The organism is Pelagicoccus mobilis (assembly GCF_016595505.1).
Lineage (GTDB): Bacteria > Verrucomicrobiota > Verrucomicrobiia > Opitutales > Opitutaceae > Pelagicoccus > Pelagicoccus mobilis.
Genome location: NZ_JAENIL010000035.1, coordinates 1 through 57,671, shown reverse-complemented (window position 1 = coordinate 57,671; position 57,671 = coordinate 1). Strand labels below are relative to the sequence as shown.

Annotated in this window: 51 protein-coding genes (1 of these 51 running past the window's edge); 31 read left to right on the top strand and 20 right to left on the bottom strand. The window is 53.8% G+C overall.

Annotation, left to right across the window (positions count from 1 at the left end; all coding sequences use genetic code 11):
• From JIN87_RS18090 to JIN87_RS18070, 5 genes are all read right to left on the bottom strand, one after another.
• Positions 1-73, bottom strand: partial view of an NAD(P) transhydrogenase subunit alpha part 2 gene (locus tag JIN87_RS18090; protein ID WP_200357011.1) — the 5' portion only. 212 nt of this gene lie to the left of the window's left edge; only the first 73 of its 285 coding nucleotides appear in the window; the start codon lies at positions 71-73; the stop codon falls past the left edge of the window.
• Between the two features lie 32 nt (positions 74-105).
• The gene (locus JIN87_RS18085) at positions 106-1,233 is read right to left on the bottom strand and encodes a Re/Si-specific NAD(P)(+) transhydrogenase subunit alpha (RefSeq protein ID WP_200357010.1); all 1,128 of its coding nucleotides are present in this window, start codon (positions 1,231-1,233) and stop codon (positions 106-108) included.
• A 592-nt stretch (positions 1,234-1,825) separates the two neighbouring features.
• Positions 1,826-3,619, bottom strand: a complete 1,794-nt coding sequence (locus JIN87_RS18080) for a sodium:solute symporter family protein (RefSeq protein WP_200357009.1) — start codon at positions 3,617-3,619, stop codon at positions 1,826-1,828.
• A gap of 176 nt (positions 3,620-3,795) precedes the next feature.
• On the bottom strand, positions 3,796-4,236 hold the full coding sequence (locus tag JIN87_RS18075; protein WP_200357008.1) for a hypothetical protein: 441 nt from the start codon (positions 4,234-4,236) through the stop codon (positions 3,796-3,798).
• A gap of 19 nt (positions 4,237-4,255) precedes the next feature.
• On the bottom strand, positions 4,256-4,777 hold the full coding sequence (locus JIN87_RS18070) for a glycine cleavage system transcriptional repressor (RefSeq protein ID WP_200357007.1): 522 nt from the start codon (positions 4,775-4,777) through the stop codon (positions 4,256-4,258).
• A gap of 322 nt (positions 4,778-5,099) precedes the next feature.
• On the opposite strand from JIN87_RS18070, the gene JIN87_RS18065 reads away from it, so the two are divergent.
• The 12 genes from JIN87_RS18065 (at position 5,100) to JIN87_RS18010 (ending at position 22,248) form a co-directional block, all read left to right on the top strand.
• Positions 5,100-6,158, top strand: coding sequence for an ABC transporter ATP-binding protein (locus tag JIN87_RS18065; protein WP_200357006.1), 1,059 nt, complete (start codon positions 5,100-5,102; stop codon positions 6,156-6,158).
• Positions 6,155-6,916, top strand: coding sequence for an ABC transporter permease (locus JIN87_RS18060; RefSeq protein WP_200357005.1), 762 nt, complete (start codon positions 6,155-6,157; stop codon positions 6,914-6,916). Before JIN87_RS18065 ends, JIN87_RS18060 begins: the two co-directional genes overlap by 4 nt.
• A 52-nt stretch (positions 6,917-6,968) precedes the next feature.
• Positions 6,969-8,429, top strand: coding sequence for a GldG family protein (locus JIN87_RS18055; protein ID WP_200357004.1), 1,461 nt, complete (start codon positions 6,969-6,971; stop codon positions 8,427-8,429).
• A gap of 45 nt (positions 8,430-8,474) precedes the next feature.
• Positions 8,475-10,436, top strand: coding sequence for a DUF4340 domain-containing protein (locus tag JIN87_RS18050; protein WP_200357003.1), 1,962 nt, complete (start codon positions 8,475-8,477; stop codon positions 10,434-10,436).
• A 6-nt stretch (positions 10,437-10,442) separates the two neighbouring features.
• Positions 10,443-13,241, top strand: a complete 2,799-nt coding sequence (locus tag JIN87_RS18045; protein WP_200357002.1) for an AsmA family protein — start codon at positions 10,443-10,445, stop codon at positions 13,239-13,241.
• Positions 13,242-13,669: 428 nt separating this feature from the next.
• The gene (locus tag JIN87_RS18040) at positions 13,670-14,755 is read left to right on the top strand and encodes a ribonucleotide-diphosphate reductase subunit beta (RefSeq protein WP_200357001.1); all 1,086 of its coding nucleotides are present in this window, start codon (positions 13,670-13,672) and stop codon (positions 14,753-14,755) included.
• A 176-nt stretch (positions 14,756-14,931) separates the two neighbouring features.
• The gene (locus JIN87_RS18035; protein WP_200357000.1) at positions 14,932-18,120 is read left to right on the top strand and encodes a ribonucleoside-diphosphate reductase subunit alpha; all 3,189 of its coding nucleotides are present in this window, start codon (positions 14,932-14,934) and stop codon (positions 18,118-18,120) included.
• Positions 18,121-18,438: 318 nt separating this feature from the next.
• Entirely contained in the window at positions 18,439-19,557 is a 1,119-nt protein-coding gene (locus tag JIN87_RS18030) for an FRG domain-containing protein (protein WP_200356999.1), read from the top strand.
• An 82-nt stretch (positions 19,558-19,639) separates the two neighbouring features.
• Positions 19,640-20,233 (top strand): RES family NAD+ phosphorylase, encoded by a 594-nt coding sequence (locus JIN87_RS18025; RefSeq protein ID WP_200356998.1) that lies wholly within the window; start codon positions 19,640-19,642, stop codon positions 20,231-20,233.
• Between the two features lie 74 nt (positions 20,234-20,307).
• Positions 20,308-20,661 carry an antitoxin Xre/MbcA/ParS toxin-binding domain-containing protein gene (locus tag JIN87_RS18020; protein WP_200356997.1) on the top strand — a complete coding sequence of 118 codons (354 nt, stop codon included), beginning with the start codon at positions 20,308-20,310 and terminating at the stop codon, positions 20,659-20,661.
• A 236-nt stretch (positions 20,662-20,897) separates the two neighbouring features.
• A complete protein-coding gene (locus tag JIN87_RS18015; RefSeq protein WP_200356996.1) occupies positions 20,898-21,257 on the top strand; it encodes an inositol monophosphatase family protein in 360 nt (119 codons plus the stop codon).
• 466 nt (positions 21,258-21,723) lie between these two features.
• Positions 21,724-22,248, top strand: coding sequence for a hypothetical protein (locus tag JIN87_RS18010; protein ID WP_200356995.1), 525 nt, complete (start codon positions 21,724-21,726; stop codon positions 22,246-22,248).
• Here the strand turns inward: JIN87_RS18010 and JIN87_RS18005 are convergent.
• Positions 22,245-22,523: a type II toxin-antitoxin system TacA family antitoxin gene (locus JIN87_RS18005; protein ID WP_200356994.1), complete on the bottom strand. Its 279-nt coding sequence runs from the start codon at positions 22,521-22,523 to the stop codon at positions 22,245-22,247. The two genes, JIN87_RS18010 and JIN87_RS18005, sit on opposite strands and share 4 nt — an antisense overlap.
• 263 nt (positions 22,524-22,786) lie before the next feature.
• Here JIN87_RS18005 and JIN87_RS18000 point away from each other — a divergent pair, with 263 nt between their 5' ends.
• From JIN87_RS18000 to JIN87_RS17980, 5 genes are all read left to right on the top strand, one after another.
• Positions 22,787-23,029, top strand: coding sequence for a DUF4160 domain-containing protein (locus JIN87_RS18000; RefSeq protein ID WP_200356993.1), 243 nt, complete (start codon positions 22,787-22,789; stop codon positions 23,027-23,029).
• Complete coding sequence (locus JIN87_RS17995; RefSeq protein ID WP_200356992.1) at positions 23,004-23,276, top strand: DUF2442 domain-containing protein; 273 nt, start codon at positions 23,004-23,006, stop codon at positions 23,274-23,276. Before JIN87_RS18000 ends, JIN87_RS17995 begins: the two co-directional genes overlap by 26 nt.
• Before the next feature lie 115 nt (positions 23,277-23,391).
• The gene (locus JIN87_RS28330) at positions 23,392-24,633 is read left to right on the top strand and encodes a formylglycine-generating enzyme family protein (protein ID WP_200356991.1); all 1,242 of its coding nucleotides are present in this window, start codon (positions 23,392-23,394) and stop codon (positions 24,631-24,633) included.
• A 236-nt stretch (positions 24,634-24,869) separates the two neighbouring features.
• On the top strand, positions 24,870-26,585 hold the full coding sequence (locus JIN87_RS17985) for an alpha-amylase family glycosyl hydrolase (RefSeq protein ID WP_200356990.1): 1,716 nt from the start codon (positions 24,870-24,872) through the stop codon (positions 26,583-26,585).
• A 346-nt stretch (positions 26,586-26,931) separates the two neighbouring features.
• Positions 26,932-27,951, top strand: coding sequence for an aldo/keto reductase (locus JIN87_RS17980; RefSeq protein WP_200356989.1), 1,020 nt, complete (start codon positions 26,932-26,934; stop codon positions 27,949-27,951).
• A gap of 12 nt (positions 27,952-27,963) precedes the next feature.
• On the opposite strand, the gene JIN87_RS28620 is transcribed toward JIN87_RS17980, so the two are convergent.
• On the bottom strand, positions 27,964-28,095 hold the full coding sequence (locus tag JIN87_RS28620) for a hypothetical protein (RefSeq protein ID WP_267909412.1): 132 nt from the start codon (positions 28,093-28,095) through the stop codon (positions 27,964-27,966).
• Positions 28,096-28,401: 306 nt separating this feature from the next.
• Between JIN87_RS28620 and JIN87_RS17975 the strand changes: the two genes are divergently transcribed.
• Together JIN87_RS17975 and JIN87_RS17970 are read left to right on the top strand one after the other, a co-directional pair.
• The gene (locus tag JIN87_RS17975) at positions 28,402-29,421 is read left to right on the top strand and encodes a glycoside hydrolase family 17 protein (RefSeq protein WP_200356988.1); all 1,020 of its coding nucleotides are present in this window, start codon (positions 28,402-28,404) and stop codon (positions 29,419-29,421) included.
• A gap of 42 nt (positions 29,422-29,463) precedes the next feature.
• The gene (locus tag JIN87_RS17970; protein WP_200356987.1) at positions 29,464-30,321 is read left to right on the top strand and encodes a glycoside hydrolase family 17 protein; all 858 of its coding nucleotides are present in this window, start codon (positions 29,464-29,466) and stop codon (positions 30,319-30,321) included.
• A 134-nt stretch (positions 30,322-30,455) separates the two neighbouring features.
• On the opposite strand, the gene JIN87_RS17965 is transcribed toward JIN87_RS17970, so the two are convergent.
• The 4 genes from JIN87_RS17965 to JIN87_RS17950 all read right to left on the bottom strand — a co-directional run bounded on the left by JIN87_RS17965 (position 30,456) and on the right by JIN87_RS17950 (position 34,891).
• Positions 30,456-30,881, bottom strand: a complete 426-nt coding sequence (locus JIN87_RS17965; protein ID WP_200356986.1) for a DUF3788 family protein — start codon at positions 30,879-30,881, stop codon at positions 30,456-30,458.
• A 235-nt stretch (positions 30,882-31,116) separates the two neighbouring features.
• Positions 31,117-32,424: a glycoside hydrolase family protein gene (locus JIN87_RS17960; protein ID WP_200356985.1), complete on the bottom strand. Its 1,308-nt coding sequence runs from the start codon at positions 32,422-32,424 to the stop codon at positions 31,117-31,119.
• Positions 32,425-32,554: 130 nt separating this feature from the next.
• Entirely contained in the window at positions 32,555-33,649 is a 1,095-nt protein-coding gene (locus JIN87_RS17955; RefSeq protein WP_200356984.1) for a glycoside hydrolase family 26 protein, read from the bottom strand.
• A 99-nt stretch (positions 33,650-33,748) separates the two neighbouring features.
• A complete protein-coding gene (locus tag JIN87_RS17950; protein ID WP_200356983.1) occupies positions 33,749-34,891 on the bottom strand; it encodes a glycosyl hydrolase in 1,143 nt (380 codons plus the stop codon).
• 570 nt (positions 34,892-35,461) lie between these two features.
• On the opposite strand from JIN87_RS17950, the gene JIN87_RS17945 reads away from it, so the two are divergent.
• The 4 genes from JIN87_RS17945 (at position 35,462) to JIN87_RS17930 (ending at position 41,088) form a co-directional block, all read left to right on the top strand.
• Entirely contained in the window at positions 35,462-36,073 is a 612-nt protein-coding gene (locus JIN87_RS17945) for a class I SAM-dependent methyltransferase (protein WP_200356982.1), read from the top strand.
• 136 nt (positions 36,074-36,209) lie between these two features.
• Positions 36,210-36,896 (top strand): 3-keto-disaccharide hydrolase, encoded by a 687-nt coding sequence (locus JIN87_RS17940; protein ID WP_200356981.1) that lies wholly within the window; start codon positions 36,210-36,212, stop codon positions 36,894-36,896.
• A gap of 156 nt (positions 36,897-37,052) precedes the next feature.
• Positions 37,053-39,755, top strand: coding sequence for a DUF1592 domain-containing protein (locus JIN87_RS17935; protein WP_200356980.1), 2,703 nt, complete (start codon positions 37,053-37,055; stop codon positions 39,753-39,755).
• Between the two features lie 16 nt (positions 39,756-39,771).
• Positions 39,772-41,088: a DUF1552 domain-containing protein gene (locus JIN87_RS17930; RefSeq protein ID WP_200356979.1), complete on the top strand. Its 1,317-nt coding sequence runs from the start codon at positions 39,772-39,774 to the stop codon at positions 41,086-41,088.
• Here JIN87_RS17930 and JIN87_RS17925 read toward each other — a convergent pair.
• Positions 41,085-41,693 carry a TetR/AcrR family transcriptional regulator gene (locus JIN87_RS17925; RefSeq protein WP_200356978.1) on the bottom strand — a complete coding sequence of 203 codons (609 nt, stop codon included), beginning with the start codon at positions 41,691-41,693 and terminating at the stop codon, positions 41,085-41,087. The genes JIN87_RS17930 and JIN87_RS17925 overlap by 4 nt on opposite strands.
• A gap of 102 nt (positions 41,694-41,795) precedes the next feature.
• Between JIN87_RS17925 and JIN87_RS17920 the strand changes: the two genes are divergently transcribed.
• The gene (locus tag JIN87_RS17920; RefSeq protein ID WP_200356977.1) at positions 41,796-42,275 is read left to right on the top strand and encodes a nuclear transport factor 2 family protein; all 480 of its coding nucleotides are present in this window, start codon (positions 41,796-41,798) and stop codon (positions 42,273-42,275) included.
• Between the two features lie 192 nt (positions 42,276-42,467).
• On the top strand, positions 42,468-43,247 hold the full coding sequence (locus tag JIN87_RS17915; RefSeq protein WP_200356976.1) for a flagellin: 780 nt from the start codon (positions 42,468-42,470) through the stop codon (positions 43,245-43,247).
• 213 nt (positions 43,248-43,460) lie between these two features.
• Here JIN87_RS17915 and JIN87_RS17910 read toward each other — a convergent pair whose 3' ends face one another.
• Genes JIN87_RS17910 through JIN87_RS17900 form a run of 3 tightly spaced genes read right to left on the bottom strand, consistent with a single transcriptional unit; the run spans position 43,461 to position 46,767 of the window.
• Positions 43,461-44,408, bottom strand: a complete 948-nt coding sequence (locus tag JIN87_RS17910) for an alpha-L-glutamate ligase-like protein (RefSeq protein WP_200356975.1) — start codon at positions 44,406-44,408, stop codon at positions 43,461-43,463.
• Positions 44,405-45,937, bottom strand: a complete 1,533-nt coding sequence (locus JIN87_RS17905; RefSeq protein ID WP_200356974.1) for an inactive transglutaminase family protein — start codon at positions 45,935-45,937, stop codon at positions 44,405-44,407. The genes JIN87_RS17910 and JIN87_RS17905 overlap by 4 nt, the downstream gene beginning before the upstream one ends.
• An 11-nt stretch (positions 45,938-45,948) precedes the next feature.
• Complete coding sequence (locus tag JIN87_RS17900; protein WP_200356973.1) at positions 45,949-46,767, bottom strand: ATP-dependent zinc protease family protein; 819 nt, start codon at positions 46,765-46,767, stop codon at positions 45,949-45,951.
• A 365-nt stretch (positions 46,768-47,132) separates the two neighbouring features.
• Here JIN87_RS17900 and JIN87_RS17895 point away from each other — a divergent pair, with 365 nt between their 5' ends.
• From JIN87_RS17895 to JIN87_RS17885, 3 genes are read left to right on the top strand one after another with little or no spacing between them, the layout of a single operon-like run.
• Positions 47,133-47,552, top strand: a complete 420-nt coding sequence (locus JIN87_RS17895) for an ACT domain-containing protein (RefSeq protein ID WP_200356972.1) — start codon at positions 47,133-47,135, stop codon at positions 47,550-47,552.
• A gap of 1 nt (position 47,553) precedes the next feature.
• On the top strand, positions 47,554-47,946 hold the full coding sequence (locus JIN87_RS17890) for a VOC family protein (protein WP_200356971.1): 393 nt from the start codon (positions 47,554-47,556) through the stop codon (positions 47,944-47,946).
• On the top strand, positions 47,943-48,314 hold the full coding sequence (locus JIN87_RS17885; RefSeq protein WP_200356970.1) for a cupin domain-containing protein: 372 nt from the start codon (positions 47,943-47,945) through the stop codon (positions 48,312-48,314). The genes JIN87_RS17890 and JIN87_RS17885 overlap by 4 nt, the downstream gene beginning before the upstream one ends.
• 16 nt (positions 48,315-48,330) lie before the next feature.
• Here the strand turns inward: JIN87_RS17885 and JIN87_RS17880 are convergent, their stop codons facing one another.
• Positions 48,331-49,551 (bottom strand): acyltransferase family protein, encoded by a 1,221-nt coding sequence (locus tag JIN87_RS17880; protein WP_200356969.1) that lies wholly within the window; start codon positions 49,549-49,551, stop codon positions 48,331-48,333.
• Between the two features lie 60 nt (positions 49,552-49,611).
• Entirely contained in the window at positions 49,612-50,337 is a 726-nt protein-coding gene (locus JIN87_RS17875) for a 3-keto-disaccharide hydrolase (protein ID WP_200356968.1), read from the bottom strand.
• Positions 50,338-50,470: 133 nt separating this feature from the next.
• Between JIN87_RS17875 and JIN87_RS17870 the strand changes: the two genes are divergently transcribed.
• The 3 genes from JIN87_RS17870 to JIN87_RS17860 all read left to right on the top strand — a co-directional run bounded on the left by JIN87_RS17870 (position 50,471) and on the right by JIN87_RS17860 (position 53,106).
• Positions 50,471-51,343 carry an alpha/beta hydrolase gene (locus JIN87_RS17870; RefSeq protein ID WP_200356967.1) on the top strand — a complete coding sequence of 291 codons (873 nt, stop codon included), beginning with the start codon at positions 50,471-50,473 and terminating at the stop codon, positions 51,341-51,343.
• 157 nt (positions 51,344-51,500) lie between these two features.
• The gene (locus JIN87_RS17865) at positions 51,501-52,319 is read left to right on the top strand and encodes a hypothetical protein (RefSeq protein WP_200356966.1); all 819 of its coding nucleotides are present in this window, start codon (positions 51,501-51,503) and stop codon (positions 52,317-52,319) included.
• Positions 52,291-53,106: a hypothetical protein gene (locus JIN87_RS17860; RefSeq protein WP_200356965.1), complete on the top strand. Its 816-nt coding sequence runs from the start codon at positions 52,291-52,293 to the stop codon at positions 53,104-53,106. The genes JIN87_RS17865 and JIN87_RS17860 overlap by 29 nt, the downstream gene beginning before the upstream one ends.
• Positions 53,107-53,129: 23 nt before the next feature.
• On the opposite strand, the gene JIN87_RS17855 is transcribed toward JIN87_RS17860, so the two are convergent.
• The 3 genes from JIN87_RS17855 to JIN87_RS17845 form a co-directional block, all read right to left on the bottom strand.
• Positions 53,130-53,504: a metallopeptidase family protein gene (locus JIN87_RS17855; RefSeq protein ID WP_200356963.1), complete on the bottom strand. Its 375-nt coding sequence runs from the start codon at positions 53,502-53,504 to the stop codon at positions 53,130-53,132.
• A gap of 135 nt (positions 53,505-53,639) precedes the next feature.
• The gene (locus JIN87_RS17850) at positions 53,640-56,537 is read right to left on the bottom strand and encodes a M16 family metallopeptidase (protein WP_200356962.1); all 2,898 of its coding nucleotides are present in this window, start codon (positions 56,535-56,537) and stop codon (positions 53,640-53,642) included.
• Between the two features lie 103 nt (positions 56,538-56,640).
• On the bottom strand, positions 56,641-57,671 hold a 1,031-nt coding region (locus tag JIN87_RS17845; RefSeq protein WP_267909411.1), incomplete at its 5' end, for an ABC transporter ATP-binding protein.

Sequence of the window (57,671 nt, the reverse complement as noted above, 5' to 3'; positions counted from 1 at the left end):
GAACCTTACTGATCAGCTCCAGCCCCAAAAAGGCCGCGAGCACGAAAATGAAAAATAAAAGTATTAGATCCATAATGTATCCAGTTTTTACTTATTGCCTAAAAGTTATTTCGCGAAACGTTCGTGCACCACGTTCCCGCCTTGGGTAATGACGCAGCCCTTGAGAAGCTCGTCGCTCAAATCGCTCTTCAGAGCCTTCGCTTCCTTATCCCAGAAGTGCTCAATGAAATTGTACAAATTCGCCGAATACATCTGGCTCGCATGAGCAGCCACACCGCACTCGAGTTTGCCAATGCCAAGGATGCGTACACCGTTCTCGGTCACGACCTCCTCGTCCAGCTTAGAGCCTTCCACGTTTCCGCCAGACTCAACCGCGAGGTCCACGACCACGCTGCCATGCTTCATGCCATCGAGCATCTTCTTGTCCACGATGGTAGGCGCCTTTCGACCAAAAAGCTTCGCGGTGGTGATGACGATATCCGCCTGAGCGCAAACCTTAGCCATACCAGCCTTCTGCAATTCCTTCTGCTCTTCAGTTAGCTCCTTGGCGTAACCTTGATCCGTCTGCCCCATCTCGCCGAGGTCGATCTTCACGAACTTAGCCCCGAGCGACTTGACCTGCTCCTCGACCACCGGGCGTGTATCGAAAGCGTCAACACGCGCTCCAAGGCGCTTGGCCGTCGCGATCGCCTGCAAACCGGCAACTCCCACTCCGATCACGAAAACACGCGAAGGAGAAATCGTCCCGGCCGGCGTCATCATCATCGGCAAGATCCGGTTGAGACGCTCCGCTCCCTTAACAACGGCAAAGTAGCCAGCAAGGTTCGCCTGTGAACTCAAACCATCCATCTTTTGAGCCAAAGTCGTGCGCGGGATCATCTCCATGCTCACCGACGTCACGCCACCCTTCGCAAACTGCTCGATCAGCTCGCCCTCGTTAAACGGATCAAAAAAGCCGATCGCCCAAGCGCCGCTCTTAAGCGAAGCGGCATCTTCCGTCGACGGCTTGGTAACTCGCAAAACGATGTCCGCAGCAGAAAGCTCTCCCGCTCGATCAGTTGCTATCCTGGCCCCTGCGGCCTTATAGTCTTCGTCCAGATAATAACTCGCCTTGCCTGCATCCGACTCGATCACGATCTCAAGGCCAAGGGCGACAAGACGTTTAACCGATTCCGGAATTAGAGCGACGCGTTTTTCTGTACTAGAGGTTTCAGAAGGAACGAATACACGCATGGGCGCAAAGTGCCCCATAAGATGCATGAAATCAATTCAATCTTACTATCAGGAAAATTGATACAAGCAGATCTTAGCTTAGTAGATACTACATATTACTCCCGCTAATTTTCCCTAACAGCAATTTTAGTCCTACTTTTCTCATCAGAAACCCAATTTCGACCAGAATTTCGACCCCACATCACCCGGCGATGGATGTTCTTATCCTTGCTCGATCATGGTGAGACGACACTTCCAAGCCCCTCCCCACACGGCTAGGTCCTAAAAGACAATGAAACGGCCAAGCTCCCGCTCGAAAGCGTTCGCTTGGCCGCCAGGTCATCACCCCTGTAAAAAAATCGGGCCCCTCCGGCCCGCCACTCTCCACCGCCAGACAGATTCGAACAAACTACATTACATCTAGTGATGACTCACGATCGGCAGGAAACCCCACCGAAACCTGGCTAACATAAAGAGAGGGACGGGCCGTTGAAGCAGGCCAAAAAAGCGACCCATTTCTCGAGGCACTGAGCCAAACCCCGCAGCCGAGTCCGCCCCTTCATCCATTTGGCAAACAAACTCAAATTTCCGCACGAGCTCCCACCCGCCCAGACTATTCAGCACGCTCCAGACGGTCGAACCACGTCCTTTTCAGGATAAAGCTGCAAAGGAACCAGATTCCCGCGCAGATCCACATCGGCTTAAACTCCTGCACCACCAAAAACAAAGGCACCACCACCAGCATGAAATGCCAGGTGACGCCCACCACGATGTTGAACAAATGACGCGGCCAATCCCGATTCGTCACAATCGACTCGTCGCTATCCTGCAGAAAACGAACCACCGGCCCCCAATGCCCCCACGGCCGAACCTTCCGGTAAAACGCGCCAAGCGTATCCATATCCTCCGGACGCGATAGCAAGCTCCCGCCCAAAGTCCCCAGCAAGGACAGGAAGAAAATAGCAGGAAACAGCTGGATGTAGGAAAACTGAGGAAAGAGCTCAGGGATAACGAAAGAGCTCACAATCCCGCTCATCATACCGCAAAAATAGCCCACACCATTCAAACGCCACCAGTGCCACTTCAAAATGTTAGGCGCCGCGTATCCACCCCAAAGACCACCCACGATCCAGCCCATGATATCGTTGATGCTCTCCATAAAGAGACTCAACGCCACCCCGATACCCACCACCAAAAAGGACGCCAAGTAGCTAAACTTCACATACACCCGCTCGTCCTGATGCGGACGCAGGTAGCGCTTGTACACATCGTTCACCAGGTAAGCCGCCCCCGCATTGATCGTCGAATCGAAGGTCGACATGAAAGCCGCCAAAAAGCCCACGATAATAAGCCCCTTCAACCCGATCGGCACAAACTCCCGGATCACGTGCGGCAGCACCAGCTCGTAGTCGAAAGCGGGATCCTGCAAACGAAGGTCCGACGAATAAAAGACCAGCCCCAACGCCACGATCCCAGTCACCAAAATCCAACGAGGAAACAAAGCCAGCGAAACGAACCCGCTCATCAACGCCGCCTCCCGCGGATTCCGAGTCGCCAGCAAACGCTGCATGTCGAAATTAGGAGCCGGCCCTGCCAAACTCACCAACACCCCCTTCAACATCATCATCATGAAGAAAGGAAAGAAGAGCTCATACCCCTGAAGCTCGATGATGTCGTTCAACTGCGGCAACAAAGGATCCCAATCCAAATCCAGCTCCCGCCCAAACCACAAACTCGACCAGCCATTCGGAGTCACAGCCTGGATATCCTCAGCGGAAATCAAAGTCATCGCGTAGTATCCAATCACCACCGACAAAGCGCACAGCAGGGTAAACTGGATGATATCCGTGAAAATCACGCTCCGGATCCCCCCCATCGAAGCATACAACAACGAAATCAGGATCAAGCCCGCCGCGTACGTCGTCGGCTCCAAGATCGTCGGCAGAAAAATCGACGCGAACCCAGCCAAGCCCTTGAACGCATAGGCCGAAAAGCTCACCACGCTCAGCAAAGCGAAAACCACCACCACCAGACGCGACATCTCCAGCCCCGTCTTGTTGCTGAAGCGAGTCGTCATCCAATCTCCCCCCGTCAACGCCCCGGAACGCCGCACCCACTCCGATAGATACACCATCAGAAACACCTGGTTAAACGTGGGCCAAAGCCACGGCAGCCAAGCCCCCTTCGCCCCATAGATAAACACCACCGACACCAGCCACATCGTCCCCGCGATATCGAACATCGACGACGCATTCGACATCGTGATCAGATACCACGGCACCTTGCGGCCACCCAAAAAATACGACTCCAAACTCTGCCCCGCCTTCCGCCGATTAAAATAGCCGAAGACCAGCACCGTACACAGGTACAGAACGATCAACGACAGATCTAGGGAATGGAGCTCCATTTAGGACAGGTTCAGCGATAAGGTCAGGCAAATGCGACGGGAAACGCACACGCCCCGCCAACAAACATTACAATCTCAGGGACACGCAAGGTCCCAATGGCCTAACACCGCTAAATCCGCAGCGCCTACACTTTTATTCACGCAAAGCGCTGCCCCTCAACGCCGGAGCCGACCCGCTACTCCTCCTCGGAATCCTCTTCCTTGAGATAGCTCATCTCCACCAGCGTCACCTCCGCAGGCACGTCTCTCAAAAACACCCGCACAAACTGGCTGCGCCCGCCACCATAGGCCGCCTCGAAATCCTTGCGGCGAATCGTGTGACTCTTCGTCCACACGATCTCATCCTCCACGTCCTCCTCCTCGGAAACGATTTTCCCCTCGAACTCGATCTTCGAGATCGGCGGGACCATCTTGAGCGACTTCACGCGCATGCGAAAGGTCAGCAACCAGTCGCCCTCCTTCGCGTGCAACTGGTCCGCCTCGAACATCGCCTTCTTGCTCTCCAGGATCTCAAACGCCCAGTCCGGCTGCCCCTGCGAGAAGCCCAAGCCAGCAAACGCCAGTGCCAAACTCAAAAAAGCAGCCCTTACAGCTCTCAAACGTCCAGATCCCTTCATAGCTAGATATTTCGAAAAATTAGTCCGATTCGAAGCTTACATCGACCATCAAGTCCGCCGCTATAAGCTCTAAATCGCTCCGTAGGTCAGATACGTCACAGTCCGATGGGATGCAGACCCTAGCCCTCGCCTCGAAAAGCGCTTCCCCAGACATCGGCGCGCTGCGGCACTCCGTGTTCAGCTCCTCCACATTCACCGAACGCTGAGCAAACGCATTCGAAATCTGGCTCACGATCCCGGGACGATCATGACCCACGATCTCGATCGTCGCCACCTCATGGCAACCCCCGTCCGAATCCTCTTCCGCATCCTTCACCACCAGACTGATGCCCTTGTCCTGCAACGACGCCACCGCCGCCAACAACTCCTCTCGGCGCCCCTCGCTAGGACTCACCCGCAAGATCCCCGCGAACTGCCCCCCCAGGTTGCACATCCGGCTCTCCAGCCAATTACCGCCCGCCGCTTTCACGGTCGAAGCGATCAATTCCACCAGACCCGGACGATCCGGGCCAATTAAAGACATCACGATGGGGCTTTCCATATCACCGCCGACCCTAGCCGCCTCCCTCCATCAAACAACACCATAATCCCATCCACCCAATCTTACTCCTAATCATAATCATCCTCCTAATCCCATCCACCCAATCCTCCTCCTAATCATAATCATCCTCCTAATCCTCCATCTCCCACCCCGGAGGGCGCCGCTCCGCCGGAGCCGCATCAACCTCTCTCCCTCGCCAACCACCAAACGCCGGAACCCAATACCCAACACCCATTTACAAAACCCAAAAAACCTATTGCGACCGGATAGAAGCCAGTCTTTCAATGTCCCACTTCGGAACACCACGAACCAGCCCACCGAATTGGACTCCAAACCGCATACCATCGAAGTCGAGAAGCTCCACAAACGCTTCGGCAAAATCAACGCCGTAGACGGCATCAGCTTCAAAGTAGAAAAAGGGCAAATCGTCGGCTTTCTCGGCCCCAACGGCGCCGGCAAATCCACCACCATGCGCATCCTCACCGGATACAACCGCGCCTCCTCCGGAACCGCCAAGATCTGCGGCGTCCCCGTCACAGCCGATCCCCACTTCATCAAGCGCCGCATCGGCTACATGCCGGAAAACAACCCTCTCCCCCTCGAGCTGCGCGTCCGCGAATACCTCAAGTACCGGGCCAAGATAAAAGAGATCCCCTTCTCCCAACGCCGACGCGCCATCGACACCGCCCTAGAGCGCTGCGACCTCCTCCGCGCCCAAGACCGGATCATCGGCAAACTCTCCAAAGGCTTCCGCCAACGCGTCGGCATCGCCGACGCCATCCTCGCCAATCCCGAAGTCATCATCATGGACGAGCCGACCATCGGCCTCGATCCCCATCAAGTCATTCTCATCCGCGACCTCATCGCCTCCCTGCGCGGACGCATGACCGTCATCATCTCATCCCACATCCTGCCCGAGATCGAGATGACCTGCGACCAGATCGTCATCATCAACCACGGCAAAATCGTCGGCCAAGGCTCACCCGCAGAGCTCCGCGACACCTTCATCGACCACACCACCTACGAAGTCGAAGTCCACGGTCCAGCCAAGGAACTCGAAGCAGCCCTCGCCTCCGTCGCCCCCGAGCTCAAAGTCGAGCGCACCTCCGAGCGCGACGCCGACGGCTTCGCCACCGTCGAGATCCAAATCAAAGGCAAGCACGACTACCGCGAAGAGCTCTTCCAAGCCCTCGCCGAAAACCCCGACCTCCGCCCCCGCTCCCTCCGCAGCAAAATGGCCCCGCTCGAAGACGTATTCCTAGCCGCCACCCGCCGCTCCTGGGAAACGGTAGACGAGGAACTAGCAGCTCCTCAACCAGCCCCACAAGAGGACGAAAAAGAACCCGTTACCCAAAACCCGGAACCCGGAACCAAGTCTTGAGACACTTCACAACGCTTCTTCGCAACGAGATCTGGCGCCTGCTCATCAGCCCCAGCACCTACATCGCCGGCTTCCTCTTTCTCCTCGTCATGGGCTTTCTCTTCCAGTGGATGCTGCGCCTCTACACCTCAGACCCTCAGGACGAGACCCCCAGCGTGCTCTTTTTCCGCATGTTCTTCATCCCCGTCTTTTTCATGGTTCCCCTCCTCACCATGAGATCCGTAGCCGAAGAGCGCCGCTCAGGCACCATCGAGACCCTGCTCACCACACCGGTCACCATTACCGAAATCGTCCTAGCCAAATTTTCCGCCAGCTACCTCTACTATTGCTCGCTCTGGCTCGTCACCGCCTCCTTCCACATCATCTTTTTCACCTACGCCCAGGCAGATACGATTATCGATCCGTATCCACTCATTGGAGGCTATGCCTACATCTTCCTCAGCGGCACCCTTTTCCTCTCACTCGGCATCTTCGCCAGCTCCCTCACCAAAAGCCAGCTCGTGGCCGGAATCCTCGGTTTCACCCTCGTCTTCGGATTCATCGTCATCGGAAGCAACATCGAAGACCTCTCCGTGCTCGCCGCCGAAAAAGCCCACTGGCTCCGCCAGCTCGCAGATCACACCGACGCCCTTCAGCACATGGGAGACTTCTCCACCGGAATCATCGATACCCGAGCCATCGTGCTCTACCTGAGCGCCTCCCTTACCTTCCTTTTCCTCAGCATCCTAGCCATCGAATACCGCGACGGCACCTCATGATTAACTGCCTAGTCCCAGAACCTAGCACCAAGCACCCAGGACCCAATTTTCCTTGTCCCACGACCACCAGCCAAACCGATTTACAGACCGCTTCCAAGCGCTCCTCCAGATCGTACTCGTTTTCTCGATACTCATCGCGGTCAACTACATCGGCATGAGGACCTACCAGCGCCATGACCTCACGGAAGGGAATATCTACTCCCTCTCCCCAGAGACACGCGCCTACCTCGCCCAGCTCCAGCAGCCGATCGAAGCCATCGTCACCATCTCGGACAACACAGACGAGCCCGGCCTATCCGACATCCTCAAAGACGTTAAACTCCTGCTTCGCGAATACGAGTACGCCACCCGCGACCAAGGCAAAAACCGCGTCACCGTCGAATACCTAAACATCTACTCCCAAACCTCCAGAGCACGAGCCCTCGGAATCGACTCCCCAAACGTCATCGTCTTCAAATCAGGCGAGCGCCAAAGCCAGGTCAAAATCAACGAGCTCTACAAAATCCAAGACTCTGAAATACGCGAATTCCTCGGTGAAAACGTATTCACCCGCTCCATACTCGAAGTCGTCGAAACCTCCGAACCCATACTCTACTTCACCACCGGGCACGGCGAATTCTCCGCCAACGACGTCACCGCCTCCACCGGAGCCTCCACCCTCTTCAACGAACTCAAATCCCGCAGCTTCACCACCCGAACCCTCGACCTAAGCACCGCGGAAGAAGTCCCCGAAGACACCTCCCTCATCGTAGTCGCCGCCCCCAAAACACGCTTCCTCCCACAAGAGCGACTTCTCCTAGAGACCTACCTCAACAAACGAGCCGGCCGCGTCATCATCCTGCTCGAGCCAGGAAGAGAACACGGACTCGAAGACCTCTTCTACGAATGGGGCGTGCTCGCCGACGACGTCCTCGTCGTCGAACGCGACCCCAACTACGTCATAGAAGGAGGCGACCTCATAATCCGCAACTTCGCCCAACACCCCGTCTCCGAGCCGCTTTACCAACAAGGCATTCCCGTGATCACAGACCGAGCGTCCTCCGTCCGCGAAGATCCAGGCAGGCCCATCGACGACTCCCTCATCGTGCAAGAGCTCCTAGCCACCTCCTCCCAAAGCTGGGGCGAGCGCCAATATCAAGAAAACCTCTTCCCAACCTACAACTCCGCGATCGACCTCGCAGGTCCCATAAAGATCGGAGCCATTTCCGAACGCCAAGTCGACTCCTCGCTCGGCATCTCCCTGCCAGGCGGAAAGCTCACCGTGTTCGGCACCTCCAACTTCATATCCAACCAACGAATACAAGACTCAGGAAACCTCTACCTGATTCTAAACGCCATCAACTACTCGGTCGACCGCTACACCCGACTCAACATCCCCCCGCGACCGATTAAGAAAGTAAAGCTCGACCTCTCGATCGAGCAACTCCACCTCGCCCGCTATCTCATCTGGTTCGCCCCTCCCGCTGTCATCGGCTTCCTCGGCCTACTCGTCTACCTTTCCCGAAGAAACTAGCTCCCCCCCGGAACCTAGAATCCGATACCCGGAACCCACTTTAGCATGCGCCTAAAAATCACACTCACCCTGCTCGCCATTCTACTCGGCTTGCTCACCTATATCTTCTATATAGATAACCGTACCGATATCGACGACTACCCAGACCAACGATCCAGCGTCCTCGGCAGCCTAGCGGTCGGCATCGACTACCTCAGTATCCAAAATAACGCGACAGGCCAAAACATCACCCTCCAGTTCGAAGACAACCGCTGGATGCTCAAAGAGCCCTATCTCTGGCCCGCCAACGAATTCGCCGTACAACGCATCCTCACCGAACTCCGCTTCCTCGAACGCATCTCCAGCTTCGAAACCAACGTCGTTTCAAACTCAGGCGTATCCCTCGCCGACTACGGACTCAAGCCCTCCCGCCTCGCTCTCATGATCGGTCGCGGCGAGCGGAAATCCACCCTCCATATCGGCAAACCAACCGAAATCGGAAACAACCTCTACCTCCTCTCCACCGATCAAAGCCACGTCCACGTCGTCAACCGCTCCCTGCTCGACGCCATCTCCGTCGACCTCGACAACCTACGCTCCTCCCGCCTCTTCGATATCGCAGTATTCGAAGCCATGTCATGGAATATCCAAGTTCGCGAAGACGACCGAAACCTTCGCGCCTGGTTCGCCCGCAATGGCGACAACTGGGTATTCGAAACACCCATACGAGCGCGAGCCGACTCCGAAGCCGTAAACGTCCTCCTCAACCGATGCCTCAGCCTCGAAGCAGATTCCATCGTCGCCTCCAACCCTAGCGACCTCTCCCCCTACGGCCTGCAAAACCCACTCTACCGAATCGCCATCGAAGCGGACCAAAGCCGCGAAGTTCTCGAAATCGGGGAGATCATCGCCGAAGAGTCCCAATTCCGCTACGCCAAACGCGAAAGCCGCCCCGCCGTCTTCCAACTTCGCATCGACTTCCTCGATCTCCTAGCCAACGCCCAAACCAAACTCCGCGAACGACGCATCTTCGAGCTCGATGTCACCGCTGCCACTACCGCTACCATCGAACGCCGCGACCAAGAACCGCTCACCCTCCAAAAGCTCGAGGACGGCACCTGGGAACTCGTCGTGCGCAACCAAGAGCAAGGACTCCAAACCCTCGCCGGCGACACCGAATCAATCAGCGAAATGCTCAAGTGGCTGGACGAACTCAAAGCCGTTCCCGACACCGGCTTCGTAAACGACGCCCCCTCCGCGCCAGATCTAGAATCCTACGGACTCGAAGTCCCCGAGTACTCCATCACCATCACCTCGAACAAAGCCTTCGACGAAGACAAGCCACTCGAAGAGCTTAAGACCGAAGTCCTGCACATAGGCGACAGGACTCCCGACAGCCGTCAGGAAAGCTTCATCAAGATCGCAGATAAGGACTTCGTGTATTCGGTCTACAACGACATATTCTCTAACATCACCAACAACCCGCTCCGCTACAAAGACCGAAACATCATCTCCCTCCCCGAAACCACCCGAATCTCTCACCTAACCATTGAACGACTCTCCGACGAGACCCTTCTCGTCGACGAAGCCATAGAGCCAGACGCCGAAACACCCACCATCGCCGCGCAACTAGCAGCCCAAGTCTCCCAACTCAGAATCGACAGTTTTAGAAACAACGGCTTCACACGCACCGTTCGAATCGCCGGACGTCGTCAGCCATGGGCCTACCGACTAACGGCAACCCTAGACTCAAACGACACCGCAAACGCTATTTCCCAAAAAATAGAAATACTCATATCCGAGACAACCGGCGGTCCCCTCCTCTACGGAGGCATTGTCGAAACCGACCAAAGCTTCCGGTTCGGTATCGACTTCATCGATACCTTTTCCCAAGTCGCCTTCAACCGGGTCCAGAGAGAAGCCCCCGAGAAACCATTCAGCTCGAAGCCGCTTCCCGAAAAAAGCACCCCCAACCCCGAGGGCCTCGCCCCCGCGACCTCCGAGCAACTCGAAGCCCCTACCCAATAGGGCCGCATGAGCAAGCCTCGCAAGAGCCACCTTCGCATCGCTTGGAAAAGTGTCTGCACCACCTGCAAGGCGCTCTTCCACGGATGCTACTCGGCGATTGTGCTCATGCTTGCCGCTGCAACTCTCTTCGCCGCATATGTCGCTACCCTCGACGACATTCCAGTACCCAACTTCATAATACGCGAGCTCCGTGATCAGCTGCAAACCAAAGGAATCAGCCTTCGCATGGAAGGCATCCGTTTTCAGCCCAATGGACGGATCATCGTAGAACGTCCCGAGTTCTACTCGCCGGAACTCGGCTCCACCATCGTAGCCGCAGACATAGCGATCGCGAAACTAAAGCTGAGTCGCCTGCTTTTCCGAAAAGTCGCCATCGACGAAGTACGCCTCTCCTCCGGTCGGATAGTACTCCCCGCCATGCTCACCCCTAGCGGCGAGCCGACCACCGCCATCAGCTCCATCAACCTTGAGGCCGTCCAACGGGCCGAACGCTGGAATATACGCTACGCAAACTGCGCCATCGACGATCTCAAACTCTCCCTAGCCGGACGTATCAACGCAAACCTGCTTCAACTCCCACCTCCTAAACCCGACGCCCCCAAGCCTACCGTCACCCAAATCATCCTCAAACTGGCGCCGCAGATCTCTCGGGTAAAAGAAGAGCTCAAACGCCTAGACGCCCCGTTTTGCACCATTGATCTCGACATCGAAGACGGCACGCAAACCGCCTACCTCGACCTCGGCGCCACAAGACTGAAAGCCACTCCCGAAATCGAAGTCCAAGAGCTTTCCATCAAAGCGAAATACGCCCTCGGCCAAAGCCTCGAAACAAAGCTGTTCGCCAACCACATATCCCTTCCCAACGAAGTATCCGCCAAATCCCTACGGCTCTTCGCTCAATGGGATTCGGAACCACCTCCAAAATCCCTCCTACCAGACCACATCCAAGCCTCCACCGCCCAGATCTCCTACCAAGGAACAGAGATTCCCTCCCTCATAGCACTCGCGACCCCAGGAGAGACGACCCACTCCGCCCACATCCAACTCGCTTTCCCTTCCAGCCCCATCAGCGCCCGGCTGGAGCACGATACCGAAAGCCAGCAAACAAGCCTAGACCTCCACGCCCTCCTCGACACCCCCTTGCTCGAGAACCTCAATCCGCTCGCCCAGAAATTCGCCAATCTAGACCTCCATTCCCAAGCCCAAATCCACTCCGCCATCGATATCCACGCCACCGGCACCCTAGACGCGGACTTCAAGCCCTCCCGCATCAACGCCATCGCTCAAACCGGAGAGACCACTCTGCTCGGCACCACCATCGACTACGCCTCCTGCTCGGCAACTCTCACTGGCCCCCAAATCGACCTGCACGAAGTCAGACTCCAAGCCGGGCAACAATCCGGCGTCATCACCGTCGGATACAATCTCGAGACCATGCTGCGCCGCGTCCTCATCGAAGGCTCCTTCGACCCCACAAGCGTAAACAGCTGGTTCAAGCCCTGGTGGGCCGCCATGTGGGACGGCATGAGCTTTCCCGACGAAGGCATGCTCACCTACCTCGATTCCCAAGCCACCTTCAAGCGCCCCGACACCGTGCACGTCACCGGCACCGGCTACGTCCAAGACTTCAACCTTCGCGGCATGCTGGTCGACGAGCTCCGCACCAAGCTGTTCTCGAAATTCCACTACATCGACCTCTACGACCTAGAGATCAACGCCGCAGATGATCAGCAAGCCGTCGGAGAAATCCAGTTCTACATGGACCGCGACGTCCGCGACGAGAAAGACAAGCTCACCGGAATCTGGATCGAAGCCATCTCCACCCTCGACGTCCAAAACGGCCCCAAAATCCTCTGGGAAATCGCCGACGGCGTTCGCAACATCCTCGCCCCCTACTGCTACGATCTTCCCCCGCTTCTCGAGGTCCGCTCCGCCTCTGTGCTCTTCGAAGACGAGTTCATCAACGACATCGACCTCGGTATAGAATCGGAAACCGCCTTCACCTTCTACGGCTATCCGCTCGATTCGCTCTCAACCGAGATCCACATCGACGACGACGTTATCGACATCCCCTACGCCGAATCCGATCTCGGCGGAGGAAAAATGACAGCCAGCGCCTTCATCGTCGGAGACGCAGTCGAAATCGACGCCCAGCTAGACGACGTCGGCTTCGGCGAAGCGCTCGTCGCCACCAACACCTACTTCGCCGCCGACGGCTCCGAAACCGCGCAAGCGATGGACACCGAACGCCTCCTCTCCTTCGGAGGCAAAGCAAACGCCAGCTTCAAAGGGCACGGCATCCTAGGCGACTCCCTCTCGTACCAAGGCGAGGGCGAATTCAAAATCACCGAGGCCGACTTCGGCTCCTTCCGCCTCTTCGGTCTCCTCTCCGCCGCCCTAGAAATCACCCCGCTCCGCTTCACAACCCTATCCTTTTCAGACGCCTCCTCCCCCTTCACCGTTAACCTAGACACCGTCAATCTCACCGACGCAAAGATGGAAGGCGGAGGCGCCGCCATCGAATCCGAAGGTACCTATAATATAGAGACAGACGCCCTCGACCTCTCCGCCAAACTCTTCCCCTTCCGCAACAGCAAGGTCCCCCTCATCACTCCCCTCATCAATCTCCCGCTCGATATCTTCTCAAACGTCTTCGAAGTCTCCGTAACCGGCACCTTCGACGAGCCCAAGCTCACCCTCTTCAACCCCAACACCAAGCAAGAGATCAACGTCGACACCCCTCGCCGCGACCACCGCCCCACCCGCAACCCCCGCTCGGTCACCAAAAACGCCCCCTCGGAGTAGCCACCGCACCCCAATATCTGACCTCTTCAAGCGTTTTACACTCTCCTACAAGCGTCGTCAAAAAAACGCTAAATCCAGAGGTCACAAAATCGCAAATCCGCGGTGCCGAGCCAGCGCCAGCGCTAAGTGCCTGATTTAGAATTCCTTATTCCCCAAGGGACCTCGCGCCAACAATTTCGAGGCGTAAATCAAGCTCAAAAAAAATTATTATCCGCGTTGACGGGTCGAATTTGCTCCCAATATCTTGTGGTCCTTCTGGGGTAGACCACACTATCTTGTGGTTAATACGAAGTGGATAAGTCCGAATAACTCCCGCTCGCCAGCGGCGTGGGAGCCATGTTCCCTTTCCCACCCTTCTCCCCGGGAAATGTCCCGAATTCCTTCACAACAAAGCCAAAACTGTCTCTACACAGCTCGATTTAATTCCCATGCAAAAGACCTACACCGTCGGTAGCCGTACCTTCGTCCTAGACCAGACTAAAGCAGAAGAAGCCTTCAAGGCTAAGCAGATCATCAATGGCCGCGAGACCATGACCTTCAATCTGCTCCCGCTTAAGTACAATTGGGCTTACGAACTCTACAAGACGATGAAGGCTAACCACTGGGAGCCGGAAGATATCATCATGAACAAGGATATCGAGCAGTGGAAGGACGAGAGCCAAGTCTCTGAAGTCGAGCGCTGGATCATCATGATGGGCGTTGGCTACTTCTCCGCAGCAGAAGGTATCGTCGGCGACAACATCCTCCACGTGATCCGCGAGCTCGTCACCGCTCCTGAGCTCAAGCTCGTACTCGGCCGCCACGCTCACGAAGAGAACGTACACGCCGACTCTCTTCTCTACATGATCTCCTCTCTCGGCATCAACCCGCACGAGTGTGAGGCCATGTTCGAGGACATCGAGACCATCGTAGCCAAGAACGAGTTCGTCACCCGCCACTCTCACGCCCTGCGCCGCAACATCGACCTCACCATCACCGAGAACAAGCAGAAGTTCGCCAAGAACGTCTTCCTCTTCGGCCAGTGTATGGAAGGTACCCAGTTCTACGGCATGTTCGGCATGATCCTCTCCCTCTACCGCCAGAACAAGTTCCGGGGTATCGGCGAGATGTTCCGCTACACCCTGCGCGACGAGTCCAACCACATCGAACTCCTCCGCAACCTCTTCATGGATCTTGTATCCGAAAATCCAGACGTGTGGACCGATGAGTTCAAAGCCGACCTCCGCCAGACCATGGCCGAAGGTATCGAGCTCGAGAAGAACTTCATCAACGACTGCCTCCCCGTCGATTCCATCGGCTTGGTCAAGAGCGACTTTCTCCAATACATCGACTACATCGCAGACCGTCGCCTCGAAGGCTGCGGCCTAGAGCCCCTCAATCCCGGCATCACCAACCCACTCCCATGGCTTGCCGAGATGATGGACATCAAGAAGGAGCAAAACTTCTTCGAAGGCCGAGTCACCGAGTACCAAAAGGCGTCATCCCTCGAAATCGAGTCCGACGACGATCTCTAGTCGCTTGTCCCTCACCACAGGTGGATAGGCTGTAGGCTTTTAAGCCATAGGCTTATTCGCCTGCGGCTATTGTCGCCATCAGTCCCAATCCCGCAACCTCTCACCCCATACCCTCCGCTTTAAGTCTCTCGGCCTACAGCCTAAACACCTAACGGCTAAACAACCTTCTCCACAACATGATTAATCCAAATCTCCAAGAAGACCTCGCCCTCAAACGCATCGTAACCGCCGCCCGTGAGAAATCACACGGCTTTGACTGGCATTCAGGCCTCGCAGACAGCGATACCAAGCGCGCTGCCATCAACGTCGTTACGCATGAAGGCGAAGCTACCTTCAACCTCTCGGAGATCGTCGACACCATCGGCAACGCCCTCGCCAACGTCCTTCTTTCCAAGAACCAGACTGACGTCTTCAACGACGAAAACCGCGAGTGGGTCTGCTCCGTCGCCCGCCAAGTCTGCGACAAGCTCGAAGCCAAATCGCCCGAGACCCTTGAGTCCCGCGTCGGCCTGAGCGAACTTTACGATCTCATCGAGAACACCCTCGTGGACAACAACGCCTACGACGTCGCCAAGTCCATGCTCATCAACCGTCAGCGCAAGCTCGCCGACAACAAGACCATCGGCCTCAAAAACGTTCGCCTCATCCGCCGCGACCGCAAGGTAGTGCCTTGGAAGCAAGAGAAGATCGAGATCGCCGTACGCCGCGCCTTCCTCTCTCTCGAGATCAATTCCGACCCCGCCGTCCAAGTTGCCGAAGCCATCACTGAGCGTATCCAGCATTCCGGCCACGCCTTCGTCGAAATCGAGGAAGTGCAGGACATGGTTCAGGAAGAGCTCATGAAGCAAGGCCACTACAAGGTCGCCGCTCACTACGTTCTCTACCGCGCCGAGCGCCGCCAGCTCCGCGAGCAAGAAGCCCTCCAGCTCGCCAACGCCACCGAGCAAGACTCCATGGTCGTGGTCAAGAAGACCGACGGCTCCACTTACTTCTGGGATGGCATCGACCTCAAGAAGCGCATCGAGTTCGCCTCCATCGGCCTCGACCTCTGCCTCAACGCAGAAGAGATCGAAACCGAACTCCGCCGCGCCGTCTTCGACGAAATCTCCGAAACAGACCTCGAGAAGACCATCACTCTCAACGCTCGTACCCTCATCGAGCAAGACGCCGACTTCGCCAAGTTCGCCGCCCGCATCAAGCTCTCCTACATGTACGAGGAGACCCTCGGCTGGGATATCGTTCGCGACGGCATCGGCGCCATCAAGACCTTCCACCAAAAGAAGTTTAAGGAGTACGTCCGCCATGGTATCATGATCGGGCGCCTCAACCCGAAGCTCAAAGAGTACGACATCAACAAGCTCGCTCGTTCACTCGACCCATCCGCTGACCTCGAGTTCGACTACCTCGGCATTCAAACCCTCTACGATCGCTACCTCATCGTAGACAAGACTCAGAAGAAGCACCGCCGCATCGAGACCCCACAGTTCTTCTGGATGCGTGTATCTATGGGACTCTTCCACGCCGAAGAAGACAGCAACGACAAGGCCAAGACACTCTACAAGCTCTACAAGTCCCGCCGCTTCTGCTCCTCCACTCCTACCCTCTTCAACTCCGGCACTTGCCACAGCCAGCTCTCCAGCTGCTACCTCTACTACGTTGGCGACTCCATCGAAGGCATCATGCAGCGCGGCATCGCCGACAACGCATACCTCTCCAAGTGGGCAGGCGGCCTCGGCGGTTCCTGGACCGCAGTCCGCGGCACCGGCTCCTACATCGGCGGTACCAACGGCGAGTCCCAAGGCATCATCCCATTCCTCAAGCTGCACAACGACCAGCTCATCGCGGTCAACCAAGGCGGCAAGCGTCGCGGCTCCGGTTGCGCGTATCTAGAAACTTGGCACAACGACCTCTACGACTTCCTCGAGCTTCGTAAGAACACCGGTGACGACCGTCGTCGTTGCCACGACATGAATACAGCCAACTGGATTCCAGACCTCTTCATGAAGCGTATGGAAGCCCGCCAAAGCTGGTCCTTCTTCCGCTCTTCCGAAGTGCCTGATCTCCACGAGACCTACGGCGCCGAGTTCGAAAAGAAGTACACCGAGTACGAAGCCAAAGCCGCCAAGGGCGAAATCTGGTCCCAGGAAGTTCCCGCCATCGAAGTCTGGAAGCGCATGCTCTCTATGATCTTCGAAACCGGCCACCCATGGATCACCTTCAAGGACCCATGCAACGTGCGCTCCCCACAGGATCACGTCGGAGTCATCCATTCCTCCAACCTCTGCACCGAGATCACTCTCAACACTTCCGACGACGAAACCGCCGTCTGTAACCTCGGCTCCGTCGTGCTCGACCAGCACATCGACAAGGACGGCAACATCGACCACAAGAAGCTCCGTGACACCGTCCAGACCGCTATCCGCGCCCTCGACAACGTCATCGACATCAACTTCTACCCAACCGAAGCAGCCCGCACCTCCAACATGCGCCACCGCCCAATCGGCCTCGGCATCATGGGACTGCAAAACTGCCTCTACATGCGCAACACGCCATTCGCTTCCCAAGAAGCCGTCGAGTTCAACGACGAGATCATGGAAGCCGTGGCCTACTACGCCATCGAAGCCTCCTCCGACCTCGCAGCCGAGCGCGGCACCTACAAGACCTACAAAGGCTCCAAGTGGGATCGCGGCCTCCTCCCGCAAGACACCCTCGACCTGCTCGAGAAAGAACGCGGCACCGAAGTCGACGTACCACGCGGCGGCAAGATGGACTGGACGCCTATCCGGGAGAAGATCGCCAAGCACGGCATGCGCAACTCCAACGTCATGGCCATCGCGCCGACCGCCACCATCTCGAACATCACCGGCACAAGCCCATGTATCGAGCCCGGTTACAAGAACCTCTTCGTGAAGAGCAACCTCTCCGGCGAGTTCATCATCCTCAACCAGCACCTCGTTCGCGATCTCAAGGACCGCGGCCTCTGGGGCAAGGACATGCTCGACAACCTCAAGTACTTCGACGGCGAGCTCGAAGAGATCGACAACATCCCTGAAGACCTCAAACAGAAGTACAAGACCGCCTTCGCGATCGATTACTCATGGCTCGTGCTCGCAGCAGCCCGCCGCCAAAAGTGGATTGATCAAAGCCAGAGCGTGAACCTCTTCATCGCCAGCCCAGACATGAAGACCCTCAGTCACATGTACCGCGCCGCCTGGCGCCACGGCCTCAAGACCACCTACTACCTCCGCTCACTCGGCGCCTCCACCATCGAGAAAGCGACAGTTGGAGCCAAAAAGGAACTCCGCGGCGTCGTAGCCGGCAAAGGCGGCCCAGCCGAGCCAGAGATCTGTGAGAGCTGCCAATAACATGAGGTAGCGGCCATCGTCCCCGATGGCCTTCACACAACCTTTACCACAAAGCCCCGCTTCCTTCGAAGTGGGGCTTTTTCGTATTCAAATCCAAAAGACAAGCCCGTTCAGTTCAACGAATAGTAACAAGTAGAACTTCCTAATCACCTACTCACAAGGGAAACAACTAATTGCACCCCCAACAGAATTCATCCATAAACCATCACAGAATTAGGGTTCGTCTGTTACCGAACCACTCGAAAGTCAGTTTAACAGCTTTTGAGCCCTACGTGTCCAAAAAACGTAGTTTTTGCTCCAACTCCAAAATTTGCATAAATGAATAACAACTCGACCTCCCTATCCGGGCAATGGCTGGGAACCTTTGATGGCACGAGTCCAGGTTTCGCATTTCTTAGTATAGAACCTGATCGCCCTACAACAGGAATCGCGACCATAGTTCAAGACGCCCCTATCCCACCGTCACGGCTCGAATTCCAAGTGAACCTAAACGGAAAAAACGTCTCTGCTGATTTGATCCAGACTCTGGCATTCAACATTGAAGATGGTGATTTGGTACCAGCTGAAACGTATCATGAGCAAAACGAAGATGTAGTGTTCGATCCCTCTATTTCCATTGTAGGCAGCCTAAGCGAGAACACACTAAGCGGCACCTGGAGCGGCCACAATGCAACTAGCCCATTTTCGTTAGAACTCATCGAGCCCAACAAAGCTACAAACGCAGACTACACCTTAACATGGCTCGATTACAAAAAGTACATACAAGAAAATACGGCTGAGCTCTCTGGCATATTGTACAGAGGCCAAACCAACAGCACTTGGAATCTTTCAACTTCACTACATAGATCATGCAGGTTTAACCACTTACGTTACGTTAGAGAAGATCTCCCTAGACTAGAGCATCAAATCAACGCCGTATCCGACCGCACATTCAACTTAAGCAACATAGATGATTTCGGGACATTTTTAAGTCTCGCTCAACATCACGGATACCCGACTCCACTACTCGACTGGACGAAGTCTCCATACATAGCAGCCTTCTTCGCCTTCGACACACCTTCCCCAGAATCTGATTTCTCGAGGATATACATATTTGATTCAGATAGTTGGACTGCGGATACAACTCAATCAAACCGCATACTAGACCCAACTCCAAACCTTAGTATTAAGGAACTCCCGGCAAGAAACAACCCTCGCCATGTCCCTCAACAATCAGTTCATTCATACACAAATATCCACAACATCGAATGGTTTATTCGCTACTTCGAAAAAAGGAAGCAAAGAAAATATCTCACGACTGTAGACATCCCTCAGCAGGAGAGACTAACAATCAACAGAGATCTTGAACTTATGGGCATAACCAATGCTTCTCTATTCCCAGGCATTGATGGAATTTGTAAATCACTGAGAAAATCTCACTTTCCATTCTCCCAATAGCTCTCTAATCAGCCAGTCCTGTATCACTTCCACAAATACATCGAAGCTATTAGTTACTTAGCTTCACGAACAATCTCCCCTCTTGCCTCTAAAACCCCACCCAGATTTCGACGCCTTCTGCAGGCGTATCCAAAACCTACCCAAGCATTCCAGCTCTCAGTTTAACGGTAGCCTTTTTCGCTTCGTCAGCCCAAACCACAGCACTGTCACGGGTATCCGAAACGGCAGAGGTGGGCTGAAGGCTAGTGGCCGCTGGCACCTAAAAGGTAGCTTTCCCTGCCTCTACACAGCAACAACACCCGAAACCGCCCTTCAAGAAGCTCTCGCACAGAAGCGTTACCACAGCCTCCCCGACTACGAGTCGCTCCCCAGAGTACTCATCGGACTCAAAGCCAAGCTACTCCACTTACTAGATCTCACCGACGGTAGAATCCGCCAGAGGCTACGAATCTCCGAGTCCAAAATCACAGAGTGCGATTGGAGAGACGAAAACCGCTTTGAAAACCAAGAGAGCATCACACAGAGCCTCGGCCGTGCTATCTACAATCAAGGGTACGAAGGCATCATCGCCCCTTCGTCAGCAGACCAACCGGACGGTGTTTGCCTTGTTCTCTTCCCATCCAAATTCCTTCGCGACAACTGCGTTCAGGTCCAAACTCCCGTCGATTGGAACTGAAAGTGGAAATTTCCACTTTTCTTTGAACTTTCCTCTGCTACAGTCGATCCAACTAAAGAAAGGGGAAGTTCGCCATGATCGCAGACCTAGACACTCGAAAACTCAACGCCACCAAGCTCAAAGCCCTCAGAAAGAGCACCAGCTTGGACCAGCGCGGCTTTGCCACTCTCAGCAACAACTCTCGAGAGACTGTCATCAAATTCGAGAAGACCGGTAAGGTCTCAGCCCCTGCCAAACGAGGCATAGTCGAAGCCGTAAGGCTCGTTCAAGGGCTAGCGGAGATCATGGAACCCGAGAATATCGCCACTTGGCTCAAAGAGCCCAATCCAGGTTTACGCAACAAAAGTCCAATCGACATCATTCAAGAAGGCCGGGTCGACATCATCTGGACGATCATCGAAGAAACCCGCCAAGGCACCTTCGCCTAAAACAAGCGAGGCCAACCCCCGCTACGCAGTGATCAGCCTACATCAGGAATGATCACGCATTTTAGGTTTTGGTCAATTCCCCATCGCGTCGGAAGTATTGGTATCCAGGAAGAAAATGGGCGAGCCCCCAGAAAAGAGGGCAGTGTTCTGAATTCAAATCAGCACAACAGCCCCTGCCCCATTGGATCGTTCAAGTTGTAAACACCGAAGCGACCTAAACACACCTGAAATTCAGAATGCATATCGATCACTCAAGAATGGAAGAGCTTCTTTTGGATGTATCCGAGAAGGAGATACTTCCTCGTTGGAGGAATCTCAAAGAACAGGAGATCGATGAAAAATCACCCGGCGAAGTCGTCACTCCAGCAGATCGAGCTTGCGAAGCTTACCTGCAACAACAACTCCCTCGCATTCTACCTGGCTCAGTTGTGATTGGAGAAGAGAGCGTCCACGAAAATGCGGGACTCTTGAGAGCACTCCAGACTGACAAGCCCGTTTGGGTCATCGATCCTCTCGATGGCACATCCAATTTCGCGAAAGGGAAAGAGCCCTTCGCAGTCATGGCCTGCTTGATACAAAAAGGCGACGTGAGCTAAAAGGGGTCAATGTTCTAAGTTCAAATAGAGCTCCCTCGAACTGACACCAAACCAACGAACCCAGATTTTGGCCAGAGCTCAATCTTTGACACAGCCCCTCTTTCCCAACGTTCTTAATACGCCGACGCGAGCTGTTACCTCGCTTCAAAACCAACTCCACTCTTGCCCCTCAAGACTCATCCATATTTCGACGCGGGGCTAAAAGGGGTCGTTCCTATACCTTTGCAGAAAGCTTGAAACGGGTCAGAGCTAAACTTTGATCCACTCCATATCTTAACCCCACACGAAGGAAGGAAAGGAGATCAACATTCAACCAGCATTCAGTCTCCATTTATCGGATACATTCAAATCTATTTATACCTGATCAGCTCTGCCCTTCCCGACCTACTTGAAGACTGAGCTTTTCTCTTGTCGCTACAGATCCATTTCACGAGCATACCGAAATCCTATCTCTTACGAATCCCCAATGCCCGCCTTCAGATACCTCATAGAGCCTCTCGATCCCAAGATACATGATCGGGAGTCCTTCATCTGCGAAGAGCCAGCTCTGAACGACTTCATCCGCAAACAGGCCAACCGCGAATCGAAGGCCAACACCTCTAGATGTTTCGTCCTCACAACCAAAGAAAGTCCCACCACGATTCGCGGATACTACACCCTGTCAGCCACATCGATCTCCCTCAGCAACCTACCTGAGAAGACCGCCAAAAAACTCCCAAACCGAGACAAAGTCCCCGCCACCTTGCTTGGCCGCATCGCGAGAGATCTCTCATTCAAATCAGAGGGTATAGGCGAACACTTGATGTTCAGCGCACTCAACCGAGCTTACTTAGCCTCTCTAGAAGTCGCTTCCTCAGGAGTAGTCATCGATCCCAAGAACGAACCGCTCGCGAACTACTACGCCAATTACGGCTTCATAAAACTCCAAGGAGACGAAAGCTCTATTCGCATGTTCCTCCTTATGAAGGATATCGAATCGAACACGCGCTAACGCTCTTCAACCTGCTCTTTGTAACGCTCCCAACCATCCTTGAAAGCGGCAGGCAACTCCCTCGGCGGAGCTAGCAATGCCTCAGCGAACCGAACCGATTCCTGAGCGTTCAACTGAATAACGTTTTCTTGCTCAATCACTTCAAGAGCAGCCTCACGCAGACGCATCTTCACAAAGGCCGAAACCGAAACCCCAGAAAGCGCCGCAGCTTTCTCAATCAACTGCTTATCCTCAGGACGGATCCGAGTCGCCAATCTTTCCGTTTCAGATTTCACTACATATTTGTACGTCAATTAGACACACAAACTCAAGCTCTATTTCCTGACGCGACTACCCAGCTTCGAATCATGTCAGAAAACTAGATTCGCAAAAGGTCGCGGCCATAGCTTGCCTCGCCGTAGCTTATCGCGAAGGCGGATCCCCGACGGCCATCACACAACCAATTCAACAAAGTCCCGCTTCCTTCGAAGCGGGGCTCTTCCCTTGTAGGCTCGTACTCGTCACGAGATCATCCACGCTCCAACTCTCCCCTCGCCCCATGCCAACCGTCCTCCGCATCGGCCCCTACCGCTTCCACTTCTACTCCAACGAAGGCGACGAACCACCTCACATCCACGTCCGCAGTAGCAACGGAGAATGCAAGTTCTGGCTCTCTCCCATCGGCCTCGCTAGCAACCGAGGAATCCCCGCCAACAAGCTCAATGAAATAGAGCGACTTGTCTTCGAACACCAAATCATGCTAACTTCCAAGTACCATGAGCACCGCGACCAACAAAGTTGAGTTCGAACCCACCGCTATCCGCGCGTGGACAGAAGGAAGGACGATCTTTCTAGAGCTTGTCGACGGTCGCATTTTCGGGTTCCCAGCAAATCGCTTCAGTCGCCTAAAGGCAGCGTCCGAAGAAGAGCTCAAAGCCGTCGAAATCCAAGTAAACGGCTACGCCCTCCGCTGGGAGAACCTAGACGAAGACTTAACCGTCCCCGGTATCGTCGCCGGCCACTTCGAGCTCCCCCCACAGGTCGATTAGCCGAAGCAAGGGAAGGAAAGGACCAAAAGGGGTCAGATCCTTTTTAATCACGTTAATTCTCGATTTCGTACTTCAAAATTCTACAGGACACCAAGATCAAGAGCTTCGGGAACTTGTGGTTAACAGTCGCTTGGTCTACCATTTCTCCGTGTCCTTCCTGCACTCCTTCCAAATAAACAAAGCGCCTTTCACGGTTATTGCGGGGGCATGCTTTCTGCATTGGCCAGCTCACTCAGGCACCGACGAGAATCCGACATACCACTACATCGGTAGTGACGTAGAAATCACAGATCCCGCATCACCTATCATTGCGAAGTTCAACCTGAGAGGCGACCTAGAGACATCCTTCTCACCTATCCCAGAGAAAAAGCACACCTTCGTTCAGATAAGTGTCAATTCAATGGACTGGGAAATTGTCGACCCTTCCACATACGAACACGACGACACAACTCTTAGCGTACAAATTCACCCCAAAGAGAAAGCGACGTTCCTTCGCCTTTTATCTTACGAACAACTCTCCTTGAAGGATCAATTCTCCGAACTGCCCGCCGGGACCTTCACCATGGGGGCTCCAGACAACCAGGTAGAGGGATATAGTGAGCCTCTACACGAAGCAACGATCACCAAACCATTTTCAATTTGCACGACGGAAGTTACATGGGGCATCTGGAAGGCTGTCCGATCGCGAGCATCACTTCACAACTACGATGATCTACAAGAAGGATGGAGCGGCTCCTGGCCAGGGAAAGGAGACGATCACCCAGTGACCACCATTGATTGGTGGAGCGCAATCAAATGGTGCAATCTCAGAAGCGAGATCGAGGGTAAAGTACCCGTATACTATAATTCCAGCGAACTCCGCTGGCAAAACGTACTTCGAAACGGTTCCCAAAGTGTTTTCGTAAACTGGGATGCCAATGGATACCGACTCCCAACCGAAGCCGAGTGGGAATACGCCTGTCGTGCTGGGACAACTACAGCTTTTTATACTGGACCAATCACGCATCCAGACGCGAAACCAATTGACCCCAACCTCGACAGAGCTGGGTGGTACGGAGGGAATAGCGGCACACGATCTCATGCCGTCGGGCTAAAAGAAGCGAACGCATGGGGCCTCTACGACACTCATGGAAATGTTTGGGAATGGTGCTTCGACTACTACGGACACTACAACATTGACAACAAGATCGATTACAAAGGTCCCGAATCCGGCAACGCCCGAGTAATCAAAGGCGGGAGTTGGTCGTTTATCGCGGCTAATTGCCGGTCGAGTTTCCGATCTGCCGCATACCCTGGTGGCAGAGGAGGAAACGGATTGGGATTTCGGCTTGTCCACACGGACTCAACCACCGAATAACATGCGCAAACATCAGGAAGAGCCGCAAAAGGACGCAAAATTCAGAATTCGATCCCGAAACGGGCAGAGGCACTAAGAAGGTCCGGAGCGTCTCTCGCCCTAGCCAATAGAATCGATCCATTCTCAAGCTCTTCACCCATTCCCACAGGTTTTGTCCTGATGATGTAAGAGAAGTCGCCACGAATCGGATTTCCCGAATCGGTGGCGATTTGATAGGATCTGGGTAAATCTCGTCTATGAAATACCCACTGAATCGTTTGCAAGGAACCGCTACCCTATCTCTTTTGGCCGCAATCGGATGCACCACGATGCAGGCCGATGAGGCCGCCCTTCCCGATTACTACGGAACGCTGGAACCTTGGGCTTCCGAGGCCATTTATTTCCTTTTGCTGGATCGCTTCGTCGATGGGGACCCGACGAACAATCACGAAGATCAAGGCGGCGAGTATCCGACCTGGGATCGGAAACTTATCGGGCCCAACGGAGAGGAAGCGAATGTCGGCTACCTTGGGGGCGATTTTAAAGGGGTCATCGACAATCTGGACTACATCAAAGACATGGGGATGACTGCGATCTGGACGACCCCCATCATGGACAATCCGGACGAGTATTTCACAGGTGGTGAACCCATCGAGTATGGCGGTGCATTCAAGGACCAGGGCAAGACAGGCTACCACGGCTATTGGATGACCAACTTCTTCGTGGAGGATGAGCACTACGTGTCTCCTCAGCTAGACCTCGACTTCGAAGCCTACGCAGATGCTTTGCACGAGAAAGGCTTCAAAGTGGTTTTTGATATCGTGGCCAACCACGGTACGCCTTCCTTCGATATGCCGGCGGATCAACCGAAGTTCGGCGAGCTGTATGACGCGGATTGGAACCTCATTGCGGATCATCAAAACCTGAGACCTGAAGACTTGGATCCTGAAAATCCAATGCACGCCTTCTTCTACAACTTCGATGACATCCTGCAGCTATCGAATGTGAACGAGGAGAACCCAGCGGTGATGAAGTATTTCGTAGATGCCTACCAAAGCTGGATCGACAAGGGCGTTGATGCCTTCCGCATCGATACGATTCGCCATGTGAAACACAGTTTCTGGAAGGAGTTCACGGACAAGATCCGCACCACGCACCCTGGCTTCTATATGTTCGGGGAGAGTTATGTCTACGATGCGAATTTCATCGCCCAGCACACGCTTCCCAAAAACGGTGCGGTGAGCGTTCTTGATTTCCCCTGTCGCGAAGCGATGGTCGAGGTGTTTGGAGTGGAAAGCAGCGACGAGAATGGGGACGCGATCGATCAAACCTACGAGGAACTGGGCGACTACCTGCACCTTACGCATGGGCCTTACCATAACAGCTATGACCTAGTAACCTTCTACGAAAACCACGACATGATCCGCATCGATGCGACTGACGAAGGTTTGGTTGATGCGAACAACTGGTTGTTTACCACCAGAGGCATCCCATGCATCTATTACGGAGGAGAAATGGCCTTCCAAAAAGGATTAGCCGAGCACGAAGGAAATCGGAACTATTTCGGTCAAGACAATGTGAATACAGCTAAGGACCACATTGTTTACAAGCAGCTGGCCCGCATTGCCTTCATCCGCCAAGAGCTGGAAAGCCTACAACGTGGTTTGCAGATCAATGTAGACCTCGGTGAAGATCAGGCATCCTTTTATCGCGTTCTCCAGCTAGACGGGAAAACAGAAACCGCCCTCGTGCTACTCAACAAAAGCGATGAGCCTGCAGAGATGGAAGTATCCAAATTCCTACAGACAGGAGATTGGAGAAACGTTGAAAGCGATGAGGTTCAAAGAATCCGTACCGACGGTTCGCTCAAAGCGACAGTCGCTCCTCACAGCTTCAGCATCTGGGTAAATGACACGCCGATTCGCAACACTGCATTGATCCAGAAACTGCAATACGCAATGCAGCACAAGTAGATCGCGTTCAGGTCCTGCCCAACTAAAGCTCTAAACCACTGGCGTGCACTGATAGACGCCGATTAGCTCGCTAGGAAGAGGCTCGTTCTACCCATTCTTTCGGTGCTACCGAGCCCCGCGGGCGACAGCGAAACAAAAAACAATCGGTTTTATCGGTGGTTCAATACAATCCCCCAATGGGGACGCAAAGGGACCACTGCTCAGAGCAACTGATCAACCATCCTCTGCAGGAGTACCTTAAAAATAAGCGACCTGATCCACTTATCCTCCTTAAACCTCTCCTAATAGGGTGCACAGAAGACGAGTCGCACTTGAGAAAAGCGGAAGCGTCTATCATGATGGGATTATGAATAGACGCAGTTTCCTCACCTCACTTGCAGCTGGTTCAACTGTGGCAGCATTCGGAGGCTGCGCTCAGCAAAACTCTAACAAATCTTCAAGCGACTCTCTTGGTCCCACCCTTCCCACTCGTCGGCTCGGCCGTACCGGCGAACAGGTAAGTATGCTCGGGGTTGGCGGCTATCACATCGGCTGGACAACCGAAAAGGACGCTCAGGAGACGATCGAGTCAGCTATCGAAGGCGGAATCCGTTTTTTCGATACAGCGGAAGGTTACGGCAAGGGCGAAAGCGAAATCCGCTACGGAAAGTATCTCACTCCAAAATTCCGCGATAACGTCTTCCTCATGACGAAGACAAACTCCAAGGATGCGGAAACAGCTCGCCAGCATCTCGAAGCGTCTCTCAGCCGGATGAAGACCGACTATCTCGACCTCTGGCAAATCCACAGCTTGGAGAGTCCTGAGAACGTAGATCAACGCGTCGAAGCCGGATTGCTTGAGGTCCTGCTGAAAGCAAAAGAGGAAGGCAAAGTCCGCTACCTAGGCTTCACCGGACACCGCAATCCAGAAGCCCACCTCAGAATGCTGGAAAAATCTGAAGCCCTCGATCTCTTCGACACCTGCCAAATGCCCGTCAATGTAATGGATCCAAACTACCACAGTTTCGTCGAACAAGTGACACCCGTTCTTCAGAGGCGCGACATCGCCCTGCTCGCGATGAAGACTCTCGCCGATGGACGCTTCTTCGGCATGAAAGCCATGCCCAAACGCGGAGCGATCTGGCAAACCGAAAACCCCGCCATACCTGCCCGTATCAGTATCATGGATGCGCTACACTTCGCATGGGCTCTGCCAACAAGCACCCTCATCACCGGAGCGGAAAACGCATCCCTGATCCGCGAGAAGATAGAAATGGCAAAGGCCTTCACCGCCATGTCGCCAGAGAAACGCCTCGACCTAGTAGGACGGGTCGCCGACATCTCCGACGGAAAAGCAGAATACTACAAACGCCCAGTGGTTTCCTGAAATCAGTTACGCTCAATTCGCTTTATCAGTCTGATCGGCTAGGTAAGCCCAGGCATACGCCGGACCAATCATGGTCTGCCAAGGGGTGTATTCATTCTGCGAGAGCATACTCCACATATCGATGTAGGACTCATGAACCGGCATTCCATGAACGAAGGCTCAACCGCCAAGTAGCTTGATCGCACAAGTGCCCCTAAGACGAAAAGGGCAAGCACGGCTAGCAGGAGAACAAAAAACTCACCATATCCACTGTCCTCTTATTAGAGCACAACGTGCACAACTGCGTTTTTTAAAACTCTCCAAAGCCCTGCATTTATTACTCTCTATAAGACACTTACACATTCCCCCTTTCTCAAAAAAGAGGAAAAAACGAAATTTTAATTGCATTCAATTGCACCTTAGTGAATGTATTTTGCCACAATGAAACAACGTTTTTCACTGAGGCGTACTATGAGTCTAGGTCTACTATCCCTTTCAATCGGCAGCTCCCAACTTTCAGCGGGCGACACGGCCGGTCATACCCTTGCCCAGCCGCGGGAAGCTCTGCTTGCAGGCGCACAGCGTGGCGTTGCCTATTCTGGCTTTCGAGACGGACAACACCCCGACCGCGGCGACGGAGCCGTCTATCCGACGGACGCACAGATCCTCGAAGATCTTAAGATTCTCACCGAAATCGAAGGCTTCGAACTTATCCGCCTCTACGACAGCAAGCAGAATTCTGAAGACGTCCTACGCCTCATCAAGGCTCACAACATCCCCCTTAAAGTGATGTTGGGCATTTGGCTCGACAGCGAACTAAGCAACCACGAAGGCTGCGCGTGGATCACCGAACCGGTTCCCCAAGAAGAACTCGATAGCAACGCCGCTGGCAACCGACAAGAAGTGGAATCGGGCATTCGCTTGGCAAACGAATACCCTGACATCGTCGTCGCCGTAAACGTAGGGAACGAGTCACTCGTTACCTGGAATGATCACCTCGTCACTCTCGACTCGATGATCACTTACCTCACCAAGGTCAAAAGCAGTATCCAACAACCCGTGACTACCGCCGACAACTACAAAGTCTTCGCGGACTATGGAGATCGACTGGCGGAGCACCTGGACTTTCTAGCCGTCCACACTTACCCGCAATGGGAAGGCAAATCCATCGACGAAGCTCTTCCCTTCACCATCGAAAACTTGATGGAGATTCGCGAAGCGCTCCCGGAAAAACCGATGCTCATCGCCGAAGCGGGCTGGGCGAGCACCGCCTCCGAGTTTGGCCCTCGAGCCAGCGAAACCTTACAAATGAGGCACTACCGAGAGCTCTTCGACTTCGGACAACGCAACAACATCAGCATCTTCTGGTTCGAAGCCTTCGACGAAAGCTGGAAAGGAAATCCCGACAACCCGCTTGGAGCGGAAAAGCACTGGGGACTCTATTTCATCGATCGAAGCCCAAAACAAGTTCTTCAAGACCGCAGCAACTAACCCGAAGACTTCCGAGCCATGTCTTACCGCCCGCAACAACAAATGAGTTTAACCGGCGCTTCCCTCGCCGAACTCGATCAAGACGAACTCCTCGAAACCCACCTCAAGACCCTCAACAGCGGTCTACATGGCATCTGCTTCAGCCCATATCTCCCGGAACAACAACCGGGAGACTTCATCACCGAGCAACAAATTCATCAGCGGCTCGACATCATCCTCCCATACACCCAGTGGATTCGCAGTTTCTCCTGTACCGAGGGTAACGAAGCGATCCCTCGCATCGCCAAAGAAAAAGGCCTCAAAACCCTAGTCGGCGCTTGGATCAGCGACGATGCGGAAAAGAACCGCGAAGAAATCCAAAACGTAATTGAAATAGCGCGACAAGGCCATGCCGATATCGTCGCGGTCGGAAACGAAGTCCTCTACCGCGGGGAGCTAGAGGAAAGCGAGCTCCTCCTTCTCATCGACGAAGTCAAACGAGAGCTCCCGGGCATTCCCGTCGGATATGTCGACGCCTACTACGAGTTCGTCAAACGCCCAGCCCTCGCCGAGATCTGCGACGTGATCCTAGCCAACTGCTATCCCTACTGGGAAGGCTGCCACATCGACTACTCAGTCCTCTACGCAAAGGAAATGTATCGCCAAGCTCAGCGCTCCGCTCCGGGCAAACGCGTTCTTATCACTGAATCCGGCTGGCCTAGTCATGGTGCCTCAAAAGGTACTGCCGCTCCATCAGTGGAAAATGCCCGCCGCTACTTCGTGGACCTGCAAAACTGGGCCAAAGAAGAATCCGTAGAGCTCTTCTACTTCTCCTCGTTTGATGAAGCCTGGAAAGTCTCCGACGAAGGCGACGTAGGCGCTCACTGGGGCATCTGGGATACCTACGGGCAATTGAAGTAATCCGACACCCAGAATCTATATAAGATAGGTTTGCTCTGATTTATCCCATCGGGGCAAACCAGTGTTGCCGGTGGCTCGAAGCAGCCCCCCAATTGGACCGGTTTGATCTTATCAAAGCCTTCGCTGTTTCCAATTCACTTCTGAGCGATCTTGTACCGAACAATTTGATACAAGTCAGCCAACTGCTTGCTCCACTTGAGATCGACAGCCAGTGGGAGCAGTTTGCCAATCGGCTTCGCCGACTCAAAGGCCTCGATGATAGATCGTTCGATTTTCAAATCACCAACCCCTTCGCCCGTCTTAGCAGTGAAATAGAACCCACACGTCAGGTGAGTTTTCCAAGCGGAAAGCCAGAAGACCGTTTTCTTCTTGCGAGCCATCTTGCAAAGCCAAGCCCCTCCATCCTTGTAATATCTCCACTCCGGCAAAACACCATACTCCTCCGACTCGAGAGTTGAGACGAGCTCCTGGTAAACCTTGAACCGAGGGCCAAGCGTTTCCTCCAGCACCGTGGAAGTTGGCTCTACGTCGGGATCGATTAGCAGTTGGTCCTTTTTCATGACAACGGTTTTTGGGGTTAATCAAGGTTCGAACTCACATCAGTGCATACGCACATTCAAGCGATCCTCCCATAGATCCATGCAGGAAGGGACCATCCGCCCCAAGCTCACACGTCAGGAGAATATCTACACCCTTCGCGAAAAAATGGACAGTCTCTTTGAGGGTATAACCCCATCAAGAAGCCCCCTTAATGCATCCCAATAGAACAGTTGGCACGAAGGCTCTTCCCTCGCCCTATTTCTTAACAGCATGTAGAGCTATTTCAGGTCCGAATCCGTGCGGCTTCTGAAACTGGATCACGCCTCGTTCTCGGTCGGTAATTGTAACGTTTTCCTCTAACTCTTTTCCGTTGATGCAATCCAACCACAGAAGCGAATATTCACCAAGCGGAGCTTCGAGTAGCGATAGCGCACCGCGCTCTGATGAAGCTCGCGAATACAGGATATATTCACGTCCTGGCTTTTCCATTACATACTTGGTTTCCCCTTTCGCCAATCGATTGTTGGGAACCATGTCGTAAAAATTGGTACGCTCGAAAAAGCGAGTCACCCGAGCGCAGTCGATCAGATCTTGCTCCGTGTTGTTGTACACATGATGACCGTGGATCATGACGTAGCACCCAGACATGGCAGTCGCCCAGTTCTTATGACGGGCCACCTCCCCTTTTCCATAGCCATGCGTTTCGGAGAAGCTACAGATATAACGGTCCTCGGCAGCAGCGAAATAGCCAAGCCCGCGTTGGTTGATTTCATCCGCCGACAAACGTTCGAGTTTCATCACAGAGTAGATGTCTACATTCGGATCGTTAGCGTATTCAGAAAAACTGTCTCCTAAAAAGCCAACGCTCATGGCGACAGGATGCGGGTGAGGGTCGACCTCCTTGATGTACTTCGCCATCGCCTTCAAGTGCGGGACAAAACGTTTCCCTCGCTTATCCGCAACCTCCATCGGCCCCCAAACCAAATTCCCGTATTTGGAAAAACGACTCACCACCTCGCGGATCATAGCCGCTTCGTCTTGATGAAGATTCCCCTGCTCGTCGAGCATCCAGCCGATCTTACCCGGGCCGATCTCCACTTCCACCTGGTCGTCGTAGAAAAAGAAGAACACGACGATTCCCAAACGCTCCGCTTCGGCCAGCCACTCTTCCCATTGATCGAGAATATCGTGGTCCAAGCCCTTGCTTGGGTCGCCGTCTATGAACATGTTTTCCAAAGGACCGCCATCTCCACCGTGACTACGCAAGCCGACCCACCAAATACAGTTAGCGCCCGCATCTGCCACCTTGCGAAGCAGCTCCATCTGGTCTCCTTTGCGCGTGCCATCCGCTTGGCGTTCACCGCGAAACAAGAAACTCTCAGGATCTCCCGGCCCGCACATGAAAAACGGATCCCCGTCAGACCATCGCAACCAACGCGGGTTCTCCGGATCGACAATGAGCATTCGCTCAGGCTCCTGCGATTGGGCACAACCTATGGACACGAAAAGCGACACGAGGAAGGCGATAACAGTCCGAAAATCTCTTTGGGGTAGAAGCATCATGACAAGTTAGGAATAAACAAAAGTTACCCAACCAACTGTCCGACCAAGGATCAGACTGCAAAGTAAATGCAGCTCAACTCGTTACTAAACTGCCCGAGGCGATAAAACCAGTAATGCTACCAGTCGAGCTTCATCGAACGTCCTCCAAGAACAGGGTACGCGGCAATTTCGCAAACTCCTTAAAATCCTCAGCGCTCTTGTGCCCTGGATACGGCATGTAGTGATGCGAGTCTTGGTTGTAGGCGTTTCGCCAAAAAAGGACATAAGAAAGCGGATACATTTCAATCGAGCTCCAAAGAGTGCCCGTCCACCATTCGGGATCAGGCACCGACTCGAGCCCCGTTTCCGCTAGGATGACGATCTTCCCTCTTTCACGCCCCACCTTGGAAACGATATCCAGTCCCTTCTTCAAGCCTGCCATGTAGGCTCCCTTACCAAAGACCTTTCTCTGGTAGATATCGAACCCGACGATATCGATGTATTCGTCTCCCGGGTACCGCTCCAGGAAATCCGCTTCCGTGTCGAAACCACTGGCGGCCGAATATGCCCACAGAACATTGTGCACCCCTTTGCCCTGCAGGAACTCGATCGTATACTTCCAAAGCTCTAGATACTCTTCCGTCGTACAGAGCTTTTGCCCCCACCAAAACCAACTACCCGTGTGCTCGTGATAGGGACGAAAGATGACGGGCACCGGACCGCCTTCCTCGGTCTTCGCCGACAACAAAAAGCGGGCAAGTCGATCAAGCATCTCAGCGTAAACCTCTTCTTTACTTCCCCCTGGCAAAACGCTCGCGACAACCTTGTCGCTAGATGTATCCCAAGAGTCGCCACCCGTAAAAGGATTCACCGTATGCCAGCTGATCGTGTTCACCCCACCGTTGGCATGCACCCATTCGATGCCCTCTCGAATCTTCTCGAAGCGAATACCATCCAGACTCTCTTCCTTGCCAAGCCCAAGCTCTCCCAGCTCCCAGCCGAAGACCGCCGGATAATCCCCTGCCACCTGCTTCACATCCGGCACACCGTCATACTTCCATCCATGGCCATAGAGATAAGCATCCTGGTGCCCGATCATCGTCCCCTTTGACTGGAGTTCCACTAGGCGATGATAGAGGGCCACCGTCTCGGCAGTGGCATCCTTGTCCACCGGACCAGCCCACGAGAAAGAAACGGGAAATAGCGTCAAGGCGAGAGTAGCGATTAGGTTTCGAATTCGAATCATGATTAAATTCGAACCAAACTACATGCCTCTACTATCATGGCAACTGCCACCTGACACTCCCTAAAGAGGATCAACCGAGAGCGAGCTTTATATATTCTCCTAATCCCGCAGCCACTTAGACCAATCCGCAGACTCCAACTGCAACCAGCGATCGCTTGAAACTTCAGCGTTCCACAACTGGGCGATACGAGGATTGCTCTCAATTCGGCTATCCCCCCAATAAAGTCCCTGATAGTTGCCGGTTTCCGTGTCTGGACTCCACATAGGCTGAACGTCCCAATGCGTATTTATATAGCAAATACTGTGGACGACATCCTTATTCTTTTCCATAAAGTCCAAGGTCCGCTTATGCCAACGATTCCAAATCTCATCCGCAGACAAATGCTCCAAGACATCGCCCGCTTTGATATCTCCTTGAGGTACGATTGCCCCCATCGTACCGTCCTCCAAATCAAACCCCATCGGGGCGCTCTCAGCGATCATACAAGGTTTCCCTAGTTTACGAGTAAGCTCGATGAACTGCTGAGCAATCGGTTCATAGCGCGGGTTGAACCAAGTAATCCCTGTCCAGTCGACATATTCATCTCCTGGATACCAATCCATCCATTTAGGATGAAGATCGGCAGAGTAGACAGTCCCATCAGGATTGTCGTTTCTGAACGCGACACTATGCCAGACGCTCAGAAAGTTGGGAGCGATCGGACGCACCTTTTCTACGATGTGACGGTAGGCAGCCTTAAGAGTATCTGGCGAGTACCCGTACCACGGCCCGTCGAACTCGTATCCAATGCGGACGAAAACCGGCACTTCCATATCCCGCACAAACTCAGCAAACTTGATGATGTTCTCATCGAACTTCCCTTTCGCAATATCGGCAACTGCACCCTTGTAAGCCTCCGTTTCCATTAAGGCTAATCCAAACATGTAAGCAGATTCGCTCCACCGCTCATGAGTCATGGAAGCATTCACATCTCCAGACCCATAGTTATCCGTTTCCCACACACCGTTGAGCCGATAGATGTTAGTATACGACACCACTCCCGGCGGAGTCGGGAACAATCCCGAATTTTCGTATTCTGCGATCGTGTTGAAGTCTTGCCCCACGAAGAGCAGCTTCCTCTCTCCCGACAATTTCTCGAGCAAACTTGGAGCTTCAGCAGGCGATTCAGCGCAAGCAGCTTGGGCAAGGATCGATATGCAAGCGAGCGCACGGACAATCACTGATCTCAGGAGACGCGTCATGTAAGAAGGGTATTCGAGGTTCTTCCAAACCGCTGCTCCAACATGAGCAGCGATCGTCAAGGATGACTGATGACGCTAGACGATCCTATTAGCGCGTCAACCAAAACGTGCACTAGTGTGCATTATTTTAAAAACTCACGAAAACGCCCCCTAATCCAATTGCTCTCGGAAGCGATCCAGGCTGCCCCCTTTCCACTTGTAGTAAGCAAGAGCGAAGGGGTTCGACTCTATAACTAAGCCTCTCCATCCCGTATGGACTGTATCGATACGCCCCAGACTCGATCCGTAGCGCTCGAATCCGCTCCCTCCCTCCTCCTCATTCCATAGAAGATACAGGACCCTTAGCTTCTTCCGAATCAACGTTTGCCCAGAGCCGAATAACCTGCAGGGTCGAAAGATGAGCAGTGAAAACAACGCCGAATCGCGACCGATGTGCCGAGCCTACTGGGAAGAGGTTTCAGAAAATTATACCGAGGAAGTGCAAAGCGTTTTCGAGCACGACCTCGAAGGGCTGGTTAGCCGCCGGATAGCTGCCGCTGGTCAAAAACGCCAAACGGAAGCTCAGCAGACATGGGCTGCGGAATCGGAAAATTCACTCCTCTGCTCGCTCAAGCCTTCGCTCAGGTCAACGCTTGCGATTGGGCCGAAACCGCGCTGAAGCAGGCGGAGGCTAGCTGTAGTGAATTCGACAATACAACTTTCCAGAGACTGGACCTTTCGAACGATCGCGTTCCCTTTGAGCCAGTAGACTTCGCCATCTGTATCAACGTCCTGATAATGCCGTCATTCGACGATCGCATGCGAGCGTGGCGGACGGTCACGAATCAAGTCAACCAAGGGGGAACGCTTTTGCTCGTTGTCCCCTCCCACGAATCGACCCAGATGGAATACTACCGAGACATCGAATCCCGGCTCGACATGGGAGATAGCTGCCGGGAAGCGACAGAGGCCTGCGCGCCAGCCAACGCCACTGTCGAAGACCTGCAGCAAGGGATTTTCTCCTGCCAAGGCACTCGCATGAAATATTATTTGAGAGACGAGCTCATCATGCTGCTAAACGGACTCGAACTGGATGTCAGGGAGATCAAAAGAATCCAGTATGCTCAAGACGAAGCGAGCGGATCCCCGGCAACCTGGGACTGGCTCATCATGGCCCAAAGAAGACAGGTCGAAGAGAATTAGGGAACAGGTTTTAGCAGACCTTAACAATGGTTCCCCAGCAAATGCAGTGGAATATACTCCAACCGTTGGAGTTCCGCCTTTAGGCGGCAACCCACCCGCATCCCCCAGAAGCCCCAAACAAGCAAAGTCCAAAAACATGATTCCTTGGCGTCACCCCCTCAGCATTTTGCTTAGCCTTCCCACTTTCCTTGTTTCGTCCTGCGTTCTTACCGAATTCGCATCAGCTCAGGAACAACAGACGATCATGATGATCGAGGGAAACGATCTGGGCCATTGGAAAGCCGCCCCATTCGCATCCGACGGAGATGTGGATGTCCAAGATGGCACCCTCCATACAGGCTTAGGCGCCTACCTAACGGGGGTCGTTTGGGATAAAGAACCTCCCGCCAGAGATAACTACGAGATCGAACTAGAGGCTCAAAAAACCTGGGGGAGCGACTTCTTTCTAGGCCTAACCATTCCGGTGGGCGACCAGTACTGCACTTGGATCGTCGGCGGCTGGGGCGGAACAGCGGTTGGAATATCCGACATCGGCGGCCTTTCAGCGGATAAAAACGAGACCACCCGCAAAATGTCCTTCGAGATGAAACGCTGGTACCGTTTCAAAATCCGAGTCGCCGACGAGCGCATCCAATGCTGGATCGATGGCGAACGTATTATCAACTTAGATACAACCGGAAAACGACTGAGCCTGCGCCCCGGTCCGATCGTAGACGCCACTCCCCTCGGCCTCGCCTCCTACGACACAGTCGCTGAATACCGTAATATGGTTTGGAGGTCTTTAGCTCGAAAACCCGGAGCGAAATTCGCACTAGCCCGCTGAAACGCGTCACCGGTTGTCCAGTCATCGATTTATGTGACTAGCCTAGTATTCCTTACCCTGCTATGATTTCATGTTTCGGCCTAGAAATCCCCCCTCAATGGGACACGCAATCTCAATTGAACGGGGACGACATTCGAGTCTCCCAGACTGCTCCCAATGCTCAACACCTCCACCATCCGCCTTGCAGGAAAGCTCACGCTCGCCATCACCCTGTCCGCTGGCTTAGCAAAACTTGCTTCCGCAGAGGTCGAACTCCCAGAGGAACTTTACGGATTCCTCGAAAATCACTGCCTGAACTGCCACGATTCCTTTGAGCAAAAGGGGGACCTCGACCTGGAGAACCTGCCCTTCGACCTGACCGACAAGGAGACCTTCGCCACCTGGGCGCTGGTTCATGACCGAGCGGACCATGGCGAGATGCCTCCCAAAAAGAAGAAGCGTCCGGAGAAAGAAGATTTGGCCGCTTTCTTAGAATCACTTTCCAAGTCTCTTTCCACAGCCGATCGCGAACGTATCGCCCAAAACGGCCGCTCGAAGGTGCGTCGCGTCAATCGCTTCGAATACGAAAACACCCTGCGACACGTACTCGACGCCCCATGGCTACAAGCGGCTGACCGACTTCCGGAAGACGGTACCTATCACAATTTCAACAAGACCGGCGACCGACTCGACGTTTCCCACGTGCAAATGTCCAAGTACCTCGAAACCGCCGACTACGCTTTGCGTTCAGCTCTCAACGCGGCGGCATTCAAGTCGGAGACAAAGCGCTACTACGCGAGAGACGAAGGGACCATGATTTTCTGGATGCCCTACCGCAAAGGGTTGAACCGGTTGCCATCTCGCACCGCGATCCCCTTGCTGGGCCTGAGCCCGGAACCGGAAGTCATCCGCGGTACGCAAGCCTTGACGGTGGGCGACTCCAATCCAGAAGCCCGAAACGAGGAGGCCTTTGGCTTCGTCGTCGGCTCTCAAGCTTCGGCCGCGAAATACGACTTCAGAAACGTCGTCGTCCCCACGGATGGAGATTACCGCCTCAGAATAAAAACCTACACCTTCAAGGCGGGACCCAATGGCCGAGCGTTCGGAGAAGACCATGGACTCACAGGCGGAAAACAAAAATGGTGGTACCCAGATCGAAACGTCATCATGCGTGGAGATCGCAGCGAACCGGTTACCCTCTACGCACACACCTTGAACGGCGAAAGCCGCTGGATCGGAAGTTTCGACTCGTATCCAGATCCCAACGTCATCGAACGCGATGTCGCCCTGCGAAAAGGCGACGCCATCCGCCCGGATGCCGGACGACTCCTGAGAACGCAACCGGGCTGGCGGGGCAATCCCAACGCTGATTCTGAGGGCGTTCCTGGTTTTGCGATGAACTGGCTAGAGCTCGAGGGTCCAATAAACAAAGAATGGCCCCCGAAAAGCTACCAAGCCCTCTTCGGAAATCTCCCATTCAAAGTCCATGAAACCGAAGAGCCCCTCCCACGCCCCCCACTGCTTACTGAAGAAACCCTGATCGGCTGGACCGAGCGCGGGCCGAGCATTCCAGACCGACGTGTAGAAGTCTTGCCAAACGATGCGGATACCGATGCAAGGCGACTTCTGCTGGCCTTCACCGAAAAGGCCTACCGTTCCCCATTAGCGGATGCATCAGCCATCGAGCCGTACTTCGCAATCTACAAGCAAGCGACCGCTTTCGGCGAGTCATTCACCGACGCCATGATCGCAGCATTCTCCACCGTGCTGTCCTCGCCGGATTTCCTATTTATGGAGTCCCAAGCCGGACCGCTCGAAACTCACCAGATCGCGTCCCGACTCTCCTATTTCCTTTGGAACGGGCCGCCCGACGAGCAGCTCGAAGACGTGCAGAACCTCCACCAGGAGGCAGCACTACGAGCCCAAACCGAACGGATGCTGTCAGATCGAAAATCCGATCGATTCATAAACGCCTTCCTCGACTACTGGCTGGATCTAAAAGAGATCAACTCCAATACCCCCGATTCCCAACTGTATCCACAATACTATATCGACGATCAGCTAACCGAAGCTTCCCTCTTCGAAACACGACGCTTTTTCCGCGAACTCATCGACAAGGACCTTCCCGCGCGCAACTTGATCGACTCCGACTTTACCTTCGCAAACGAACGCCTTGCCCGACACTATGGCTTAGAGCCTTTCGAAGGCGTACAGCTACGTCGCGTTGCTCTGCCCGAAAACTCTCCTCGTGGCGGATTACTCACCCAAGCAAGCGTCCTAAGAGTCACCGCGAACGGAACAACAACGTCACCGGTATTACGCGGAGCGTGGATCACGGAGCGAATCTTGGGAGTCCACATTCCACCACCGCCTTCTGGCGTCGAAGCAGTCGAGCCAGATACCCGAGGAGCCACAACCATCCGCGAGCAGCTCGACAAGCATACCTCCTCCGCCTCGTGCTACGCGTGCCACGCAAAATTCGACCCTGCAGGCTTTGCCCTCGAGAGCTTCGACATCGCTGGCGGTTTTCAAGAGCAATATCGCGCCCTAGGTGAAATCGGTGAACCCGTAGAGGGCATTGGCTTGAACGGGCTCCTTTTCGCCTATCGCAACGCAGAGCCGGTAGATTCATCTGGCGAGCTGGTAGACGGTCGAACCTTCTCAGACATCCACGAATTCAAAACGCATCTGTTGGCTGACGAACGCGCCATCGCCCGCAACCTCGTTAAGCAGTTCATCCTCTACGCAACCGGAGCGCCAGTAGGCTTCAGCGAACGCCAACAAATAGAAGAGATACTGGACTCGTGCCAGAAGAGTGAATACGGATTGAAATCGATCATCCACGCCGTCGTGCAGAGCGACCTATTCAATATCAAGTAACCGGAATCGTACGACTATGCATATCCTATCATCCGATCGTCGCATTTCTCGCCGCCAACTCCTGCGCGGAGCCGGAGTCGGACTCGCCTTGCCTCTGCTCGAGGCGATGCTGCCGCCGTTTACAAAACGCCTTTTCGCAGCCACACCAGTCGAGCCAAAGCCACAACGCCTATTCGCCATCTGCAACAATCTCGGCGTCCTGCCCGACCATTTCTTCCCGAGCCAAGCGGGCCTCAACTATGAGCTCTCCCCCTACCTACAGGAGCTCTCTTCCCACCGCAACGACTTCACTGTCCTCAGCGGAGTTCACCACCCGGGAGTCGATGGAGCCCACTCCTCCGACGTTTCCTTTCTCACTGCCGCGCCGCATCCAGGCGGGGGCGGTTTCCGCAACACGATTTCCCTAGACCAATATGTAGCGGGCAAGATAGGCCATCATACCCGTTTCCCCTCGCTTACCCTCGGAGTCAATGCAGCTCAAGGGCGCCGCAGCCTGTCCTGGACCCCCTCCGGCGTGCTCATCCCCTGCGAGGACAGTGCCGCCAAACTCTACAAACAACTGTTTCTACAAGGATCGGAAAAGGAAATCGAAAAGCAGCTACAAAAGCTCAAGCTTGGCGAAAGTATCATGGACACCGTTGCAGAGCAGTCACGAGCCCTCAATCGCCGGCTCGGAGCAAGCGACCGAGACCGTATGGACCAGTACACTACAGCGGTCCGAGAAACCGAACGTCGAATGGAAAAGGCACGCGAATGGGAAAGGCTGCCCAAACCCGTTCCTTCAGCGGAAAGCCCAGTCGATCCAGGCGGGCCCGCCGCCTACATGGAGAAGACTCGCCTCATGTACGAAATGGCAAAGCTCGCCTTCGAATCCGACTCCACGCGTAGCATCGCACTGCTTCTCGACAGTAACAACTCCCCAACAATCAACGTATCCGAAATTCAAATATCAGATGGATACCACAATCTGTCCCATCACGGAAAAGACGAGAACAAGCTCGCCCAACTAGAAGCGATCGACCGCAATCATATGCGGCTCATCAGCCAGTTGATCAGCTCCTTCAAAGAGTCGAAAGAGGGAGACTCCAATCTGCTCGACAACTCGCTCATCCTCTACGGCAGCAACCTCGGCGACGCTAACAAGCACACCACCAGCAACATGCCGATGCTGGTAGCAGGCGGACGTCTGAAACACGGCCAGCACCTCGCCTTCGATCGCGACAACAACTACCCACTCCCCAACTTGTTCGTGAGCATGCTCCAATCCATGGGCATCGAAGCCGACAAATTCGCGAGCTCCACCGGCACGATGAGAGGACTCGACCTTACCTAAACCGCAGCCGCTTCAACTCGCCACGGATCGACAAGAGCAGAAAAGACGGCCTTCTGATAGTGCTTCACGCGTTCGGCACTTTCCCCAGCACGGGCCTTCACTCGAATCCCGTAAGAGATGCCCCATAGGCAAGACGCAAGCTTCGCGCAGTCAGTTTGCGGCGCTAGCTCGCCAGCCGCCTTGGCAGCCTCCAGCTTCTCCTCAATCCAAGCTTCCGACAAACGCAGATACTCCTGCAGGATTTTAGAAACCTTCGGGTGCTGAGGAGCGATTTCGAGCAGCGAGTTCATTACGAAACAGGCGCGACGATCCTCGTGCTTCAAAGCATCCGCGACCAAGATGCGGAGCAGATTCTCAATCTTCTTAAGCGGCGACTTCGCCCGATCGGCAGCCTTGTAGTGTTCCGACGCCAATCCGCCGTAGTGATGTATGCACTCGATGAAGATTCCTTCTTTGCTGCCGAAACTCGAATAGAAGCTGCCAGCCAGCATGCCAGTCGCTTTGACCAGATCGCTGATCGATACTCCTCGGTAACCCCGCTCCCAAAAGAGCGAAGTCGCAGCCTCCAATACCGCTGCCCTGTCGTGTTTCGCTGGTCTTGCCATGCCCAATTGCTGCCAGTTGTTGAATGACTGTTCAATAATTTATTTGACTTCAGATAAACCGTTTCGTTTTTGAATGTTCATTCAATTATAAACAAAGACGCTATGGAAACGCTAAAGGTAAATTTCGAGAAGCTACGTAAAAGCCATTGGACAGCGGAGGAGTCGGCAAACGCCGAGTTGATCACGGACTTCGTTCAGAAACTGATGAACGATCACGCGTTCGACTACGTTCGGGACCACTACTCGAACTCCTCCTATACCCAACACAACCGGAACATTCCGGAAGGCATCGAGGGTTTGATCGGCTTATTGAAGGACTTCACCAAACAGTTTCCTGAGTACTGCTATGACGTGAAACAGATCATCGCGGATGGCGACCGAGTTATTTTTCACTCCCACGCGACGATGAGGAAGGCGCATCGCGGCAACGACCGGAAGGGGCTCAACATCATTGATATCTGGAGGATTCGCGACGGCGAAATCGTTGAGCATTGGGACTCCTTGCAGGCGCTCGACGGATTCATGCGCTTCTACTCCCTCATGAACGGCGGAAAGATTCGCAACTCGAACGGGGTATTTTGAGGAACGAAGAAACAGGGGTGGAATCACGGACGAATGGATACAGCAAGTATCTACTCTAACCTCTATAGAGGTTTTGAAAATTATATAAAATATGCCCGACCCGATCATATGCGCCGCCATAAGTCGCTTTAAGCATTGTCGCTTGAAACAAGCAGCCCCTCCCAGATGTCGAATGGCAACCACACATTCGTCATGTCACTCGAAATCAATGCCAAGGACTCATCGGTCCATCTACAAAAGCTGAGCGGCAACCAAGCTCCTCGAACAGCTTCAAAAACCAACCTGTCAAGCCACCCCACTACGACACCCCTTTCGGAAAATAGGGATTTGAGCGAAGCGATGAAGTTCGACGCAGAATCGCGTCGACTCGAAACCGACCAGACAAACATCGCGAACTCGTACTCCTTTTTGCAGACTCAAAGCGCGGCCATACAACTGGCGTCCGAAGCGCTGGAACGCCTCCTCGAACTAAAAGACCTCCAGAAGGACTCCTCAGACAAGGCCCCTTATCAAGACGAGTTTCAGGAACTCAAATCATTTATAGACAACCTCACGAACAAGTCGTTCAACGGAGTTCCTTTGTTCAAGGAGGGAGGCGGTTCCCTAACGCTCGCGCCGTCTGACAGCGGAACGATCAATATCGACCAAGCTGACTTAGCAGGTGGATTGGCGGCAATCCTACAAGCGGACGAACTCAGCTCCTTCAACTTGGAAGAATTGAACTTCAGTCTCCGTTTCTTGGATACATTAGAAGAAGCCAACGAAGAGCAATCCAAGACCCTCGCGAGCGCTTCGGAGGCGGTCGCCACCAAGCAGTCCACCCTTCGGGCAACCAACAGCCATCTCGTCGATACCAACACTGCCGAGGAAAGCACACGTCGAGCACGACAAAACGTAATGACCGAGTTCGGCGAAGCGATCATACAACACTCAAAGATTTCCCCTCAAAACGTCTTAGACCTCCTAGAGTAAGGATCATAGTCAAAAGCAGTGGATTGCTGTTTGGCGAGACTGTTGGAGTTCCCGCTTCAGCGGGCTTATTGGTTGCCGCCTAAAGGCGGAACTCCAACGGTTAGGTTCTCTTCCACTGCATTTGGGGGCGAACCTAGAGTATTCTGTACCCAATTCTAAGAGACAAAAACGTCTCTCAGAGATTGTCGCGACACCCAAAGCCGCGTAAAAACGTCAGGCAACCGCGAACAACTCCTGCGCTATTTTGACTCGCTGCTCGGGGGTCGCCCTGGATTCCGAGAGTTTCTTGATTTGCTCTAGCCGGTTTTTGAGCCCGGTACCATTTGCTGCTTGAATGGCCAAGCCAGGTCGGGCGTTAAGCTCCAAAATCATTGGCCCCTTCTCTCTGTCGAGAACCACATCGGCGCCCATGTAGCCGAGCTCGGTTAGCTCGTAGCAGCGAGAGGCGATAAGCAAGATGTCGTCCCAGCGTTCGATACTCATCTTCTCAAAAGAGTTGCCCGTGTCCGGGTGCTTAAGGATGGGCCGGTCGAACTGAACCGCCCGGAGCGGGCGTCCATTTCCAATGTCAAGGCCTACGCCGACCGCGCCCTGGTGGAGATTCGCTTTGCCGTCCGACATGCTCGTAGAAAGACGCGTCATAGCCATGACCGGGTAACCAAGAAACATAATGACCCGGATGTCAGGCACCCCTTGATAAGTGTAAGGTTCGAACGCGTCTGTGAAATGTATCAGCTTTTCAATCATCGCCCGATCGGGCTGACCGCCGAGACTGTGCAAGCCGCTTAGGATGTCAGATATATGCCGCTTGATTTGCTCAAGCGTTAGCGTAGCGCCATTCGGCTTTATAAAGAGATCCCCCTCTCTTTGCGTGATAACCAAGATTCCCTGCCCTGCACACCCTTGGGAAGGTTTGATGACAAACTCACTCTCACCATCCAGAACCCTCTTGAGGTCGCGTAGCTGGTGGTTGAAGCGAACGGATGCGATGAGTTCAGGCACAGGAATCCCCCCCTGCAACGCGAGGCGCTTAGTAATGAGCTTGTCGTCGACGCGCGGGTAGAATTTTCGCCGATTGTATTTCAACACATAGTCGGCATTGCGACCATTCATTCCGAGGACGCCTTCCCGTTCGAGCTTCCATGGGCTCACGATCTTCATTCAGACTCCTTTACCAATGGCTCGAAGCGCCAGAGCTCGGTGAGGCGGTAGCCTGAATAAGTGCCGATAGCTAGAGTCAGAGCAAGCGCCACAAGCAACAACTCTGGAAACATGAAAGTGTAGAACTGAATGTATTCACTTGTCATTACAAGATAGACCAGCACCGCGGTGAGAAGACTGCCGCCACCTTGAACATAGACCTCTTTGGCCCCTTGCTCATCCCAAAGCACAGACATGCGCTCGATCGTCCACGCAAGAATGATCATTGGGAACAAAGTCACACGCATACTCGCCTCTATGCCTAGGTTATGGCCGACGATACTGATAATGACCATGAGACAGACAACCACGATGAGCACCGCAGCAATTCGCGGGACGAGTAGCAAGTTAAGGCGCGAGAGATAGGACCGAATGAGCAGCCCGAGAGCGATCACAACGGTAAATATGACGAGCCCGGTAACGAGCTTGGTCTCGATGAATGCCATGGCGATGAGGATCGGCATGAAGGTCCCCGAAGTGCGCAGTCCGATGAGATTACGGATGAAAACGACTACGATGGCTCCAATCGGAATCAGCAGCAGCAGCTTGAAGGCCGCCTGCACATCGATCGGCAGCGCGTAGAGGGAGAGGGGCAATCGTTCGGTGGTTTCGCTAGAAATGCCTTGCAGAGCGAGAACTCGAGCAGACTGGCTCGTCTTGATCATCGAAATGGTAACTTTGGAATTGTCGCCGCCTTCTACGTCCAGCAAAGAATGCTGCCCCCAAATTATGAGGTCCTCAGGAAACCCCATCTCTCCCGTTTGAGGATTGAAAAGCTGCCATAGCGACCCGTCGAAGATAGCAATGTAGCGGTGCATGCTCGCATGCCTTCTCCCATCACCAAGCGGCAAGCCCTTCACGATACGCGACGGCACGCCACCTCGCGAAAGCAAGTCGTGTATGAGTTCGATACGATCGACCTGGCGAAACGAGTTACCGAGGAGCAAACGCACATTCTGACTGGGCTCCTCTTCGTTGATGCGACGGATGATCTCGCGCGTGTAAGTTTCCGAATCGGCGGATCGGCTCCTCGCCGCCTCCACCACTGTGTTGGCAGCAGAGAGGAAAGGTTCCTCGGTGAAAGCTGGGGGAATCGTTTCGATGGTGCGATCGCCCGCGCCGACCTCCCTGCCCTCGTATCGTTGCACCATGCTAATCTGGTAATACAGACGCTGAGGACCCTCCTTTGATCGGGCGGACCAGACAGCTCGAGCAACGCCATCATTTTCGCTCTTGTAGTATCCATATCCTGGCGACGCAACACTCTCATCGATAATCTCGAAACCAGAGGTATAAGCAGGAAGGCCGAAGGATACTTTAACCGCATCTCCTCGGGCTTCGAAGTCGATCTGAGCTTCCAGAATCCACACGTCTTCCTGAACTCCCGGGACGAGGGGGAAATCGAGTTTTTGGTTTTTGTACAGAGTCCGCCCGAGGCCTAGGATGCAGAGGAGGGCGACCCAGATATAAAGTTGCGACTTAGAGGACATGGCAGGACACGCTAAGGCTTTACAGGTGACGGCTGTATCTCGGGATAAGTATCGCCCAGATAAGAGGAGCTGACATCGACAATCGCCAGCCCGTTCAAGTAGTTGCGACCGATCAGAACAGGATAATCGTACTTAGAGCGGTCAGTCAGTGTGAACTCGACAACGCGCCGCAAATCGCCAATCGAAACGTCCATCATGACTACCGGTCGCTTCTGGTCTTCAGCACCGTGACGCTTGATACTGGAAATGCGCACGCAAGGACGTTCGACTTCGATATTCCCGCCTGTTTCTGGATCAACGATATCGAACCGTATCCACTTTTTCCCCTCGCGCTCGAAATTCAAGATGTTGAGAGCATTCATCGAGCAAGTAGTCGCCCCAGTATCAATTCGCGACCGTAGCTTGATATCCATTGGCAAAATCGTGGTGTGCTCGGCTTCTCCAATGAATCTCGGTTGGGTAATAGACTTATGGTTGTGAGCGAGCAGTTGAATGGATTTCGCCTTGAAAGAATTAAGTCGCTCTTTGGACTTCGAAACCTGACCGGTGACTTCGACAGTATCCCCAAGGGCGACAGATTGCTCTGAGAAATGAGATGACCGGGCATCGACGATGAGTACGCCCGTACGATCCTGTACCATCAAGTCGCTCTGGCTCAGGAGCTGAACCACTTCGCCCCTAACTCTGTAGACAGAGCTATGGGAAGCCTCTTTCCAAATCGTGGAGATAGACGCGCGTGCGGGATGGGTGTCAACTGGCGCGTCCTCCGCCAGAGCAGGCGGAAGCAACATAAAGGAAACTGCTGCGAAAATGGAGACTATGTTTTTCATAGGCTGGAGTGGCCCCTGCCATTCTATTTTGGGATCGAGTCAATTATCTGTAGACTCAAGTATGACAGAAGTGTCCGCCCTTTGATATAGGACCAAGGTCCCACTCTGGCCGTTTCCGAGACGACTCAAAGAATCCGGAAAAACACCCGAAAGCGGGTCACTCGATTTTACCTGCTCATTGGTTCGACATGCCCCCTTCCCCCATCCAGTTTCTACCGAGAAGCGAACCAACTCCCCTTCTCCTATGTTTGGAATTCAAGAATTCGGCCTCTTCGTAATCACAGCGATCAGCCTGAACCTAGCGCCCGGCCCAGATACCCTCTACAAAGGCTCCGCCCCAAAACAAAATACTGAATACACCTCTTATGGACGGCATGAAAGACCTAGAAACCTTGATCAAATCCATGTCTCCAGAACTCTCGGAGGAAAACTTCGTCTTCGTGTCTTGCCCCTCGAAGAGCTTACCAAGCGACTTGAGCCCAATCTGTCTTTTCCAAGAAGAGGAAGGAACCACTCTCATTTGCAGAGCTAACGAAGCCAAACAGCTCTCTTTATCGTATACTGGAGTATGGAAAAGAATCACCCTTCGCGTCCACTCCGCGCTCGATGCAGTCGGCTTCCTCAATGAAATCACCGCCGCGCTCGCCGAGGCTGGAATATCCTGCAATGTCGTTTCCGCCTACTACCACGACCATCTGTTTGTCCCGGAACTGGATGCCGAAAAGGCCATGAATACGCTCCGAGTCTTGAGCCAACGCCACCCTAACCCCACCCCTCGCGATTAACATGAACGCCAACTCTGCATCTCCCGTTTTTCAGGTCTCCGACCTAGACAAATCAATCGTATTCTACACTGAGGTACTCGGATTTGAAAAGGAGTTCGCCTACGGCGAGCCCCCCTTCTACGCCGGGGTTCGAATGGGAAAAGTCTTACTTCATCTGTGCTCAGGAGCAGAAAACGCAGGCCGGACTGGCATGGGCTCGCTTTACGCTTTTTGCGATGAGGTCGACAACTACTACGAAGCTATCTGCGCAAAAGGAGCTGACATCACCACCAAGCTAGCGACTTGGCCATACCAGATGAGAGATTTCCAAGTGAGAGACATAGACGGCAACCTGCTAACGTTCGGGTGCCCCATCGATGAAGATACAGACACCGTAAAAGAATCCAAACAATGAATACAGCCATCAACCTAAAGAAAAAAGCAGCCAAACTCAAAGAGACCTGGTCGCCACGCGTGCTGGGTGAAATCGACGATTCCTACGCCAAGATCGCAAAACTGAAAGGTAGCCTAGCTTGGCACAAACACGACAACGAGGATGAGCTTTTCCTGGTAATCGACGGACACCTGAAAATCGAACTGGAAGATGACTGTATCGAGCTTGGTCCAGGCGAGATGTACATCGTACCCAAAGGTGTCATGCACAACCCCATCGCCGAAGAGGAATGCAGCGTCTTTCTGATCGAGCGAAAAAGCACGCAACACACCGGAGACCTAGATCTCGAACGAACCAAGAGTATCGAAGAGCAACTAAAACCGATTTGAACGCGCAGCCCCGCGTTTAAGAACGCCGACCGATCCTCATCCCAACCCGCTCGATTCCGAGGAAGGTCGCCGCAGAGACGACAACCACCGCGACACCGATCACTGGCATCAACCAGACAAACTGTTCCTCAGTCCACTCCTTCCCAGGCGACCAGGCAGTAGAGAATGCCAGAAAGATAACGATCCCGTGCATCAAATAGATGCTATAGCTGATCTCTCCCATCACCAAGGAACCCTTCAGCTTGAGCAAGCCAAAGAGCTGATTCCCATGAACCGCGGTCAGAAAAAAGAGCGACACCATCATCATGTGCCAGAAATCTTCCGTATTCGGATAAAACCAAGACCCCACGAGAGCAGCGGTCCCAAGTCCCATCCCCGGGAACGTCTGTAACCATCCTGAAACTACATTACTCCTCGATTGCAACCAGGCCGCGATACCTCCCACCATGAACATGAGCAGGTACTGGGTATGCATAAAAGAAACAAAAATCTCCCAGAATTTTTCTCGAGTGAAATTCAGCTCGAAAAGCTCCCAGGCATGCAGATCAGTGAACACAACCAGCGTTTTCGGGAAAAAGAAGAGCAACACACAAAGTCCGATCAACACGAGATTCGCAACGCGCCCTAGCCTCATCCAAATCTGCAAGATCGGTAGAGAGAAATAGAACAGCCACTCGTACCGCAAGGTCCACTCCACTCCGCAAATGATAAGCAAGGCCTGCCAATAGTCTCCGATCGGGCCAGAGGTGAAACACAACCAACGCATGGCCTGCACGAACGCTCTCGCTGGATCTGCCGCGATCGAATCACTCGCCTTGAAACCCGCTATTACAAATACGATCAAAACCGCGAAAAAATACAACGGCACGATCCGGAAGAAACGCCCCCGATAAAGCTTCGCCCAGTCTATTGGCTGATCGCTAAATGCCACCTTTCGGATAAAGAGAAACCCGCTGATCATGAAGAACAAGGCCACCCCGATCTTCCCGGCATTGTTTATAAACGGATTCCCCGCCTTACCCCACATCCCTTCCGATTTCAGGTACCAAGTCAGCATGAAATGATGGATACACACCCCCAAAGCGAGGTAACCTCTGAGCCCATCAAGAGATCCGAACCGGCCCTTCCGCTCAACCACCTCCTTAAACGCAGGCAAGCGGGCAAACAAGGTCGCCGTTAACAGACAACACAACAGGGTAACTGCTGCGACAAGGAGATGGAGTAGTTCAAGAGGCACGCGACCACTCTCCTAGATAAACTAGGCAAGTCAAGCGCCACCTGAGTATCCGACCGCCAATTACAGTTCTTTGAGCTTCAGATTCTGAAAGTGAATCTTGAGCTCGTCCTTCGAATGCAGCTGGAGCGCGATGAAACCAGACCGTCCCACTCGATGCCTCTGATGCCCCTCACTATCGAGCACACCGGAGCCGTCCCAGTCCCGAACCTGAACCCCGTTCACCCAAGTTTGCACGCGATTTCCTTCGCAACGAATCACCATCTGGTTCCAGCCATTCCCTTCGTCCGAAAAATGGAACTTATACGTTTGAGCTCCTTGCTCAGGAGTGATTCTCCAGTCTGGCAAACTCGGGGAGATCCAGCGTTTCTCAGTGCGGGTCTCATCGTAGATAAGACCATTACGAAAGGGACCATGCGGGTGGATGTCGGCCTGAGGCCCATCCAACCAACCTCCGCGCGGGGCATCTGGCGACGGATCATAGCGGCTTCTGAATTGCACCCCAGAATTTCCCTTCGACTCCCTGAAAGCTCGAAACTCCAACCTTAGCTCGAAGTCGCTAAACTCGCGATCGTACTGCAACCAAACATAGTCGTGATCCTTGTCCCCCATCGAATCGCACTGGATATAACCCTCCTGAGCCGTCCAATAGCCCTTCCCCTTATCTTCGGACTGACACTGCACACTCCAGCCCGCTAGCGATTCGCCATCGAAAAGCTCCAACCAGTCACCAGCCATAAGAGCCGGGCAAAAACGTAGCACGCAGAGAGCAATCAAATGAGGCTTCATCTCGCTAAAACTAATCAGGGCCCATTTTTACCCAAGCGGATTCACAATCTATAATGCGAATTATTACTCCATCGCCTAAGCTCTATAAAACTGACGTAGATCGCTTCGCCATGGTGTTCTACTCCGAACCGATATGAAATACACCTTCATCCTATTCACTTTCCTCGCCAGCACGCTAATCCTACAAGCAGACAAATTCGAGACCTACGTTGGATACACCGCGAAGCTGTATCCAATGAGTACCGAGCTCACCCGCAATCAGGACTACCTCCTCTACATCCATTTGCCAGCAAGCTACGATAGCGCGCCTGAGAAACGCTACCCCGTGATCTACTCTCTCGATCCCTACTGGGACTTCGTCAGCCTCACCAACATGCTCGGAACGCTCGAGTACGACCAATATGTCCCCGAAGCCATCGTTATCGGCATCGGCTACCCGGGAGCAAACCCTGAGTACGGCAAGCTTCGCCAAATTGACTACACGCCATCGCTCAGTCCTTACGATCCAAATACAGGCGATGCGAAAGCCTTCCTCTCCTTTATCGAGAAGGAGCTCATCCCCTGGACCGAAAACGAATACCGCGTTGACGACAGTTTCAGAGTCTTGGCCGGAAGCTCCTATGGCGGGCTCTTCACCCTGTACGCCATGTTCGACCGCCCCGACCTTTTCCAGGGCCTTGTAGCAAGCACCCCCGCCGTCTCCTTCGACAACCGAGAGATCTTCAGAAAGGAAAACCAGTTCTATATCGGCGATCGTAAGTTGCTCTTTTCAGAAACCGCCGCCCGCAATCTCCCCACTCGCCTTTTCATGTCTGTCGGCGGCGAAGAGAAAAACTCAAACTGGATCCCGGAAGCGAACGCTTTCGCAGACCTCCTCAAAGGCCGACGTTATCAGGACCTTAGCTTTGAATATGTAATGTTTGACGAATACAAACATGGTGGCGTCAAATTCCCAACCTACAGCCGCGGGCTCGCTTATGTGTTCGAGGACTACATGGCGAGATAGCAAGAGAGCCGCTCATCACAGGAATGATATTCGATTAGCTTATACTCTAATTAGCATTCCCAATACTTCGCCTGCCATTTCGCGAAAATCGCCTAGAACCGCTATCGTTTAGCGCTCGGCGTCCACTTTCACAACAGGTCGAGCATCAGCAACGCTGATGTTAAAGAAGGGTCATTTCTGTTCGCTCATTTCTAGGATACTGGCAGGTCTCCTCCCGGTATGTACGGTCCTATGCCTCGCAGCGTGCACCACCGCGACCAAGTACGAAAAGGTCGACTCCCTTTCCTCTCCGATCATTTTCGCGCTAAAAACCCAAAGCGAGTCCGTAACCGTCAACCTCCACGCTGTCATCGTAACGGACGCTCCCGGATCTTGGAAGAAGCGGGCCCTTTGGGATGAATACGTTCTTAGCATCACAAACAATCGATCAGAGGCCATCACTCTCAATCAGCCGGTTCTTACCGATCACTTGGGAGGCAAGATCGAGCCGGGAAACGATCCTTGGGAACTAGAAAAACGAAGTTCCGAAAACTGGAAACACTACGGCGAACAGGGTCTAAGTTTAGCGATAGGAGGCATGGGAACCGTATTGCTCGCCGACGCCATCGCAGCGGGAGCAACCAGCTCCCTCGAAGGAGCCCTAATCGACGCAGCATTCAGCCCCATGATCCCTTACCTTGCGGCCGTGGGAGTGGTATCGGTCCAAGGAGCGAACTATATCAACCGAAGGGAAATACAGGCCGAATTCACACGACGTTCCCTCGTTCTTCCAGCTACCATACGACCGGGCGAGATGGTCGCCGGTTGCCTTTTCTTTCCCCAAACACCCGGACCTCAAAACCTGAGCTTCGCAATCGCGTCAGATAAATCGGATACACAGCTAAATCTTAAGCTGACCGAGACTCCGCTTGGGAGCCTCCATTTGAAGCCTGAAAAAGTTGAGAACAATGAGAACACCAAAGCCCCGGCTCCTTAACTCCGCTCCCATCCTATTGGGCGTTCTGTTGTTGGCAGCTTCTTGCTCAACGTCTCCGCCTCCCTACGGCGTTCTCCCAGTAGACATTCCTGACGTAGCATCCCTCGGAGAATCCGAACGCAAGCTCAACAGCATCCTCAACCCACAAGCCAAGCAACTTAAAGTAGGGGACAAGGTACGAATACTCACCGCTGACGGCTATCGCAGAAGCCAGATGAAAATCCTAGAGTTCAAAGAGGACTCCTTCCTTCTCAAAAAGAGCGTTTGGAGCGATAGGAAGATTTGGATACACTTCGACGACATCGTATTCCTAGAGTCGAAAGTTCAGACCGGCGAACAAGTTTGGAGCCTTTTTCCCATCCTTGAAAAAAGCAAAGAAGAGGACGCCTTCATGAACTGCACCGATCTTCAGCGGGAGATCCTTCATGCAAACGTGCTACGTCGATCCATCAACGCAGAAATCGCATCGATGGGCGCCTCGGCAGGGCTTTCCATGCTATCCTGGTCCCTAGGCATTCCCGCAGGTCCCGGATACTACCAAGCGCAATTGGAGCGTAACGAAAAAGCTCGATCCGCTGCTGAGCAGCGAGTCATAGAGTTGCTGGCGATCTACACCTCCCAAGGCTGCCAGACGGAAAAAAAGAAGATGCTCACACCCGAGGAAGCTCACCAACAGATTCAGGACCTTGAAGGCCAACTCGCTAGCGACGACATCAACGAGAAGCAACACGAACGGAGGCTAAGAGCGATCCTAGATAAGCTACCCTTTAAAAAGACACAGCAATAGATCACGCCATTCGACGCGGGAAATTACAGCCCTCTCTTCTCGACTTCTTCTTCGTCCCAACCGAAATGATGGCCAAGCTCGTGGAGAAAGGTCTTGTGAATCTCGTCCTCGAAATCCAGCCCCTCGTCCTCGCAATACCACGCGATCGCTCCCAAGTAGATAGCGATCGTACCGCTCTCGTCCACCCCGCCAGTCCCATCGCCATAAGCCACGTATTCACCCAGCATATACATCGCTTCAGGATCGATGTGAGGAGCGTTCGGGTGATAACGCCGGCACAAGCAAGGGACTTTCTCAGCCTCTCCTCTAATCTCCTCAGGCAAGTCCTTCAGGCATGCCTCGATCACGTCGTTCGCAACGCGTTCCAGTTCTGGCCAGTCGTATTGTGGGAGTTTCATTCGCAATAGACATGGCAGCTCAACGCGGCGCCCTACAATAAAAAACAATCCTCCTATCGGGACTGGGCGTTGAACAGCCACCTCAAGACGCACTCCCATGTTCGATAGGAGGTCGTCTTGGGTACAGACCGAAAATCAATCCACAAAGATATCGCTGATCTCAACCTGTGTCAGCTCACCATGCTGCTTGAGTTGGTCCATATCGATTGCAGCTGACGGGCCGAGGATCGAAATCATCTTCGGTTGCCCCTGGATTTCGGACTCGTAGAACGAGAAGAGAGACTCAAGGTCTCCATCCATGATTTCCTCATAGCGCTCCTCCCGCGGATCTCCCTGAATTCCCAATCGCTCCCACGCCTTCACGGAACCGAGCACCTTGCGGAACCCGATCTTGGAAACGCGGTATTGATTGTCCAAAGACCCCTGAATGATCGCAAAACGATCCGAAGAGTTAGGCATGTTATCCCAAAGATCCAAATACGCCGCCAGCGAGTCTACCGTCTTATCCGCCTGCGTTCCGATAAAGCCCATCACCAGGTTTTCTCCGTCTGCGAAACTTGAAACCAAGTAGTGCGCCCATACGGAATAGGCCAGCGCCCGCGCTTCACGCATTTCCTGGAACACGATACCAGCCATGCCGCCGTAGAAATACTCGTTGAACGTCTCGATGGAAGGCAGCTTCGACTCGTCGTACAAACCACCCGGGAATTCGATGCGGATTTGGGACTGAGCCGTTTCGTAGTCGACGTACACAATCTCATTCGCTTCACGCTGGATCAGCTTCGGAAGCACGCGTGAAGGCGCAGGTTTCAAAGCCATCTTAGTCCTGGAAAGCTTCTTCAACTTTTTGGCAACTTCCTTGATCGGCATCTTTCCAACATAGAGGTAATCATGCTCGTATCCGGAAAGCTGATTCGCTTTTCCGATCAAGTCATCCACAGTCAGCGCCTTGATTTCGTCTGTGGAGAGAGCTGTCAAAAACGGCGAATCCTCGCCGAAACGTGTGTAGTTGCGGAGAGCATTGAAAATCATGCTCGGTTCCTTCATCGCGTCGGCCTTCTTCTTGAGCTGAATTGCGACCAGCTCTTCAAGCACCTTCGCGTCACCTTGCGAGTCCGTCAGCACTTCTTGGAAAAGCTCAAGCGTCTCGTCGAAGTTCTCTTCGAGACCACTGACATTCAAGGTCGTATTGTGGTCCCCAATCGCGAAATTGAAGTCAGCCCCAAGCGCGTACCATGCCTTCTTAAGCTCCGCCGGAGCGCGTTTGCTGGTACCAGACTTATCAAGCAGCTCCGCCGCCATCGGCAGCTCGCGCATCTCGCGGCTGCCCATCTCGTAAACCTTGGAAAGCGCAAAAAGGTCGTTCGCAGGATTCTGCACGTAGAAGAGACGCACTCCCTTGCCCAGCTTCATCACCTGATAGTCCTCGCCTTTCTCCAGGAAATCCGGCTCGATCAGCTCCGATTCGATTGCCAGAACACTAGCAGCAAATTCGGACTGTTTGCTGCGGTCGATATCGATCGGGTCAAAAACAGGCTTTGGAACAGTCGGTGGAGTATAGTCTCCATCTTTCCGATACGCTACCACATACGGCTTGGAGAAGTACTTATTCGCGATCGCGATCAAGTCGTCCTTGGTGACCGCTTCCATGCGAGCGATTTCGCCCACCACGTCCGGCCATGCCTTCTTCTCGCCATAGGAAGTGCTGATGAGACGCAAGCGACCCGCGTTGGTTTCAAGCGCGAGCTTCTCGTTCTTCTTAAAGTCAGTCACGATGGCAGGCAAAATCCAGTCTTCGAACTCACCCTTCTTAATCAAGTCGAGCTGCTCTAGAAGCAAGGCCTCAACTTCCTCGAGCGTTTGCCCTTCCTTGGGAGCGCCGTAGAGGAACTGGCTTCCCGCGTCATTGCGGATGTAGGGGAACGAACCGGCCTGGGCCACACGCTGTTGTTGGTTAAGATTGAGATTGATCAATCCCGCGCTCGCGTTGTCGAGGATCATGTCGAGCAGCTTAAGAGCAGGCTCGTCTTCGTGCTTAGTAGGTGCGGTATCGAATCCGATAATTACATTTTCCTGTCCTGGATAATGTATGGTTGTGCTCTTCTTCTCCGTGATTGGAGCAGGCATCGGGCGGGTAAATTCAGGGACGTCTCCAGATTTCCATGACGAGAAGTGCTTATCGATCACCTCGATCGCTTCCTCTGCCTCGAAGTCACCCGCCAAAGCAATCGCCATATTGTTAGCCACATAGTGAGCTTCGAAAAACTCGTGGATCTTCTTCAGCGACGGACGCTTTAAATGCTCAATCGAACCGAGCGCCGTTTGGGAACCATAAGGGTGCTCGCCATAGAGCAGCTCGAAGATCGCTTCTTGGATAAGACGATCCTTGCTGTCCATCGCACGGTTCTTCTCTTCGTAGACGATTTCCAACTCTGGCTGGAAGAGACGAAGCACCGGATTCGTGAAGCGAGCCGACTCTATCTTTGCCCATTGCTCCAAGCGATTGGACGGGAGTTCCTCCAGATAGACCGTACGGTCCGGCGCGGTGTACGCGTTAATCCCACTTCCACCGAGCGCGGAAATCAGGGTGTCGAATTCGCCCGGGATCGCGTACTGCGCCGCGAGCTGCGACTCCTTGTTGATCTCCTCATAGATCTCAGCCCGCCTCTCCGAGTCGTCCTCCGCGAAATGCTCTTCGTACAGCTCGGTGATCCGATCGATATGCACCTTCTCCTTTTCCCAATCCGAGGTACCCATCTCGTGATTGCCCTTGAAGAGCAAGTGCTCGAGGTAATGAGCAAGACCAGTCGCATCTTCCGGATCGTCCTTCGAGCCCGCACGTACCGTGATTTCCGAACGGAAAGTAGGCGTCTCGTCATTCTCCGTCAGATAGACCGTCAGGCCATTGTCCAGCTCATAGATATGGACCTGCATGAGATCCTCGGGCAACGGGGCTTGAACGAGTTTGTAGCCAGCCTGCAAAGAGGCAAAGGGCACAAGAAGAAGCGATAGCAAGGCGTGTTTTGCTTTCATAGTCATTTAGGGGATTAGGTTGGAAAAGAATAGCCGACAACGTCCTAGCAAACGTCGTCTGCACAAATATACGTCTAAAATAACAAGCAGGTTGCGGGCAAATTTACCCCTTCACCATGTAGGAGTCATAATTGGCAACCGTCGCCGGATGCATCTCGACCCAGTGCCCGGGCTTGACCTCCATGAACTCGCCCGGCTGGGACGCCACTTCTTCGCTCACTTCAATCGGGCTACGGCGAGCAAACGCGCAACCGGGAGGCGGTTCGATCGGGGAAGGAACATCGCCACGGAGGACCACTCGATCTTTCTGAGCTCGAGGATCGGGTACCGGGATCGCTGAAATAAGCGCCTTGGTGTATTCGTGCATCGGATTCGCGAAGAGCTCCTGGCCGTCCGCAACCTCAACCATCTTCCCAAGATACATAACTCCGATGCGGTCCGAGATCACCTTCACAACCGCAAGATCATGCGCGATGAAGAGATAGGTTAATCCCATCTCCTCCTGCAGCTCGATGAGCAAGTTAAGGATCTGACTTTGTACCGACACGTCCAGAGCGGATACCGGCTCGTCGCAAATGATGAGCTTCGGCTCCAAAGCGATCGCTCGAGCGATACCGATGCGCTGGCGTTGACCACCGGAAAACTCGAACGAGTACTTTTCCGCTGCCCTTTTTCCCAGTCCGACTCTGTCGAGCAGAGAGTGCACCTTCTTGAGGCGCGTATTCGCGTCGCCGATACCGTGGATAATAAACGGCTCCTCCAGAATTTCACGCACCGTATGGCGAGCGTTCAACGACTCCGCCGGATCCTGAAAAACCATTTGCACATCACGGCGAATGGGGCGCATCTGCTTGCGTCCATAGTGAGCGACGTTCTGTCCTTGAAAGACGATATCGCCCGCAGTCGGCTCAATCAGGCGACAGATGGTCTTGCCAAGCGTCGACTTGCCGCATCCCGACTCTCCCACCAAACCAAAGGTCTCACCCTTTTTCAAAAAGAGGCTCACACCATCGACCGCCTTACAATGCTTGACCGTTCTCGAGAACAGTCCGCTACGCAGCGGAAAATGGACCTTCAGGTCTTTGACGTCTAAAATATTTTCGCTCATGCCGCTAGCAAAACGTAGCGCGGTGC

Bases quoted from the DNA above. Each gene is read 5' to 3' on its own strand.
- JIN87_RS18085 (WP_200357010.1), bottom strand. From the start codon at position 1,233: ATGCGTGTATTCGTTCCTTCTGAAACCTCTAGTACAGAAAAACGCGTC.
- JIN87_RS18080 (WP_200357009.1), bottom strand. From the start codon at position 3,619: ATGGAGCTCCATTCCCTAGATCTGTCGTTGATCGTTCTGTACCTGTGT.
- JIN87_RS18075 (WP_200357008.1), bottom strand. From the start codon at position 4,236: ATGAAGGGATCTGGACGTTTGAGAGCTGTAAGGGCTGCTTTTTTGAGT.
- JIN87_RS18070 (WP_200357007.1), bottom strand. From the start codon at position 4,777: ATGGAAAGCCCCATCGTGATGTCTTTAATTGGCCCGGATCGTCCGGGT.
- JIN87_RS18050 (WP_200357003.1), top strand. From the start codon at position 8,475: ATGCGCCTAAAAATCACACTCACCCTGCTCGCCATTCTACTCGGCTTG.
- JIN87_RS18045 (WP_200357002.1), top strand. From the start codon at position 10,443: ATGAGCAAGCCTCGCAAGAGCCACCTTCGCATCGCTTGGAAAAGTGTC.
- JIN87_RS18040 (WP_200357001.1), top strand. From the start codon at position 13,670: ATGCAAAAGACCTACACCGTCGGTAGCCGTACCTTCGTCCTAGACCAG.
- JIN87_RS18035 (WP_200357000.1), top strand. From the start codon at position 14,932: ATGATTAATCCAAATCTCCAAGAAGACCTCGCCCTCAAACGCATCGTA.
- JIN87_RS18030 (WP_200356999.1), top strand. From the start codon at position 18,439: ATGAATAACAACTCGACCTCCCTATCCGGGCAATGGCTGGGAACCTTT.
- JIN87_RS18020 (WP_200356997.1), top strand. From the start codon at position 20,308: ATGATCGCAGACCTAGACACTCGAAAACTCAACGCCACCAAGCTCAAA.
- JIN87_RS18015 (WP_200356996.1), top strand. From the start codon at position 20,898: ATGCATATCGATCACTCAAGAATGGAAGAGCTTCTTTTGGATGTATCC.
- JIN87_RS18010 (WP_200356995.1), top strand. From the start codon at position 21,724: ATGCCCGCCTTCAGATACCTCATAGAGCCTCTCGATCCCAAGATACAT.
- JIN87_RS18000 (WP_200356993.1), top strand. From the start codon at position 22,787: ATGCCAACCGTCCTCCGCATCGGCCCCTACCGCTTCCACTTCTACTCC.
- JIN87_RS17995 (WP_200356992.1), top strand. From the start codon at position 23,004: ATGAGCACCGCGACCAACAAAGTTGAGTTCGAACCCACCGCTATCCGC.
- JIN87_RS17985 (WP_200356990.1), top strand. From the start codon at position 24,870: ATGAAATACCCACTGAATCGTTTGCAAGGAACCGCTACCCTATCTCTT.
- JIN87_RS17980 (WP_200356989.1), top strand. From the start codon at position 26,932: ATGAATAGACGCAGTTTCCTCACCTCACTTGCAGCTGGTTCAACTGTG.
- JIN87_RS28620 (WP_267909412.1), bottom strand. From the start codon at position 28,095: ATGCCGGTTCATGAGTCCTACATCGATATGTGGAGTATGCTCTCGCAG.
- JIN87_RS17975 (WP_200356988.1), top strand. From the start codon at position 28,402: ATGAGTCTAGGTCTACTATCCCTTTCAATCGGCAGCTCCCAACTTTCA.
- JIN87_RS17970 (WP_200356987.1), top strand. From the start codon at position 29,464: ATGAGTTTAACCGGCGCTTCCCTCGCCGAACTCGATCAAGACGAACTC.
- JIN87_RS17965 (WP_200356986.1), bottom strand. From the start codon at position 30,881: ATGAAAAAGGACCAACTGCTAATCGATCCCGACGTAGAGCCAACTTCC.
- JIN87_RS17960 (WP_200356985.1), bottom strand. From the start codon at position 32,424: ATGATGCTTCTACCCCAAAGAGATTTTCGGACTGTTATCGCCTTCCTC.
- JIN87_RS17955 (WP_200356984.1), bottom strand. From the start codon at position 33,649: ATGATTCGAATTCGAAACCTAATCGCTACTCTCGCCTTGACGCTATTT.
- JIN87_RS17950 (WP_200356983.1), bottom strand. From the start codon at position 34,891: ATGACGCGTCTCCTGAGATCAGTGATTGTCCGTGCGCTCGCTTGCATA.
- JIN87_RS17945 (WP_200356982.1), top strand. From the start codon at position 35,462: ATGGGCTGCGGAATCGGAAAATTCACTCCTCTGCTCGCTCAAGCCTTC.
- JIN87_RS17940 (WP_200356981.1), top strand. From the start codon at position 36,210: ATGATTCCTTGGCGTCACCCCCTCAGCATTTTGCTTAGCCTTCCCACT.
- JIN87_RS17935 (WP_200356980.1), top strand. From the start codon at position 37,053: ATGCTCAACACCTCCACCATCCGCCTTGCAGGAAAGCTCACGCTCGCC.
- JIN87_RS17930 (WP_200356979.1), top strand. From the start codon at position 39,772: ATGCATATCCTATCATCCGATCGTCGCATTTCTCGCCGCCAACTCCTG.
- JIN87_RS17925 (WP_200356978.1), bottom strand. From the start codon at position 41,693: ATGGCAAGACCAGCGAAACACGACAGGGCAGCGGTATTGGAGGCTGCG.
- JIN87_RS17920 (WP_200356977.1), top strand. From the start codon at position 41,796: ATGGAAACGCTAAAGGTAAATTTCGAGAAGCTACGTAAAAGCCATTGG.
- JIN87_RS17915 (WP_200356976.1), top strand. From the start codon at position 42,468: ATGTCACTCGAAATCAATGCCAAGGACTCATCGGTCCATCTACAAAAG.
- JIN87_RS17910 (WP_200356975.1), bottom strand. From the start codon at position 44,408: ATGAAGATCGTGAGCCCATGGAAGCTCGAACGGGAAGGCGTCCTCGGA.
- JIN87_RS17905 (WP_200356974.1), bottom strand. From the start codon at position 45,937: ATGTCCTCTAAGTCGCAACTTTATATCTGGGTCGCCCTCCTCTGCATC.
- JIN87_RS17900 (WP_200356973.1), bottom strand. From the start codon at position 46,767: ATGAAAAACATAGTCTCCATTTTCGCAGCAGTTTCCTTTATGTTGCTT.
- JIN87_RS17895 (WP_200356972.1), top strand. From the start codon at position 47,133: ATGGACGGCATGAAAGACCTAGAAACCTTGATCAAATCCATGTCTCCA.
- JIN87_RS17890 (WP_200356971.1), top strand. From the start codon at position 47,554: ATGAACGCCAACTCTGCATCTCCCGTTTTTCAGGTCTCCGACCTAGAC.
- JIN87_RS17885 (WP_200356970.1), top strand. From the start codon at position 47,943: ATGAATACAGCCATCAACCTAAAGAAAAAAGCAGCCAAACTCAAAGAG.
- JIN87_RS17875 (WP_200356968.1), bottom strand. From the start codon at position 50,337: ATGAAGCCTCATTTGATTGCTCTCTGCGTGCTACGTTTTTGCCCGGCT.
- JIN87_RS17870 (WP_200356967.1), top strand. From the start codon at position 50,471: ATGAAATACACCTTCATCCTATTCACTTTCCTCGCCAGCACGCTAATC.
- JIN87_RS17865 (WP_200356966.1), top strand. From the start codon at position 51,501: ATGTTAAAGAAGGGTCATTTCTGTTCGCTCATTTCTAGGATACTGGCA.
- JIN87_RS17860 (WP_200356965.1), top strand. From the start codon at position 52,291: ATGAGAACACCAAAGCCCCGGCTCCTTAACTCCGCTCCCATCCTATTG.
- JIN87_RS17855 (WP_200356963.1), bottom strand. From the start codon at position 53,504: ATGAAACTCCCACAATACGACTGGCCAGAACTGGAACGCGTTGCGAAC.
- JIN87_RS17850 (WP_200356962.1), bottom strand. From the start codon at position 56,537: ATGAAAGCAAAACACGCCTTGCTATCGCTTCTTCTTGTGCCCTTTGCC.